Annotated in this window: 50 protein-coding genes and 1 riboswitch (2 of these 51 only partly in view); of the genes, 34 read left to right on the top strand and 16 right to left on the bottom strand. The window is 72.0% G+C overall.

The window, feature by feature from the left end; translation table 11 throughout:
- The 5 genes from ACIA77_RS11835 to ACIA77_RS11815 all read left to right on the top strand — a co-directional run.
- Positions 1-1413: the 3' portion of a CHAD domain-containing protein gene (locus tag ACIA77_RS11835; protein ID WP_395885811.1), read on the top strand. It extends 90 nt beyond the left edge of the window; only the last 1413 of its 1503 coding nucleotides appear in the window; its start codon lies off the left edge, out of view; its stop codon occupies positions 1411-1413.
- A gap of 71 nt (positions 1414-1484) precedes the next feature.
- Positions 1485-2594 (top strand): glycosyltransferase family 4 protein, encoded by a 1110-nt coding sequence (locus tag ACIA77_RS11830; protein WP_395885810.1) that lies wholly within the window; start codon positions 1485-1487, stop codon positions 2592-2594.
- Positions 2594-3622, top strand: a complete 1029-nt coding sequence (locus ACIA77_RS11825; RefSeq protein ID WP_395885809.1) for a lysylphosphatidylglycerol synthase transmembrane domain-containing protein — start codon at positions 2594-2596, stop codon at positions 3620-3622. The genes ACIA77_RS11830 and ACIA77_RS11825 overlap by 1 nt, the downstream gene beginning before the upstream one ends.
- 233 nt (positions 3623-3855) lie before the next feature.
- Positions 3856-4752, top strand: a complete 897-nt coding sequence (locus tag ACIA77_RS11820) for an NAD(P)-dependent oxidoreductase (protein WP_395885808.1) — start codon at positions 3856-3858, stop codon at positions 4750-4752.
- Complete coding sequence (locus ACIA77_RS11815; protein ID WP_395885807.1) at positions 4749-5573, top strand: hydroxypyruvate isomerase family protein; 825 nt, start codon at positions 4749-4751, stop codon at positions 5571-5573. Before ACIA77_RS11820 ends, ACIA77_RS11815 begins: the two co-directional genes overlap by 4 nt.
- Before the next feature lie 6 nt (positions 5574-5579).
- Here the strand turns inward: ACIA77_RS11815 and ACIA77_RS11810 are convergent, their stop codons facing one another.
- Complete coding sequence (locus tag ACIA77_RS11810; RefSeq protein WP_395885806.1) at positions 5580-6248, bottom strand: GntR family transcriptional regulator; 669 nt, start codon at positions 6246-6248, stop codon at positions 5580-5582.
- Between the two features lie 281 nt (positions 6249-6529).
- On the opposite strand from ACIA77_RS11810, the gene ACIA77_RS11805 reads away from it, so the two are divergent.
- Genes ACIA77_RS11805 through ACIA77_RS11780 form a run of 6 tightly spaced genes read left to right on the top strand, consistent with a single transcriptional unit; the run spans position 6530 to position 13411 of the window.
- Positions 6530-7480: a transporter substrate-binding domain-containing protein gene (locus tag ACIA77_RS11805; RefSeq protein ID WP_395885805.1), complete on the top strand. Its 951-nt coding sequence runs from the start codon at positions 6530-6532 to the stop codon at positions 7478-7480.
- A gap of 8 nt (positions 7481-7488) precedes the next feature.
- Positions 7489-8433, top strand: a complete 945-nt coding sequence (locus tag ACIA77_RS11800) for an amino acid ABC transporter permease (protein ID WP_395885804.1) — start codon at positions 7489-7491, stop codon at positions 8431-8433.
- A 46-nt stretch (positions 8434-8479) separates the two neighbouring features.
- Complete coding sequence (locus ACIA77_RS11795; protein ID WP_395886197.1) at positions 8480-9229, top strand: amino acid ABC transporter ATP-binding protein; 750 nt, start codon at positions 8480-8482, stop codon at positions 9227-9229.
- Between the two features lie 38 nt (positions 9230-9267).
- Positions 9268-10089, top strand: a complete 822-nt coding sequence (locus tag ACIA77_RS11790; RefSeq protein ID WP_395885803.1) for an enoyl-CoA hydratase/isomerase family protein — start codon at positions 9268-9270, stop codon at positions 10087-10089.
- Positions 10086-12224, top strand: a complete 2139-nt coding sequence (locus tag ACIA77_RS11785; RefSeq protein ID WP_395885802.1) for an acetate--CoA ligase family protein — start codon at positions 10086-10088, stop codon at positions 12222-12224. Before ACIA77_RS11790 ends, ACIA77_RS11785 begins: the two co-directional genes overlap by 4 nt.
- Positions 12221-13411 (top strand): amidohydrolase family protein, encoded by a 1191-nt coding sequence (locus tag ACIA77_RS11780; RefSeq protein ID WP_395885801.1) that lies wholly within the window; start codon positions 12221-12223, stop codon positions 13409-13411. The genes ACIA77_RS11785 and ACIA77_RS11780 overlap by 4 nt, the downstream gene beginning before the upstream one ends.
- Before the next feature lie 695 nt (positions 13412-14106).
- On the opposite strand, the gene ACIA77_RS11775 is transcribed toward ACIA77_RS11780, so the two are convergent.
- A complete protein-coding gene (locus ACIA77_RS11775; protein ID WP_395885800.1) occupies positions 14107-14505 on the bottom strand; it encodes a VOC family protein in 399 nt (132 codons plus the stop codon).
- Positions 14506-14542: 37 nt separating this feature from the next.
- The gene (locus ACIA77_RS11770; RefSeq protein WP_395885799.1) at positions 14543-15496 is read right to left on the bottom strand and encodes a helix-turn-helix transcriptional regulator; all 954 of its coding nucleotides are present in this window, start codon (positions 15494-15496) and stop codon (positions 14543-14545) included.
- A gap of 146 nt (positions 15497-15642) precedes the next feature.
- Here ACIA77_RS11770 and ACIA77_RS11765 point away from each other — a divergent pair, with 146 nt between their 5' ends.
- Complete coding sequence (locus ACIA77_RS11765; RefSeq protein WP_395886196.1) at positions 15643-16122, top strand: DinB family protein; 480 nt, start codon at positions 15643-15645, stop codon at positions 16120-16122.
- Between the two features lie 802 nt (positions 16123-16924).
- Here ACIA77_RS11765 and ACIA77_RS11760 read toward each other — a convergent pair.
- Positions 16925-18571, bottom strand: coding sequence for an FAD-dependent oxidoreductase (locus ACIA77_RS11760; protein WP_395885798.1), 1647 nt, complete (start codon positions 18569-18571; stop codon positions 16925-16927).
- A 122-nt stretch (positions 18572-18693) separates the two neighbouring features.
- On the opposite strand from ACIA77_RS11760, the gene ACIA77_RS11755 reads away from it, so the two are divergent.
- On the top strand, positions 18694-20382 hold the full coding sequence (locus ACIA77_RS11755; RefSeq protein ID WP_395885797.1) for a sigma-54-dependent Fis family transcriptional regulator: 1689 nt from the start codon (positions 18694-18696) through the stop codon (positions 20380-20382).
- A gap of 3 nt (positions 20383-20385) precedes the next feature.
- Here ACIA77_RS11755 and ACIA77_RS11750 read toward each other — a convergent pair whose 3' ends face one another.
- The gene (locus ACIA77_RS11750) at positions 20386-20883 is read right to left on the bottom strand and encodes a MarR family winged helix-turn-helix transcriptional regulator (protein WP_395885796.1); all 498 of its coding nucleotides are present in this window, start codon (positions 20881-20883) and stop codon (positions 20386-20388) included.
- A 146-nt stretch (positions 20884-21029) separates the two neighbouring features.
- On the opposite strand from ACIA77_RS11750, the gene ACIA77_RS11745 reads away from it, so the two are divergent.
- The 10 genes from ACIA77_RS11745 (at position 21030) to ACIA77_RS11700 (ending at position 33654) form a co-directional block, all read left to right on the top strand.
- Complete coding sequence (locus ACIA77_RS11745) at positions 21030-22553, top strand: carboxylesterase/lipase family protein (RefSeq protein WP_395885795.1); 1524 nt, start codon at positions 21030-21032, stop codon at positions 22551-22553.
- A 107-nt stretch (positions 22554-22660) separates the two neighbouring features.
- On the top strand, positions 22661-23197 hold the full coding sequence (locus ACIA77_RS11740) for a sigma factor (protein WP_395885794.1): 537 nt from the start codon (positions 22661-22663) through the stop codon (positions 23195-23197).
- Between the two features lie 18 nt (positions 23198-23215).
- Positions 23216-23800 (top strand): maleylpyruvate isomerase N-terminal domain-containing protein, encoded by a 585-nt coding sequence (locus ACIA77_RS11735; RefSeq protein WP_395885793.1) that lies wholly within the window; start codon positions 23216-23218, stop codon positions 23798-23800.
- A gap of 60 nt (positions 23801-23860) precedes the next feature.
- Positions 23861-23940: riboswitch (S-adenosyl-L-homocysteine riboswitch) on the top strand.
- A gap of 15 nt (positions 23941-23955) precedes the next feature.
- Positions 23956-27570, top strand: coding sequence for a methionine synthase (gene metH / locus ACIA77_RS11730; RefSeq protein WP_395885792.1), 3615 nt, complete (start codon positions 23956-23958; stop codon positions 27568-27570).
- A 188-nt stretch (positions 27571-27758) separates the two neighbouring features.
- The gene (locus tag ACIA77_RS11725) at positions 27759-29357 is read left to right on the top strand and encodes an FMN-binding glutamate synthase family protein (RefSeq protein WP_395885791.1); all 1599 of its coding nucleotides are present in this window, start codon (positions 27759-27761) and stop codon (positions 29355-29357) included.
- Positions 29358-29587: 230 nt separating this feature from the next.
- A complete protein-coding gene (locus ACIA77_RS11720; protein WP_395885790.1) occupies positions 29588-30772 on the top strand; it encodes a PP2C family protein-serine/threonine phosphatase in 1185 nt (394 codons plus the stop codon).
- Entirely contained in the window at positions 30769-32346 is a 1578-nt protein-coding gene (locus ACIA77_RS11715) for an ATP-binding protein (RefSeq protein ID WP_395885789.1), read from the top strand. The genes ACIA77_RS11720 and ACIA77_RS11715 overlap by 4 nt, the downstream gene beginning before the upstream one ends.
- On the top strand, positions 32343-32780 hold the full coding sequence (locus tag ACIA77_RS11710; protein WP_395885788.1) for a response regulator: 438 nt from the start codon (positions 32343-32345) through the stop codon (positions 32778-32780). Before ACIA77_RS11715 ends, ACIA77_RS11710 begins: the two co-directional genes overlap by 4 nt.
- 47 nt (positions 32781-32827) lie before the next feature.
- Complete coding sequence (locus tag ACIA77_RS11705; RefSeq protein ID WP_395885787.1) at positions 32828-33217, top strand: STAS domain-containing protein; 390 nt, start codon at positions 32828-32830, stop codon at positions 33215-33217.
- 32 nt (positions 33218-33249) lie between these two features.
- A complete protein-coding gene (locus ACIA77_RS11700; RefSeq protein WP_395886195.1) occupies positions 33250-33654 on the top strand; it encodes an ATP-binding protein in 405 nt (134 codons plus the stop codon).
- Here the strand turns inward: ACIA77_RS11700 and ACIA77_RS11695 are convergent.
- Positions 33614-35278 (bottom strand): AMP-binding protein, encoded by a 1665-nt coding sequence (locus ACIA77_RS11695; protein WP_395885786.1) that lies wholly within the window; start codon positions 35276-35278, stop codon positions 33614-33616. The two genes, ACIA77_RS11700 and ACIA77_RS11695, sit on opposite strands and share 41 nt — an antisense overlap.
- Before the next feature lie 111 nt (positions 35279-35389).
- On the opposite strand from ACIA77_RS11695, the gene ACIA77_RS11690 reads away from it, so the two are divergent.
- Together ACIA77_RS11690 and ACIA77_RS11685 are read left to right on the top strand one after the other, a co-directional pair.
- Positions 35390-36361, top strand: a complete 972-nt coding sequence (locus tag ACIA77_RS11690) for an AraC family transcriptional regulator (RefSeq protein ID WP_395885785.1) — start codon at positions 35390-35392, stop codon at positions 36359-36361.
- 110 nt (positions 36362-36471) lie between these two features.
- Positions 36472-37941 carry an aldehyde dehydrogenase family protein gene (locus ACIA77_RS11685; protein ID WP_395885784.1) on the top strand — a complete coding sequence of 490 codons (1470 nt, stop codon included), beginning with the start codon at positions 36472-36474 and terminating at the stop codon, positions 37939-37941.
- Between the two features lie 69 nt (positions 37942-38010).
- Here the strand turns inward: ACIA77_RS11685 and ACIA77_RS11680 are convergent, their stop codons facing one another.
- The 5 genes from ACIA77_RS11680 to ACIA77_RS11660 all read right to left on the bottom strand — a co-directional run bounded on the left by ACIA77_RS11680 (position 38011) and on the right by ACIA77_RS11660 (position 42936).
- On the bottom strand, positions 38011-40131 hold the full coding sequence (locus tag ACIA77_RS11680; protein ID WP_395885783.1) for a transglycosylase domain-containing protein: 2121 nt from the start codon (positions 40129-40131) through the stop codon (positions 38011-38013).
- A 69-nt stretch (positions 40132-40200) separates the two neighbouring features.
- Positions 40201-41022 (bottom strand): ABC transporter permease, encoded by an 822-nt coding sequence (locus ACIA77_RS11675; RefSeq protein ID WP_395885782.1) that lies wholly within the window; start codon positions 41020-41022, stop codon positions 40201-40203.
- A complete protein-coding gene (locus ACIA77_RS11670; protein WP_395885781.1) occupies positions 40982-41803 on the bottom strand; it encodes an ABC transporter ATP-binding protein in 822 nt (273 codons plus the stop codon). The genes ACIA77_RS11675 and ACIA77_RS11670 overlap by 41 nt, the downstream gene beginning before the upstream one ends.
- Positions 41800-42249, bottom strand: a complete 450-nt coding sequence (locus ACIA77_RS11665; RefSeq protein ID WP_395885780.1) for a MarR family winged helix-turn-helix transcriptional regulator — start codon at positions 42247-42249, stop codon at positions 41800-41802. Before ACIA77_RS11665 ends, ACIA77_RS11670 begins: the two co-directional genes overlap by 4 nt.
- Positions 42250-42324: 75 nt before the next feature.
- Positions 42325-42936, bottom strand: a complete 612-nt coding sequence (locus ACIA77_RS11660; protein ID WP_395885779.1) for a LysE/ArgO family amino acid transporter — start codon at positions 42934-42936, stop codon at positions 42325-42327.
- Between the two features lie 70 nt (positions 42937-43006).
- Here ACIA77_RS11660 and ACIA77_RS11655 point away from each other — a divergent pair, with 70 nt between their 5' ends.
- Positions 43007-43903, top strand: a complete 897-nt coding sequence (locus tag ACIA77_RS11655) for a LysR family transcriptional regulator ArgP (RefSeq protein WP_395885778.1) — start codon at positions 43007-43009, stop codon at positions 43901-43903.
- A gap of 94 nt (positions 43904-43997) precedes the next feature.
- On the opposite strand, the gene ACIA77_RS11650 is transcribed toward ACIA77_RS11655, so the two are convergent.
- On the bottom strand, positions 43998-44189 hold the full coding sequence (locus ACIA77_RS11650; RefSeq protein WP_395885777.1) for a DUF397 domain-containing protein: 192 nt from the start codon (positions 44187-44189) through the stop codon (positions 43998-44000).
- Positions 44189-45028, bottom strand: coding sequence for a helix-turn-helix domain-containing protein (locus ACIA77_RS11645; RefSeq protein ID WP_395885776.1), 840 nt, complete (start codon positions 45026-45028; stop codon positions 44189-44191). Before ACIA77_RS11645 ends, ACIA77_RS11650 begins: the two co-directional genes overlap by 1 nt.
- A 196-nt stretch (positions 45029-45224) precedes the next feature.
- On the opposite strand from ACIA77_RS11645, the gene ACIA77_RS11640 reads away from it, so the two are divergent.
- Both ACIA77_RS11640 and ACIA77_RS11635 read left to right on the top strand, forming a co-directional pair.
- Positions 45225-45758, top strand: coding sequence for a helix-turn-helix transcriptional regulator (locus tag ACIA77_RS11640; RefSeq protein ID WP_395885775.1), 534 nt, complete (start codon positions 45225-45227; stop codon positions 45756-45758).
- Between the two features lie 194 nt (positions 45759-45952).
- Entirely contained in the window at positions 45953-46564 is a 612-nt protein-coding gene (locus ACIA77_RS11635; protein WP_395885774.1) for a TMEM175 family protein, read from the top strand.
- 4 nt (positions 46565-46568) lie between these two features.
- On the opposite strand, the gene ACIA77_RS11630 is transcribed toward ACIA77_RS11635, so the two are convergent.
- From ACIA77_RS11630 to ACIA77_RS11620, 3 genes are all read right to left on the bottom strand, one after another.
- Positions 46569-48641, bottom strand: coding sequence for an AMP-binding protein (locus ACIA77_RS11630; RefSeq protein ID WP_395885773.1), 2073 nt, complete (start codon positions 48639-48641; stop codon positions 46569-46571).
- Positions 48642-48791: 150 nt separating this feature from the next.
- The gene (locus ACIA77_RS11625; protein ID WP_395885772.1) at positions 48792-49706 is read right to left on the bottom strand and encodes a hydroxymethylglutaryl-CoA lyase; all 915 of its coding nucleotides are present in this window, start codon (positions 49704-49706) and stop codon (positions 48792-48794) included.
- A 14-nt stretch (positions 49707-49720) separates the two neighbouring features.
- A complete protein-coding gene (locus ACIA77_RS11620; RefSeq protein WP_395885771.1) occupies positions 49721-50926 on the bottom strand; it encodes a CaiB/BaiF CoA transferase family protein in 1206 nt (401 codons plus the stop codon).
- A gap of 125 nt (positions 50927-51051) precedes the next feature.
- On the opposite strand from ACIA77_RS11620, the gene ACIA77_RS11615 reads away from it, so the two are divergent.
- From ACIA77_RS11615 to ACIA77_RS11590, 6 genes are all read left to right on the top strand, one after another.
- Positions 51052-51843 carry an IclR family transcriptional regulator gene (locus ACIA77_RS11615; protein WP_395885770.1) on the top strand — a complete coding sequence of 264 codons (792 nt, stop codon included), beginning with the start codon at positions 51052-51054 and terminating at the stop codon, positions 51841-51843.
- 1176 nt (positions 51844-53019) lie between these two features.
- Positions 53020-54405, top strand: a complete 1386-nt coding sequence (locus tag ACIA77_RS11610) for an MFS transporter (protein WP_395885769.1) — start codon at positions 53020-53022, stop codon at positions 54403-54405.
- A 21-nt stretch (positions 54406-54426) separates the two neighbouring features.
- Positions 54427-54912 (top strand): universal stress protein, encoded by a 486-nt coding sequence (locus tag ACIA77_RS11605; RefSeq protein ID WP_395885768.1) that lies wholly within the window; start codon positions 54427-54429, stop codon positions 54910-54912.
- 91 nt (positions 54913-55003) lie between these two features.
- Positions 55004-56128, top strand: a complete 1125-nt coding sequence (locus ACIA77_RS11600) for an acyl-CoA dehydrogenase family protein (protein WP_395885767.1) — start codon at positions 55004-55006, stop codon at positions 56126-56128.
- A 231-nt stretch (positions 56129-56359) separates the two neighbouring features.
- The gene (locus ACIA77_RS11595; protein ID WP_395885765.1) at positions 56360-57313 is read left to right on the top strand and encodes an LLM class F420-dependent oxidoreductase; all 954 of its coding nucleotides are present in this window, start codon (positions 56360-56362) and stop codon (positions 57311-57313) included.
- Positions 57313-57671, top strand: partial view of a winged helix-turn-helix transcriptional regulator gene (locus tag ACIA77_RS11590; protein WP_395885764.1) — the 5' portion only. Its footprint extends 100 nt past the window's final position; only the first 359 of its 459 coding nucleotides appear in the window; its start codon is at positions 57313-57315; its stop codon lies beyond the right edge, outside the window. Before ACIA77_RS11595 ends, ACIA77_RS11590 begins: the two co-directional genes overlap by 1 nt.

Below are 57671 nucleotides of genomic sequence, written 5' to 3'. Positions count from 1 at the left end.
GTGCGAGGACAGGACGCGCCGGTCGAGCAGCTGCTCGACGCGACGTACTACGACACCGAGGGGTTCGCGCTGGCCGCGGCGGGGATCACCCTGCGGCGGCGCGTGGGCGGCAAGGACGCGGGCTGGCACCTGAAGCTGCCGGTCGCGCAGGACACGCGTGAAGAGCTTCGCGTACCGCTCGACGCGGAGGACGCGAAGGTGCCCCGCGAACTGCGGCAGCTGCTGCGCGCATACACGCTGGAGGGCAAGCTGCTGCCGATGGCGCACCTGAAAACGGACCGGTTCGAGCACGAGCTGAGTGACGCGGCGGGCCACGTCGTGGCCACGGTGACCGACGATCACGTGACGGGGGAGGTCGGCGGCGAGACGGCCCGGCTGGACAGCTGGCGGGAGCTCGAGGTCGAGCTCGCGACCGACGCGCCGCCCGAACTGCTCGACGAACTGGAGTCCACGCTCGCGGACGCGGGCGCCCGGGCGTCGGCGTGGCCGTCGAAGCTGCGCCGGCTCATCGGGGACCGGGTGCCGGCCTCGCCGTCGCCCGGGAAGCGGCCGGACGCGGGTGAGGTCGTGGGCACCTACCTGCGTGACCAGCTCGCGGCCCTGCGGCGCGCCGACGTCGGGGTGCGCCGGGACGTCGACGATTCCGTGCACCAGCTGCGCGTGGCGTCCCGCAAGCTGCGCAGCGCCCTGCGGACCTTTTCGTCCATTGTGGACGACGAGCGCGTGGCGTCGGTCGCCGAAGAGCTGAAGTGGCTCGGCGGGGAGCTGGGTCCGGCGCGCGACAACGAGGTGACCGAGGCGCTGCTGCGGGACTGGTTCCTCGACGCGCCCGACGCACTGGTCGCCGGGCCGGTCGAGCAGTACCTCACGCGGCGGTTCTCGCGCGACGCCGTCGAACTCCGCGCCCGGGCGGTCACGGCACTGGAGAGCCGGCGCTACCTGGCTCTGGTACGGGAGCTGGACGCCGTCGTGGCCGAGGTGGCGAACGGGCGGGGGCCCGCGCGGGAGGTGCTGCGCGCGCCGGTGCGGCAGGCGGAGAGGAAGCTGCGGAAGGCGCAGCGCGCCGCCGACGGGAAGTCGGGCGCCGAGCTGGAACGCGCGTTGCACGACGTGCGCAAGAAGGCCAAGCGGGCCCGGTACGCGGCGGACGTGGTGCGGCCGGTCTACGGGACGAAGCTGCGCAAGTGGCGCACCGGGGTGAAGCGGGTGCAGCAGGCGCTGGGCGAACACCAGGACTGGGTGGTCGCGCGTCCGGTGGTCCTGCGGCTCGGCGTCGACGGGCGCGACGAAGGGGTCGGGTTCTCCTTCGGCGTGGTCTACGGCTCGGCCGACACGATCCTGCGGGCGAAGCGCGATGAGTTCACGACCCGGTGGGGCAAGCTGGCCAAGGGGAAGAGGCCGCGCTGGCTGTAGTTCCCGGAGCCGATTGAACCGACGGCCGCTCTCGTCCGTGTTGCTGGGTGAGAGCGGCTTGAGGAGGCACCGTGCGGAGTCAGCAGGCGGGGGACGTGGTGGCGTTCGTGCTGCCCGGCAACGTCGACGACGTCACCGAGCCCAGCGGTGGCAACACCTACGACCGCCGGATGTGCGAGAGCCTGCCGGGTGTCGGGCTGCCCGTGCTGCAGGTCGCCGTGCGCGGTTCGTGGCCCGAGCCGGGGCCGACGGGCCGCGCGCGCCTGGCGCGGGCGCTCGCGGCGCTGCCGGACCACACGACCGTGCTGGTCGACGGCCTGGTCGCGTGCGGTGTGCCCGACGTGGTGGTGCCGCACGCGCGGCGGCTGCGGCTCGGCGTGCTCGTGCACCTGCCGCTGGCCGATGAAACGGGGCTCGACCCGGTGCACGCCGCGGAGCTGGACGCGTGCGAGCGCGCGACGCTGCGGGCGGTGCGCCAGGTCGTGGCCACGAGCCCGACGGCGGCGCGCGCCCTCGTCCGGCGACACCGGCTCGCGCCGTCGACGGTGGAAGTGGTGGAGCCAGGCGTGGACCTGGCTCCGCTGGCGTCGGGGACCGACGGCGTGTCGCGGCTGCTGTGCGTGGCCGCGGTGACGCCGCGCAAGGGGCAGGACGTGCTCGTCGAAGCGCTGGCGAAGCTGCGTGACCTGCCGCTGACCGTGGACTTCGTGGGGTCGCTCACGCGCGCGCCGGAGTACGTCGACGAGCTGCGCTGGTCCGTCCGGCGGCTCGGCCTCGGTGACCGCGTGACCTTCAGCGGTCCGAAGGCCGGCGCCGAGCTCGACGCGGCCTACGACGGCGCGGACCTGGTGCTGCTGCCGTCCCACGCCGAGACCTACGGCATGGTCGTGACCGAAGCGCTGGCCCGCGGCATTCCCGTGGTGGCCAGCGACGTCGGCGGGGTGTCGGACGCGCTGGGCCGCTCGGCCGACGGCACCGCGCCCGGCCTGCTGGTCCCGTCCGGCGACGCCGGCGCGCTCGCCGCCGCACTACGCCGCTGGGCGACCGATGCCGGGCTGCGCCGAGACCTCCGCACCGCCGCGCTCGACCGCGGCAACGCCCTCGAAGAGTGGGACGGCGCCGCGCGCCGGCTCACGGAAGTCGTCGCCCGCTGGCGTTCCGTCCCGATCAAGGTGGCTTGATGCGTACGTTCTGGGTGTGGTTCCGGATCCTCGGCGGGTTCGCGATCATCGGGGTGCTCGTGTGGCGCCTCGGCAGCGGTGCCTTCCTCGACGGCCTGCGGGTGATCGGCCTCGCGCCGGTGCTCGCCGCGCTGGCGATCGGCGTGCTGACCACCGTCGTGAGCGCTTGGCGCTGGCGCGTGGTCGCCTCGCGCCTCGGCCTGCGCCTGCCGCTGCGCCGCGCGGTGGCCGACTACTACCGGGCCCAATTCCTCAACGGCGTCCTGCCCGCCGGCATCCTCGGCGACGTCCACCGCGCGGTCGAACACGGCCGCCAGTCCGGCGACGTCGCTCGCGGCGTGCGGGCGGTCGTGCTGGAACGCACCGCGGGGCAGGTCGTCGTCGTGGCCGCGGGGCTGGCCGTGCTGATCTTCCGGCCCGCGGTCCTGCCGGGCTTCGCGCACGCCGTGCTGACGGTGACCGGCGCCGCCGTGCTGGTGGTGGCCATCGCGGTCCTGACCACGGCCTCGGTGACTGGGGACCGCTGGCTGGTGAGCACGTCGAAGTGGCGGCGCGCCTTCGCGGTGTCCATGGCCGACGTGCGGGCGGGGCTGCTCGGCCTGCGCACCTGGCCGCAGGTTTCGACGCTGTCGCTGGTGGCCCTCGCGGGTCACCTCACGCTCTTCGTGGTCGCCGCCCGCGCGGCCGGCGCCACGGCGTCCCTGACGACGCTCCTGCCGCTGCTCGTGCTCGCCCTGCTGGCCATGGGCCTGCCGATCAACATCGGCGGCTTCGGTCCCCGCGAGGGCGTCGCCGCGCTGGCCTTCGCGGCCGCCGGGCTGGGCGCGCAGCAGGGCGTGACGGTCGCCGTGGTCTACGGCTTGCTCGGCCTGGTCTCCACGCTGCCCGGCGGTGCCGTGCTGCTCACCCAGTGGCTGCGGTCCTTCCGCCGCCGCCCGGTCACGGCCGCCGCGTCTTCCCTGCCGGTCGTCGACGTGGGGCTGCCGCCCGCGGCTTCGGTTCCGGTCGCCGCCGCAGCGGCTGCCTAGTTCCCGGTCGGCAGAAGCCCGGACGCGTCCGGGCTTCTGCCCTAAAGCTGCCCGACCGGCCCGCTCATCCCGCCCGCTCCGCCTGACGAAACTCTCCGCTCGACCCTCCCCCGGACACCCGTGTCCTTCGTCACAGGTAATCTTGCCTGACAAAATCCACCTGACAAAAGTACTTGACCGGCTACCTGTGGCCCGGGAAGCTGTCCCCGTCCAATCACGCCCTCGGGCGCCCAATGGAGGGAGACAGAGTGCGGATCGCGGTCGTCGGCTTGGGGGTCATGGGGCTCCCCATGTCGCTGAACCTCGTGAAAGCCGGTTTCGACGTCGTGGGGTACACGCGCACCGCCGAGAGAGGCCGGCCGCTGGCGGACGGGGGCGGTGCCCTCGCCGCGTCGCTGGCCGAAGCCGTCGCCGACGCGGACGTGGTCGTCACGGTGCTGCCGGACACGCCCGACGTCCAGGCCGTCTGCGCCGAGCTCTTCGAGCACGCGAAGGCCGGCACGGTGCTCGTCGACATGAGCACCATCCGGCCCGACGCCGCGCGGGAGCTGCACGAGCGCGCCGCCGAGGTGTCGATGCCGATGCTCGACGCGCCGGTCAGTGGCGGGGAAGCGGGAGCGAAGGAGGGCAAGCTGTCGATCATGGTCGGCGGCGCCGCCGAGACCCTCGAGCGCGTGCGGCCGGTCCTGGCGGCCATGGGCACCACGATCGTGCTCGTCGGCGGGCCCGGCAGCGGCCAGACGGTCAAGGCCGCCAACCAGTTGCTCGTCGCGGGCACGCTCCAGCTCGTCTCCGAAGCGCTGGTCTTCCTGGACACCCACGGGGTGGACCTCGAGCCCGCCGTCGACGTGCTCGGCGGCGGACTCGCGGGCAGCACGGTGCTCGCGCGCAAGGGCGAAGCGATGCTGGCGGGCAACTTCCAGCCCGGCTTCCGCGTGGACCTGCACCACAAGGACCTCGAGATCTACCGGTCGGCGGCCCGGCAGAACGGCGTGTTCTCCCCGGCCGGCGCGCTCGTGGCGGAGCTCATGGCGTCGCTGCGCGTGACCGGTTCGGGCGGGCTGGACCACTCGGCGCTGCTGACCCAGGTGGCCGCGCTGTCCGGCGTCGAGAAGTGGAGCGCCCGGTGACCGGCGAGGGAAAGCTCAGCCTGGTCGCCAACGTTTCCCTGCTCTTCGCGGAAGTCCCGTACCTGGAACGGTTCGCGCGGGCCGCGAAGGCCGGCTTCACGGCGGTCGAAACGTGGTGGCCGTGGGCCGAAGCCGTGCCCGAACCGAGCGAGGTCGACGCCTTCGTGCGCGCGCTCGACGAAGCGGGTGTGGCGCTGGCCGGGTTGAACCTCTTCGCCGGCGACATGCCCGGCGGCGAACGCGGGATCGTGTCGAACCCCGCGCGGCGCAAGGAGTTCGAGGCCAACCTCGACCTCGTCGCCGCGATCGCCGACCGCACCGGCTGCCCGGCGTTCAACGCGCTCTACGGCCAGCGCACGCCGGGCGGTGATCCGGCGCGGGAAGACGCCGTCGCGCGCGAACAGTTCGCCGCGGCGACCGGCAAGCTCGCGGGCACCGTGCTCGTCGAACCGCTGGGTCGCGGCCTCAACGGCGCGTACCCGCTCGAAACGGCGCGCGACGCCGTGCGGGTCGTCGAACAGGTCCGCGCCGACACCGGCGCGGCGAACATCGGCCTGCTCTTCGACACCTTCCACCTCGCCACGAGTGGGGAGGACCTCACGAAGGTCGTCGACGAGTACGCGGACTTCGTGGCCCACGTGCAGATCGCCGACGCGCCCGGCCGCGGCGAACCCGGCACGGGCCGGGTCGACGTGGCGGGGGTCGTGGAACGCCTGTGGCAGGCCGGTTATCGCGGCAAGGTGGCGTGCGAGTACAAGCCGACGGTCACGACGGAGGAGTCGCTCGCGTGGCTCTCGGGCGTGCCGCGGCTGGGCTGGTGACGCGGCTCAGACCGCCACGCCGGCCCGCTTCGCGGCGTCCGCGAGCAGCATGTCGCGGCAGCCGTGCAGGTCCGCCCGCATCGCCTCTTCGGCCACGGAGCTGTCGCCTTCGCGGATCGCGTCGATGATCGCGGCGTGGCGGGCGGTCAGCTCCACCAGGTCCGTGGAGGCGGTGCGGCGCACCTGCGCGATGCACAGCTGGGCCTCGCCCATCACGGTGCCGTGCATCCGCTGCAGGCGCGGGCTGCCCGCCGCCGCGACGAGCGCGCGGTGGAAGGCCACATCGGCCTCGGTGTGGTCGGAGTGCAGCGACTGCTCCGCGGCGACGCGCATCATGTTCAGTGCCTGCTGCGCGTCGCCGGGCACCGACTTCGACTCGGCGAGCGTGCGCACCGCCAGCGTCTCCACGGGCTCACGGCTGAAGTAGATGTCGCGGATGTCCTCAGTGGACAGCTGCGGCACGATCGAGCTCCGGCGCGGCCCCCGGCGCAGCAGTCCCTCGGCGCAGAGCCGGTCGAGACCGGCCTTGGCCGTCGGGCGCGCGACGTCGAAGCGGCTCGCCACCCACGCCTCCGTGAGCCGGAGTCCCGGAGCGACTTCGCCGCGGATGATCTGCGCGCGAAGCGCCTCGGCGAGCGACTCGGTCAAAGACGGTGATCCGAGTACCGACGACACCGCTGGCACCTCCTGTGGTTGATCCGTCGTGTGTCCGCCGCCCCCTGGACCGGTGCCGCAACCCCACGTCCCGGCCAGGGTGAGGCCGGGGAACGACAGCCCCTCCAGGGTAGCGGAGGCGCTGCTGCTCCGGTCGGACGAGGTACGACAAGTCCGGCCCTGCAGAAATACTTGTCAGACAAAATTGGTCAGTCAAGTACTTGACTCGACCGAATCCGGTGGGGCACTGTGAGCGCTGCTCGAAAGGCAGCTCAACAGCGCCGTTGGACTGAGGAGTCCCCATGAAGAAGCTGGTGCTCTCGCTGGCCGCAGGTGTCGCCGTGGCGACCGCACTGAGCGGCTGCTCGAACACAGACACCCCCGTCGGCTCGCCCGCCGGATCCGCCGGGCCGCAGCCGGCCGCGGCGTCGGTCGCCCCCGCCGCGGTGGACCCGGCCGTCAAGGCGCTGGTCCCCGCGGACATCGCCGCCGCGGGCACGATCAACGGCGGCGCGAACTTCCAGGCCGCCCCGATGGCCATGTACGAAACCGGCACGAAGACCCCGACCGGAGCGGTGGTGAAGCTCGTGGAGCACGCCGCCGGGATGATGGGGCTCAAGGTCGCGTGGCAGCAGGTGCTCTACCCCGACCAGCTGCCCGCGATGCAAGCCCACAAGATCGTGGTCAGCGGCTCGGCCAGCGCGGCCAACGCCGAGATCATCGCCAAGGCCAACGTCGTCGGCGCGTTCAAGAACCTGCAGGGCATCCTGGCCACGGCCGACAAGGCCTCGCAGTTCGAAACGCTCGACGCCGTGTGCGGCAAGAAGATCGGGCTCGGCAAGGCCGCCGCCGCGACCGTCGCGATCTTCAACGACATCGCCGCGCACTGCACCCAGGGCGGCAAGCCCGCCCCGCAGATGATCGGCCTGTCGGCGACGGCGGACATCGTGCTGGCCGTGCAATCCGGGCGCGTCGACGGCGGCATGATCCCCACCCCGACCGTGGTCTACACCGCGCAGCAGTCGCAGGGGAAGCTGGTGGCCACCAAGGCCAACGACGCCATCGCCGCGGAGATCGACGAAGGCGATGAAGGGTTCACCATCGCCAAGGACCAGCCGAAGCTGGCCGCCGCGTTCCAGGCCGCCGTCAACGCGATGATCAAGGACGGCAGCTACGCCAAGATCCTCACCGGCTTCGGCCTGCCGCAGAACCAGCTCGTGCCCGAAGCCACGCTCAACCACCCCACGAAGTGAGTGCCGGAATGACCACGGAAACCCACCCCGGGCCGCGGTTCACGCGGGCCGACCCGATCCCGCAGCACCACGCGGTGCGCTCGCCCGTGGGCCGGATCGTCTCGTGGCTCGCGCTGGCGATCGTGCTGCTGATCATCCTGAACACGCTGCTGCACAACGACAACATCCACCTCGACGTGATCGCCCGGTACCTGTTCGACTGGCGCATCCTCGAAGGCGTGCTCGGCGCGATCGCGCTCGCCGTGGTGTCGTTCGTGTTCGCCTCGGTGATCGGCGTGGTCGTCGGGTACGCGCGGGTCAGCCGCAACCCGGTGGCGCGCACGGCGAGCTGGCTCTACGTGTGGTTCTTCCGCAGCGTGCCGCTGATCGTGTTCATCCTGATCTTCGGCAACTTCGCGCTGTTCCTGCCGAAGCTCGGCATCGGCCTCCCGTTCACCGACGTCAGCTTCTGGTCGGTGTCCACGAACTCCGTGCTCGTGCCGATGGTCGCCGGTGGCGTGGCGCTCTCGCTGGAGCAGGGCGCCTACCTCGCGGAGATCGTGCGGGCCGGCACGCAGTCGGTGTCGGAGTCGCAGCGCGAAGCGGCGGCGGCGATGGGGCTGAGCCCGTGGCAGATCGAACGCAAGGTCGTGCTGCCGCAGGCGATCCCGGTGATGATCCCGCCCGCCGGGAGCACGTTCGTGCTGCTGCTGAAGTCGACTTCGCTCGTCTACGCCATCGCCGGTACCGAGGTGCTGGGCGTCGCCGAGCAGATCGCGTCGCAGAACCTCGCCACGATGGAGATGCTGTTCGTCGCGTCGATCTGGTACCTCGTGCTCACGAGCCTGGCCAGTCTCGGCCAGCGGTACCTCGAGCGGCGGACCAGCGCCTACCGCCGGCGCGTCCGCACCACGGACGCCGCCGTCACCGCGCAAGCCGCCACGGAAGGAGACGCCGGTGCTCGCAGCGCATGAGAAGAACACCGCGGGCGAGGCGCCCGCGAAGCCGGCCCGCCCGGACCTGCTGGAGGTCGTCGGGGTCGGCAAGAGCTACGGCGACGCGAAGATCCTCGACGGGGTCGACATCACGCTCGGCGAAGGTCAGGTCGCGTGCCTGATCGGGCCCTCCGGCTCCGGCAAGAGCACGCTCCTGCGGTGCGTCAACGGGTTGCTCACGCCCGACGACGGCCACGTGCTGCTCGACGGCGAGATCGTCGGTCGCGTGGTGCGCGGCGGCAAACTGCACGACATGCCCCGCAAGCGGCTGCTCGCCCAGCGGCGCCGCTTCGGCGTGGTGTTCCAGCACTTCGAGCTGTTCCCGCACCTCACCGCGCTGGGCAACCTCACGCTCGCGCCGCTGTTGCACGGCGAGCTCGAACGCGAGGAAGCCGAGGAGCGCGCGCTGGCGATCCTCGAGCGCGTCGGGCTGAAGCACCGTGCGCACGCCCACCCGGTGCAGCTCTCGGGCGGGCAGCAGCAGCGTGTGGCGATCGCCCGCGCGCTGATGCAGCGCCCCGACGTGATGCTGTTCGACGAACCCACCTCGGCGCTCGACCCCGAACTCGTCGGCGAGGTGCTGCGCGTGATGCGCGAGCTCGCCGCCGACGGCATGACGATGGTCGTGGTCACCCACGAGATGCGCTTCGCGCGTGAGGTGTCCGACCAGGTCGTGTTCCTGGCCGAGGGCAAGGTCGTCGAAGCCGCCCCGCCCGCCGAGTTCTTCGAGAACCCGCGCACCGAACGGGCGCGCGCCTTCCTCAGCCAGCTCTGACCCCCCGATTTCCCGATCCGCCCGACGACTGGAGACCGATGTCCGGCACGTACGACCCGTCCACCGCACCGCGCGACCTCGAGCACGTGCTCTACGAGAAGAAGGGCCACGTCGCGTACATCACGATCAACCGGCCCGAGGTGCGCAACGCGCTGCACACCTACGCCTACCGCGAACTGCGCCGCGTGTGGCTCGACATGCAGCGCGACCCGGACGTGCGCGTCGGCATCCTCACCGGCGCCGGCAAGGCGTTCTGCGCCGGGCGCGACATCAAGTTCCTCGCCGGCTACCAGGCGCGCGGCGAGCAGACGCCGCACGAGGACCCGTCGAACCCCGAGTACTTCTGGGGCGGCGGCGGGATGCCTTACGACGCCAACCTCGACAAGCCGCTGATCGCCGCGGTCAACGGGTTCGCCGTCGGCGTCGGCCTGACGCTGGTGATGCAGTGCCAGCTGCGCGTGATGGCCGACGACGCGTGGCTCGGCGACCAGCACACCAACGTCGGACGGCTCGGCTCGCCGCAGGCCAAGTTCCTGGCGCTGCCGCGCGCGACCGCCGCGTACCTGACACTGTGCAACGGCCGGCTGACCGCCGAGGACTGCTTCAGCCAGGGCATCGTGAACAAGGTCGCGCCGCAGGACGAGATCATGGCGAAGGCCGAGGAGCTCGCGGCGATGGTCGTCGCCGGTTCGCCGAGCGCCGTGCAGGCCGCGACGCGCGTGTACCGCATCGCTTCGCTCAACCCGGCGCTGGACGAGTACACGCGCCAGCTCGACCGCGACGTCGCCGCCACCGACGACTCGAAGGAAGGCAGCCGCGCGTTCGTCGAGCGCCGTTCACCCGTGTGGCAGGGCAAGTGACCCCGCTGCAGCGCCTGCTCGCGCCGCGCTCGGTCGCGGTCGTCGGCGCGAGCGACCGGCAGGGCAACCGCGGCGGCACGGCCGCGGCGCTCATGCGGAAGTTCGGCTTCGCCGGCGCGGTGTACCCCGTGCACCCCACGGCGGAGACCGTCGCCGGCTACCCGGCCGTGCGGTCCGTGGCCGAACTCCCGTCCGAAGTGGACGTCGCGATCATCGGCCTCGGCGCTGCGAACGTCGCCGGTGTCGTGCGCGAGCTGCACGACGCCGGCGTCCCGGGCGCGATCGCGTGGGCCGGCGGGTTCAGCGAGAACGGCCCGGAAGGCGAGCGCCTGCAGGCGGAACTGGCCGAGGTCGTGCGGTCGACCGGGGTGCGGCTGATCGGGCCGAACTGCCTCGGTGTGGTGAACACGGCGCTCGGCTTCACCGGCACGTTCGCCACCTGGCTGCGCGGCACCGACCGGCTGCTCACGAGCGGCCTCGCGATGGTCAGCCAGAGCGGCGGGCTCGCGGCCAACGCGCACGCGTGGTCGCAGGAGTCCGGCATCGGCTTCCGGTACATGATCAGCACCGGGAACGAGGTCGACCTCGGTGTGGTGGACCTGCTCGAGACCGTCGTCGAGGACCCGGGCACGGAGATCGTGCTGGCGTACCTGGAAGGTGTGCGCGACGGCGCGCGCTTCGCGGCGATGCTGCGCCGCGCGCGGGAGCTGGGCAAGCCGGTGCTCGTGCTGAAGGTCGGCCACTCGGCCGCGAGCGCGGCGGCCATCGCCGCGCACACCGGCGCGCTGGCGGGCGAGACGCGCGTGTGGGACGCCTTGCTGGAGGCGGAAGGCGCCGTGCAGGTGCACTCCGTGGAGCAGCTGCTCGAAACCGCCGGTTACCTGCACGGCCGGGCGGGCCTGCCGCCGCTGCGCGGGCGCCGGGTCGTGATCATGGGTCACGGCGGCGGGGCCGGGGTGCTCGCGTCGGACCAGTGCGCGCTGGCCGGGCTGGAAGTGCCGGCCCTGTCGGAGGAGACGCGGGCGGCGATCGCGCCGACGATGCCGGAGATCGCGTCGACGAAGAACCCGGTGGACCTCACGCCGGAGGCCTACGTCCAGGACAAGTGGCGCCGGCAGCTGTCGTCCACTTTGGACGCGCTGGGTCGATCGGGTGAGGGGGACGTGCTGCTGACGCAGTTCAGCGTGGGCGAGAGTGTGCACCCCCGTGACGTCGCCGGTCCGGTGATCGACCTGCACCGGCGCGGAGAGCCGGCAGTTGCCGTCTACTCGCGCGCGACCACGCCGGACGCGGCGAAGCTGTACGCCGACGCGGGGATCCACGTGTTCACCGACCAGCGCGTGGCGGTGGAGACGCTGGGGCTGCTGACGCGGCCGCTCCAGGTGGACGACGCTGTGTCGCGCGCGGTGCTGGCCGACGCGCCCGGCCTCGTGTCGCCGGTGCGCGACGCCGCGCTGCCCGCGGTGGCGAGCGGCGACGTGATCGCCGAGCACGACGTGCACCGGTTGCTGGCGGACGCCGGTTTCGACGTGCTGCGTGGCGAAACCGCGCACTCGGCCGAAGAAGCCGGGGCGCTGGCGGAGAAACTCGGCTTCCCGGTGGTGCTGAAGGCGTTGTCGCCGCAGATCACGCACCGCGCGGCGGCCGGGCTGGTGCGGCTGGGCGTCGCGGACCGCGCGACGGCGGAACAGGTGTTCCGGGAGTTCGCGGCGCGGGCGGAGGCGCTCGGCGCGGACTTGATCGGCGTGCTCGTGCAGCAGTCCGCGGCCGGTGGCACGGAACTGCTCGTGTCCGGCTTTCGCGACCCGGTGTTCGGCCCGGTGATCTCGTGCGGTGCCGGGGGAGTGGCGACCGAGCTGATCGACGACGTCAGCTTCGCGCTGGCTCCGCTCGACGAGGCCGCGGCGCTGGCGCTGCTGCGCCGCCTGCGGACCACGGGCAAGCCGAAGGGGCTGTCCCTTTCGGACGCCGGCGCGCAGGCGGTGGCGTTCCTGGTGCGGTTCGCGCGGTTCGTCGAACGGCTGCCGTGGACGGGGTTCGTGCTGGAGCTCAACCCGGTTTCGGTGACGGCGGAGCGCGCGGTCGCCCTCGACGGGCTGCTGGTCGTCAGCGACGCCGCGGAGGTGGCCCGGTGACGGACTTGCTGCTCGTCGGCGGCGAGGTCGTCGACGCGGGTGCCGGGCTGTCCGGGCGGCTCGACGTCGCGGTCACCGGCTCGGTCATCACGGCGATCGGGCCCGGCCTCGAGCGCGCCGGTGCGGGCCGGGTGGTGGACGTGACGGGCAGCCTCGTGACCGCCGGTCTCGTCGACCTGCACACGCACGTGTTCGCGCCCGGTTCGGCGCTGAGCATCGACCCGGACGTCGCCGGTGTCCTGTCGGGAGTGACGACCGTGGTCGACGCGGGCAGCTCCGGCCCGGAGAACTTCGCAGAGTTCGCCGCGCTGCTGCCCGGTGCCCGCACCGACGTCGTCCCGTTCGTCCACATCGGACGGCGAGGGCTCGCGGTCAAGCCCGATGTGACCACAGTGGACGATCTCGATCCCGACGGGGTCCGGCGCGTGCTGAGCTCGTCCGGCGGGCTGGTGCGCGGGATCAAGGTGCGCATGGTGTCGCCCGCGTTGCAGGGGCCCGGTCTGGAGATGCTGCGGACCGCGCGCACGGTGGCGCGTGAGGCGGGCGTGCCGCTGATGGTGCACGTCGGCGACATCGGCGGGCTGGCCGGCCCGGGTGTCGGTCCGGAGACGCTGGAGCTGCTGGACGCCGGTGACATCGTCACGCACGTCTTCACCGCCAACCCGGGCGGCGTGCTGGACGCCGACGGCAAGCTCCTGCCCGAAGCCCGCGCGGCCGCCGAGCGCGGCGTGCTGTTCGATTCCGCACACGGCTGCAAGAACCTGTCGTTCGACGTGGCCCGCCGCGTGCTCGACCAGGGCCTGCCGCTGCACGCCGTGAGCACCGACCTGACGCTGACCGGGCACGGTGAGATCGTCTTCAGCCTCACCGAGGTGCTGAGCCGTTACCTCGCCCTCGGGTTCACCGTGCCGGAGGTGCTCACGATGGCCACCGCGGGCCCCGCCGCGGCCGCCGGCATCGCGGACCGCGCCGGCCGCCTGGCCGTCGGCCGCCCCGCCGACCTGTCGGTCCTCTCCCTGGCCACCGGCGACTGGTCGGTGTCCGACTCGACGGGCGCTTCGCTGCGGCTGGACCGGGCGTTCGTGCCGGTGCTGACGGTGCGCGCGGGTGCAGTGGTGGAGCCGGGTGAGCCGCCGCATCCGTGGGGTTGGGAGCCGACTTCGGTGGAGGCTTCGGCGTGTTGTTGAGCCGGCGGGGTTTTCTCGCTGGTGCTGGTGGCGCGCGTGGCTGTTCGGGTCTGTCGGGGTCTTGGGCGCTTCCGCGGCTGAGCCTTCGTGCGGGTAGCTGCGGGTGTGGTGGTGGAGCGGGGTGCGCCGCCGCACTCGCGGGGCAGGTAGCCGGCTCCTGGCCAGGTGCCGGCGCGGGTTGATCCAGCCGGGTTTTCGCCGGTGCTGGTGGTGCGCGGGCCTGTTCGGGTCTTGGGCACTTCCGCGCGTAAGCCTTCATGCGGGTAGTTGCGGTGTGGTGGTGGAGCCGGGTGAGCGGCCGCATCCGTGGGGTTGGGAGCCGACTTCGGCGGAGGCTTCGGCGTGTTGTTGAGCCGGCGGGGCATTCTCGCTGGTGCTGGTGGGGTTCGGGTCTTGGGCGCTTCCGCGGCTGAGCCTTCAGGCGGGCGCTTGCGTGTGAGCGGGTGTGGTGGACCGGGCGGTCCGCACCCGCGGGGCAGGTAGCCGGCTCCTGGCCAGTGCCGGCGCGGGTTGATCCGGTCGGGTTTTCTCGTCGGGCGTTGGTGGTGCGCGGGCCGATCCGGCTCCTGGGCACTTCCGCGCCTGAGCCTTTGTGCGGGTGTAGTGGTCGAGCCGCACCCGCGGGGCAGGTAGCCGGTAGCTGCGCAGGGCTGGTCCGGCCAGGCTGTTGCCACTCGGACGGCGCGGAGGCCGGTTCAGCCGAGCCGGGCTTCGGCGCGGGTCGGCTGGAAGAGTTCGACCGGGTTGCCCGCCGGGTCGTCGACGAGGGCCTGGCGGCCGCCGATGCCTTCGATGATTTCGCTGCGGAAGGGCACGCCGTCGGCGCGCAGGCGGGCGACCACGGTGTCGAGGTCGTCGACCTGGAGGGCGAAGCGGTTCCAGCCGCCGGGTTCGGGGACGCGGCCGTCGGGCATCGCCTGGCCGCCGCCGGGGCCGCCGCCCGGGGCGCTGAGCGCGAGGCGCAGGTCGCCGCGGGCGAGCATCGCGAAGGCCGGGGCGGGGTGCATCACCTCGGTGAACCCGAGGTGGTCGCGGTAGAACGCGATCGCGGCGTCGACGTCGTCGACGATGTAGCGGACGCTGACTGTGGCCATGGCCGCCTCCCGGCCTGCCACCTTACGCCGCGAAGGGTCACGCACGGCCGAATCTCGCGCCCCATTCGCGCACCCGGTCGCGCAGCTGCGCGGGCTCGACGATGTGGAAGTCGGCGTCGACGGCGCCGAGCGCGAACGTGGGCCACTCCAGCGCGTCGGCGGTCATCAGCACGCGGCAGCGGCCCGGGCCGAGCTCTTCGACCGTGGTCCACTGCCCGATCCGCTGCTGCACGACGGCGGCCGGGGCCTCGACGACGGCCTCGACCCGGTACGGCCGCGGCACGGTGACCAGGCGGGCGCGGACGAACTCGGCGGCGTCGTCGGCGGGCAGCTCGCGCGGGCGGAAGCGGGCGCCCGTGCCCTCCGGGCCGGTGATCCGGTCGACGCGGAAGCTGCGCCAGTCGTGGCGCTCCAGGTCGTAGGCGACGAGGTACCAGCGGCGGCCCACCGGCACGAGCCGCAGCGGCTCGACGTGCCGCCGCGTGGCCGCGCCGCCGGCGGCGACGTACGCGAAGCGCAGCCGTTCGCTGTCCCGGCAGGCGAGCGCGACCGCCGTCAGCACGCCCGGATCGACGTCGGCGCCGGTGGTGCCGTTCCAGCTGAACGGCACGGTCATGGCGCGCAACGCGTCGACGCGCCGGCGCAGCCGGGCCGGCATCACCTGCACGACCTTCGCCAGAACCCGCAGCGACGACTCCGCGATGCCCTCGACCGAACTCTGCGCCGCGGCCTGCAGCCCGACCGCGAGCGCGACGGCCTCTTCGTCGTCCACGACCAGCGGCGGCAGCGCGGCGCCCGGCGCGAGCTGGTACCCGCCGTCGACGCCGCGCTGCGCGTCCACGGGGTAGCCGAGCTCGCGCAGGCGGTCGACGTCGCGGCGCAGCGTGCGGATCGACACGCCCAGCTTCTCGGCGAGTTCGGCACCGGGCCAGTAGCGGTGGGTCTGCAGCAGCGAGAGCAGACGCAGTGTTCGCGAACTCGTGTTGGCCATGGACCCAGATTCTTCCCTATAACGGCCAGAAAGTGGCCTGAATAGGGTTTACCTTGGGTTTTACCAGCCGAAGACGAAAGGACGAAGCCGTGAACGAGACCCTCACCGCCGACGTGACCACCGGCGAACGCGCGGACCTGCTGGCGATGCTCGCGAAGCACCGGCACTTCCTGCGCTTCACCACCCGCGACCTGACCGACGAGCAGGCCGGCCGGCGGACCACCGCGAGCGAACTGTGCCTCGGCGGCCTGATCAAGCACGTGGCCTCGGTGGAACGCGGCTGGGCCGGCTTCATCGTCGACGGCCCCTCCGCCATGGGCGACTTCGACTCCATGACCGAGGCCGACTTCGCCCAGCGCGCGGACGAATTCCGCATGCTCCCGGACGAGACGCTGGAGGGCATCCTCGCCGACTACGCCGCCGTCGCCCGCCGCACGGACGAGCTCGTCGCGACCCTGCCGGACCTCTCCGCCACCCAGCCGCTGCCCAAGGCCCCCTGGTTCGAACCCGGCGGCGCCTGGTCGGCCCGCCGGGTGTTCATGCACATCATCGCGGAGACCGCCCAGCACTCCGGCCACGCCGACATCATCCGCGAGTCCCTCGACGGCGCGAAGAGCATGGGCTGACGCGGGGTGGCGGACACCTCGGCGCGCGGCCGGGGTGTCCACAATGGCCGCCGGGGCCGGCCCGCCGAGGTCTGCGGGCGACGCGGTTTGGCCGTGGCGTGCCAGGGTCGAACGATCCGGAGGTGGCCTGGTTTCCGGGGTTCGCGGGTCTGCCGAGCGAGTCGCTCGACACTGCGCAGCTGCGCGGGCTGACACGCGGCGGCGGTGACCGGCCGACCTACGGAGCGCGGTGGCATTTCGGGCTTGGTACTGGGGCGCCCCGCTCGAACGACTCGGACCAGGCCGGGTTTCGAGGGTCTGCGGAACGCGCCGCTCGACTCTCCGGAGCGCGTGGGCTGACGTGCACCTACCGCGTCCGGTGGCCTTGAGGACTTGGTACTGGGGTAGCGGGCTCGGAGGACTCGGAGGTGACCGGGTTTTGCGGGTCTGCCGAATGCGCCTCTCGACACGGCGAAGGGCGTGCCCGGGGGGCGGCGGCGGTGGGAAGAGTCGGTCGGCTTACGGAATCTGGCGGCATGGGGGCTTGGCGGTGGGGTCGCGGGCTCGAAGATCTCGGAGGAGGCCGGGTTTCGGGGGTCTGCGGAACGCGCCGCTCGACTCTGCGGAGCGCGTGAGGTGACGTGCGGCGGCGGTGCGAAGGGTTGTCCTGCCTACCGAGTCCGGTGGCAGTGAGGCTTTGGCGCAGGGCCACCGGGCTCGAACGGCTCGGAAGTGGTTTCCCGGCACCGCCCGGAAGCCGCGAGCCGCCGGCTGATGTCCGGTGGCGGACACCTCGGCACGCGGCCGAAGTGTCCACAGTGGATCAACCCACCGCAGCAGCTGTCCGGTAAGCGAAGGCGATGATCGGGCCCAGGGTGGCGCCGCCGGCCCAGTAGGCGCGGCCGGAGGCCGAGGCGACGCAGTTGCCGACCCCGTGGAGGCCCGGGATGGGGGCGCCGAGGTCGTCGAGGACGTGGCCGTCGGGGTCGGTGCGGGGGCCGCCCTTGGTGTCGAGGACGCCGCCGGTGACGAGGGCCGCGTAGTAGGGGCCGGTGGAGCTCAGCGGCCACATCGTGGGGTTGGTGCGGCCCGGTTCGTCCTTGACCGGGCCGTTGAACACGAGCTGGATGGCTGTCTCGCCGCGGGCGAAGTCCTCGTCGCGGCCGTTGGCGGCGAAGCGGTTGAACCGCGAGATCGTCGAGGGCAGGTTGGCGGCGAAGTCGTCGGCGAGGGTGAAGCCGCCGGTTCGCGCGCGCAGGCCGGCGAGGCGCTCGCGGATCTTCGCGGTGAGTTCGCCGAGGGTCGCGGCCTTCAGGACGTGGCTGTCGTCGCTGCCGGGCGGCACGATGAGGCGGCCGTACTCGGTGCTGGCGGAGTGGTCCTGGCTGCGCTGGTCCCACAGCTGCACGAGCACGAGGTTCGGGTAGTCGCCCGTCGCGGGGTCCCAGTGGAAGAACGTGCGCGCCGACTCGTTGTAGGGCAGCTTCTCGTTGGCCACGCGCCGGCCGTGGCGGTTGACCAGGATCATCGAGTCGCCGGCCACGGAGAACATGCCGACCAGGTCGGCGCGCCCCGCACCCTCCAGCGGCACCGGGCACATCCACGCGTGGTTCATCGTGCCCAGCTGAGCGCCGGTCGACGACGCGATGCGCAGGAAGTCACCTTCGTTGGTCAGAACCGCACATCCCGGGTACGCGGGCACACCGAGATGGTTGCGCCGCAGCTCGTCGTCGTGGGAGAAACCGCCCGTCGCGAACACGACACCTTTCCGTGCGAGAACGCGCACGGTCTGTCCGGAAGCGGTCGTGGCCTCGACCCCGGCAACCCGCCCGCCCTCGACGATCAGCCGCTGGACCCGGTGGCCCGTTCGCACGTGAACACCGTCGCGCGCAGCAGCGGCGGACAGCTGCGCGACGGCGACCTCACCACCGTCGGACATCGACTCCCGCGCGCCGGCGGGCACCAGCACCCGGCCCTTCTTCGCCTTGTCCTCCGGCAGTTCCGACCAGTAGTCGGGCACGTCCGGGCAGTGGCGGTAGGTCAGCGCGCCACGCTCGGCCAGCAGCTCGGCCGCCGGGCTCGCGCTGTCGTAGAACGCCCGCGCCATCGCGGCTTCCCAGTCGGACAGCCCGGCCGTCGGGCTCTCCGGATCGAACCGGGTCGGCTGCGAAAGGCGCGCGACGTAGCGCAGGAAATCCTCGAACCGGTCCTCGATGCCGAGCGCGCGCATCGGCTCGTTGTTCGGCACCCAATACCAGAACGCGGCCTTGCGGATCGTCCCGCCGAGCTCCGGCGCCTTCTCCAGCAGCACCACGTCGTTGCCGCGCCACCGGCTGAACAGGGCGGTCGGCAGGCCGGCCCCGCCACCGCCGACCACGACCACGTCGGTCTCGACGTCGCCGGCCGAAAGCGGCACGGGCCGGGCGCTTTCGCGCGGTGCGACAGCGGCAACAGCACCTGAATCCGTCATGCGGCCACCTTGCGGTCCTCCGGCCGCGCGCGGTTGTCTCACAATGAGACAGCCCGCAGACCCGGATCGTGGTCCACGATGGACCCGGCACCGGTCCGGTGAACACAACGGAGTGACGGCGGATGGCCTACGAGATCGAGACGCGCGACGGCCTGGCCCGCCTGCGCCGGGCCCGGGAGCTCTTCCTGACCGAACGGCGGGTGCCCCACGACCTGCCGGAGTGGCTGTCCGCCGCGTGGCGCCGTTCGTGTTTCGGCGAGCTGGACGTCACGCGCGAATACGTGCCCGCCGCGCCCGTGTCGCAGGAAACCCCGCTGGCGCGGGCCGCGGCCCCGGTGCTGACGAAGCTCGCCGGTGACCTCGCCGGCCTCGGTGCCGCCGTGGTGCTCAGCGACCGCCACGCGCGCGTCGTCGGCTGCTGGGCCGACGGCGAGGACGTGGGCGCGCACCTCGACCGCATCGACACCCGCCCGGGCGCGGACCTGTCGGAGAGTTCCACCGGCACCAACGGGATCAGCCACGTCCTCGACACCGGCGGTCCCTTCGTGATCGGCGGTCCCGAGCACATCTTCGGGCTGTACCAGCACACGGTCTGCGCGGGCGCGCCGGTCACGGATCCGGTGACGCGCAAGCTGAGCGGCGCCGTGGCGGTCGTGTGCGAGCTCGGTTCGCCGTTGCGCGTGCTCCACGCCGTGGCGATGACGGCGACCGCCGCGATCGAACGCGAACTGCTGCACGCCGCGTCGGCGCACGAACACCGCCTCCTGGAGGCCTACTTGCGAGCGGGACCGGGACGGTTCCCGATCGCCGTGCTGGACGGCCGGACCCGGCTCGTGAGCGACGCCGCCGCGAGCCTGCTGCGCCCGCGTGACATCGAAACCCTCGAGTCGTACGCGATCGAGGCCGCGCGCGACGGCGGCCTCCGCACCCGTGAACTGATCCTCGACGACGGCGTCAAAGTCCGGCTGCGGCACGCGCTGCCCGGCGACGCCGCCGGCCTGCTGGTCGTCGCCGAGCCGCCGCGCGCCGGTGCGCCGCGGCGGCACGACCGGCTCTCGCTCTTCGCCGGCGCCGGGCTCGTGGGCGGTTCGCCGGCCTGGCGTTCGCTGGAGCGGTCCGTGGTCCGGGCCGGCCAAAGGCCGCTGCTGCTCCTCGGCGAACCCGGCGCGGGCAAGGCCGAAGTGGCCCGCGCGGTGCTCGGCGAGCCCCTCGTCCTGACGGCGGCGGACGACGACGCGTGGCTCACCGAGGTCGAGGCCGCCCTGGCAGCTCCCGCGGTGCTCCTGCGCCACGTCGAACGCCTGCACCGAGAACGCGCCGCCCGGCTCGCCGCGCTCCTGGCCACCGGCCACTCCGCCCGCGTGGTCGCGACGTTCACGACCGGCGCCGGCTGCGCGGAGGTGCTGCGCATCGGCTGGTCGCCGGTCGAGATCCTCGTGCCGAGCCTGCGCGAGCGGACGGCCGACATCCCGGCGCTCGCCCAGCGCTTCGCCGAGGGCGCGCACTTCACCCAGGACGCGCGCGCGACCCTGCAGCGCCACGACTGGCCCGGCAACCTCGTGGAGCTCAAGGCCGCCGTCACCGCGGCGCGCGAGGAGGCAGCGGGCCCGACGATCAGCGCGCGCCACTTGCCGGGCCGCCTGCGGTCCTCGCCCGCGCACCCCCGCCTGACGGAGCTGGAGAAGGCCGAGCGCCAGGCCATCGCCGACGCGTTGCGCACGGCCGCCGGAAACCGCGTGCGGGCCGCCGCCCTGCTCGGCATCGGCCGGGCGACGCTCTACCGCAAGCTGCGACGGTACGGCCTGGCGTAGCGGTCAGGCGGTGCGGTCGCCGAAGGATTCGAGCAGGGTGCGCAGCGCGTCGGCCAGCGCGGAGCGCTCCAGGGGATCGAGCGCGTCGAGGACGCGGCGCCCGGTGGCGAAGTGGTCGGGCAGCACGCGGTCGATCAGGGCGCGGCCGTCGTCCGTCAGCGACACGACGATGCCGCGCCCGTCGGTGACGCTGCGGCTGCGCGTGATGAGGCCGCGGTCTTCGAGGCGGTCGAGCCGCTGGGTGACCGCGCCGGACGTGACCATCGCCGAGCGCATGAGCTCCGTGGGGGTCAGGTGGTGGGGCGGGTCGTTGCGGCGCAGGGTGGCGAGCACGTCGTAGGAGGGTGCGTCGAGGCCGTGCCGGGCGAACGTGCGCGACAGTTCCGAGTCCACCAGCCGGGAGACGCGCTTGAGCCGGCCGAGCACGGCCATCGGCGACACGTCGAGGTCCGGGCGCTGCTCAGCCCACTGCGCGAGCACGGTGTCCACGTGATCGGCCATGGCGCCAGCCTACGGGTGTCTCACCGGTGAGGAACCAGGGTGAGTGGTTGCTCCGTTTGGCCGCCACAGGGCGCTGACCTGCGACGATGTGGTCGATCAAGATCCCGCGCCGTGAAAAAGTAACAGAGCCCGGTAGGGTCCGGCCCGTGGCGGAGGCGTTCGGGGCGGCTCGGCGGCACGCGCTCGTCGCGGTGCTGCTCGTGTGCGTGGTGGTCGCGCCGGCGTGCGCGGCCTCGGTCGCGGCCGTCGGACGGCTCGGTGAGGTCGTGGAGACGGCCACCGGCGCCGTTCGCGGGATCTCTCAGCCCGATCACCGCCTGTTCCAAGGAATCCCGTACGCCGCGCCGCCGGTGGGGGAGCGGCGGTGGCAGCCGCCGGCTCCGCCCGCGCCCTGGCCGGGGGAACGCGACGCGACCAAGCCCGGCCCGCGGTGCCCCCAGGGCACCGGCCAGGGCACCAGCGAAGACTGCCTCTTCCTCAACGTCTGGGCGCCGCCGGCCTCGGCCGGGAAGAAGCCCGTGCTGGTCTGGATCCACGGCGGCGCCTTCCTCGACGGCGGCGGCGACCGCTACGACGCCCGCCGGCTCGCCGCGCGCGGCGACGTGGTCGTGGTGACGATCAATTACCGCCTCGGCACGCTCGGCTTCCTCGCCGACCCGTCGCTCGGCGCGCAGCCCGGGAACTACGGGTTCCTCGACCAGCAGCAGGCCCTGCGCTGGGTCCACGACAACATCGCGGCCTTCGGCGGCGACCCGGGCGCGGTCACGATCGCCGGCGAATCGGCCGGGGGCATGTCGGTGTGCGACCACCTCGTCGCGCCGGGTTCGCGCGGGTTGTTCCGCGCGGCGGTGATCCAGAGCGCGCCGTGCCAGGCGCAGGCGACGCTCGCGGCCGCCGAGAAGTCCAGTGTGGACTATTCGGCCGCGCACGGCTGCGCCGACCGCGCGAAGGCCGCCGCCTGCCTGCGCGCGTTGCCCGTGGCGAAGCTGCTCTCCGCACCGGTGTACGCGTCGATTTCCGGGGTCGAGTTCCCCGGCCCGGTCACGGGCGGGACCACGCTGCCGGTCGGCCCGGTCGCGGGCGTGGCGAACGCCGCCCCCGTCCCGGTGCTCATCGGCACGACCCACGACGAGTTCACGTACTTCCTCGCCCAGCAGCTCGCCGCCGGCGGCAAACCCGTCTCCGCGAGCGGGTACGCCGCGGCGCTCGGGCGCCTGTTCAAGGACAGCCCGGCGGTCGCGGCGCAGTACCCGCCGTCGGCCTTCGACGGCGACGCCACCCGCGCGTACGCCGCCGCCGTCACCGATTCCGCGTTCTCGTGCGTCGGCGACCGCCTCGCGGCGGCCCTGCCGTCGGCCCGGCACTACGAATTCGCCGACGCGACCTCCCCGGCCGCCGCCGGGCTCACGGCGCCCTTCCCGCTCGGCGCCGCCCACACGTTCGAACTCCCGTACCTGTTCGACCTCGACGGCAAGCCGGCCTCGTTCACCCCGGCGCAGCAATCCCTGGCCGACCGCATGGTCGCCACGTGGTCCGCGTTCACCGCCGGGAAACCGCTGCCGGACTGGCCCTCCGGTACCGTGCAGTCCTTCGCCGCCGACGGCGTCCACCCGGCTCCGGGCTTCGCCGCGGACCACCACTGCCCGTTCTGGCAGCAGAACAGCAAGTGACTCACTGACGCAGTTGCTCTGCCCCACGCGGGTGTTTCGCCCGTGCGGGGCGAGTTCGGCACCGTCCGCCGCTCCTAATGTCGGCTCGGGAAGGGGAGGGGAGGCCGATGCCGGGTCGGGAACGGGGTGCCGCGCCCGCGCAGCTCCTGCGCGCTCAGCCCGACGACGTCCTCGAGAAGGCCGCCGCGGGTGAGGGGGAGGCGGTCAGGCGCGTGCTCCCGGCCATGAAGCCGTTCGTGGTGCGGTACTGCCGCGCGCGCCTGGGCCGGCAGGAGGACGAGTTCCGCAACGCGGACGACGTCGCGCAGGAGATCTGCCTGGCGGTGCTGACGGCGTTGCCCGGCTACCGCGCGTCCGGCCGGCCGTTCCTGGCTTTCGTCTACGACATCGCGCGGCGGATCATCGCGAGCGTCCCGGGCGGTGCGGAGCCGGGAGGCGGGCGGCACGCGGTCGGCGGCCGGATGACGGAGCTGATGCGGATCCTGCCCGAGCGCCAGCGCGAGATCCTCGTGCTGAGAGTCGTCGTCGGGCTTTCGGCCGAGGAGACGGCCGAAGCGCTGGGCGCCACCGCGGCCGCCGTGCTCGTGCAGCAGGACCGCGCCCTGATCCGCTTGCGGGAGGAACTGCACCCCGCCGACGGCTGAGTGCGGCAGCATGGCCCCATGACCGTCACCGCCCAGGACGTCGGCTTCGCACTCGCAGCCGTGGAAACCGCGCTCAGCCCCACCGTCGCCGCCGAGTGGACGCGGCCGGCGGGCGAGCTCGACTGGGACTGCCGCCAGACCGCCGAACACCTCGGTGACACGCTGTTGTCGTACGCGGCCCAGCTGGTGGCCCGCCCGGAGGACCACTACGTGCGGTTCCTGGCGAAGACCGAAGAGGACGCCTCGGCCGCCGAGCTGCTCGAGTTCGTGCGCACCGGGGCGCGGCTGCTGGCGGCGGCGGTCCACGTGAGCCCGCCCGAAACGCGGGCCTACCACCCGACCGGGTACGCCGACCCGGCCGGGTTCGCCGCGATGGGCTGCGCCGAACTGCTGCTGCACGGCGAAGACCTCGCGCTGGGCCAGGAAACCACGATCGAACCGCCGCGGGACGTGTGCGCGCGGGTCGTCGCGCGGCTGTTCCCCGGCTCGGAGCCGGCGTCCGATCCGTGGGACGCGCTGCGGTGGTGCACGGGCCGGATCGCGCTGCCCGGCAGGTCACGCCGCACGGAGTGGCGCTGGCAGGGTGCGCCACTGGAGGTCTGAGCGTCCCGCAGTGTGAACGCGGCTGACCCGTGCCGGTCACGTCCGGTAGTCTCGGTCACTGAGGTCGAGAGGCGCTGCAACGGACCACGACGGTCCGCCACGCTCGGCCCGACGTCGAACCGCAAGGGCGCCTCCGTGACGACTCCGGAGGTGGCATGACCCAGCAGCGTAGGACTCAAAACGTACGGGACCTGCTCGACCAGCGCATCGCCGTGCTCGACGGCGCGTGGGGCACGATGCTGCAGGGTGCCGGTCTGACTCCCGAGGACTACCGCGCGCCGTGGCTCGAAGGCCACCCCAAGGACGTCACCGGCGACCCGGACCTGCTGAACCTCACCAAGCCCGAAGTGGTCCTCGACGTGCACCGCCAGTACCTGGCCGCGGGCGCCGACATCACGACGACCAACACGTTCACCGCCACGAGCATCGGCCAGGCCGACTACGGCCTGCAGGGCCACGTGCGCGAGATGAACCTGCGCGCCGTCGCCCTGGCGCGCCAGGCCGCCGACGAGTTCGGCGGCCGCTTCGTGGCCGGTTCGATCGGCCCCCTGAACGTCACGCTGTCGCTTTCGCCGCGCGTGGAGGACCCGGCGTTCCGCGCCGTGACGTTCGACGAGGTCAAGGCCGCCTACGCCGAGCAGATCAAGGCGCTCGCCGACGGCGGGGTCGACCTGCTGCTCATCGAGACGATCTTCGACACGCTCAACGCGAAGGCCGCCGTCACCGCGGCCCGGGAGGTCGCGCCGCACCTGCCGCTGTGGATCTCCGTGACGATCGTGGACCTGTCCGGCCGCACGCTCTCCGGGCAGACCGTCGAGGCGTTCTGGAGTTCCATCGCGCACGCCGAGCCGCTGGTCGTGGGCGTGAACTGCTCGCTGGGCGCCGCCGAGATGCGCCCGCACGTGGAGGAGCTGGCGAAGATCGCCGGCACCTACACCGCGTGCCACCCCAACGCCGGGCTGCCCAACGCGTTCGGCGGCTACGACCAGACGCCCGCCGAGACCGGCCATATGCTCGGCGAGTTCGCGGGCGAGGGCATGGTCAACATCGTCGGCGGATGCTGCGGCACCACGCCCGCGCACATCGCGAAGATCGCCGAAGCCGTGCAGGGCCTGGCGCCGCGGCCCGTGCCCGAGCAGCCGCACCGCACGCGCTTCAGCGGGCTCGAGCCGTTCGCGATCGGCGAGGACACCGGGTTCGTGATGATCGGCGAGCGCACCAACGTCACCGGCTCGGCGAAGTTCCGCCGCCTCATCGAGGGGGACAAGTACCAGGAGGCGGTCGACGTCGCGCTCGAGCAGGTGCGCGGCGGCGCCAACCTGCTCGACGTGAACATGGACGCCGACCTGCTCGAATCCGAGGAGGCGATGACCAAGTTCCTCAACCTCATCGCCACCGAGCCCGAGGTCGCGCGCATCCCGGTGATGATCGACAGCTCGCGCTGGCCCGTGCTCGAAGCCGGCCTGCGGTGCGTGCAGGGCAAGGGCGTGGTCAACTCCATCAGCCTCAAGGAGGGCGAGGGCCCGTTCCTCGAACAGGCCCGCCGCATCCGCGACTACGGCGCCGGCGTGGTCGTGATGGCCTTCGACGAGAAGGGCCAGGCCGACACCACCGAACGCAAGGTGTCGATCTGCGCCCGCGCCTACGACCTGCTCACGCGCGAGGCCGGGTTCGCGGGCGAGGACATCATCTTCGACCCCAACGTGCTGGCCGTCGCCACCGGCATCAGCGAGCACAACGGGTACGCCAAGGCGTTCATCGAAGCGCTGCCGCTGATCAAGGAGCGCTGCCCGGGCGCGCACACCTCCGGCGGCATCTCGAACCTGTCGTTCTCCTTCCGCGGCAACAACGTGGTGCGCGAGGCGATGCACTCGGCGTTCCTGTTCCACGCCGTGCGCGCCGGGCTCGACATGGGCATCGTCAACGCGGGCCAGCTGGCCGTGTACGAGGACATCCCGAAGGACCTGCTGGAGCTGGTCGAGGACGTGCTCTTCGATCGCCGCGAAGACGCCACCGACCGGCTCGTCGAGTTCGCCGAGACGGTCAAGGGCAGCGGGACCAAGCGCACCGTGGACCTGTCGTGGCGCGAAGGCCCCGTCGCCGCGCGGCTCTCGCACGCGCTGGTGCACGGCATCGTCGACTTCATCGAGGCCGACACCGAAGAGGCGCGCCTGCAGTTCGACCGGCCGCTCGAGGTGATCGAGGGCCCGCTGATGGACGGCATGAAGATCGTCGGCGACCTGTTCGGGTCCGGCAAGATGTTCCTGCCGCAGGTGGTCAAGAGCGCGCGCGTGATGAAGCGGTCGGTGGCCTACCTCGAGCCGTTCATGGAGGCGGAGAAGGAGAAGATGCGCGCCGAGGGCCGCATCGACACCTCCCGCGGCCAGGGCAAGGTCGTGCTCGCCACGGTGAAGGGCGACGTGCACGACATCGGCAAGAACATCGTCGGCGTGGTGCTGGGCTGCAACAACTACGAGGTGATCGACCTCGGCGTGATGGTCCCCGCCGCGCAGATCCTCGACACGGCCGTGGCCGAGAGCGCCGACGTGGTCGGGTTGTCGGGGCTGATCACGCCGTCGCTCGACGAGATGGTCGCGGTGGCCACGGAGATGCAGCGGCGCGGGCTGAAGCTGCCGCTGCTCATCGGCGGTGCCACCACGTCGAAGCAGCACACCGCGGTGAAGATCGCGCCGGTGTACGACCACACGACCGTGCACGTGCTCGACGCGTCGCGCGTGGTGGGGGTCGTGTCCGACCTGCTCGACACGGACCGCTCCGACGCGCTCGACACCGCCAACCGCGCGGAGCAGCAGCGGTTGCGCGAGCAGCACGAGAACCGCCACGCCACGCCGTTGCTCACGCTGGAGCAGGCCCGGGCCAACCGCGAGCGGGTTTCGTTCGACGACCTGCCCGTGCCCGAGTTCACCGGGCTGCGGGTCGCCGAGCCGTCGATCGCCGAGCTGCGCGAGATGGTCGACTGGCAGTTCCTGTTCCTGGCGTGGGAGCTCAAGGGCAAGTACCCGGCGATCCTCGAGCAGCCCGTCGCGCGTGAGCTCTTCGACGACGCGAACACGCTGCTGGACCAGATCATCGCCGACGGCTCGTTCACCGCCCGCGGCGTGTACGGCTACTGGCCCGCGCACGCCGAGGGCGACGACATCCTGCTCGACGGCGAGTACGCCGGCCGCGGTTTCCCGATGCTGCGCCAGCAGACGCAGAAGCCCGAGGGCCGCGCGAACCGCTGCCTGGCCGACTACGTCGCCCCCGCCGGGGACCACCTCGGCGGCTTCGCCGTCGCGATCCACGGCGCCGAAGACCTGGCCGCCCGCTACGAAGCCGAGCACGACGACTACCGCGCCATCATGGCCAAGGCACTGGCCGACCGCCTGGCCGAAGCGTTCGCCGAGCACCTCCACCTGGAGGCCCGCCGGCGCTGGTTCGAGCCGGACGCGCGGCCGAAGCTGGAGGACCTGCACGCGGAGCGCTTCCGCGGCATCCGCCCGGCGCTGGGCTACCCCGCGAGCCCCGACCACAGCGAGAAGAAGGACCTGTTCGACCTGCTCGGCGCTCGTGAGCTCGGCATCGACCTCACGGAGTCGTACGCGATGACCCCGGCCGCCGCCGTCAGCGGCCTGATCTTCGCGCACCCGCAGTCGCGCTACTTCACCGTCGGCCGCCTCGGCCGCGACCAGGTCGAGGACTACGCCCGCCGGCGGGGTCTCGACCTCGACGAGGTGGAGCGCTGGCTGCGGCCGAACCTGGCCTACTGACGAGGGCTTCCCGCCGAGACTGACGGCGCCGGGGGGGGGGGGGGGGGGGGGGCCCCCCCCCCCCCCCCCCCCCCGGCGCCGTTGCGGCGCGGGAGAAATCCGGACACAGGGCCCGAACCGGGGCCGGCCGGCCGAGACCGCAGCCACACCGACCTGCGCCGCGGCACGGCGGCGGCTACCTTCTCCCCGTGCGTGGATTCAGTGCGGTCAGGTTCGGCGCGGTCGCGCTGCTCGTGGTGGTCGCGGCGGGAGCCGTGGTGGTCGGCGCGGCCGTGAGCCCGTGGTGGTGGTTCCTCGCGGCACCGCTGCTCGGGCTCGCGCTCACGGGGGTGTACGACGTCAGCCAGCGCCGCCACTCGGTGCTGCGGAACTACCCGGTGCTCGGCCACGCGCGCTTCCTGCTGGAGGCGATCCGCCCGGAGCTGCAGCAGTACTTCGTCGAGCGCAACTTCGACGGCCGCCCGTTCGACCGCGACGTGCGCAGCATCGTCTACCAGCGCGCGAAGGGCACGGACGCCGAGCAGCCGTTCGGGACCGAGCGCGACGTGTACGAGAGCGGCCACGAGTACCTGGTGCCGTCGATGGCGCCGGTGCCGCAGCCCGAGACGCCGCCGCGCGTGCGGATCGGCGGGCCGGACTGCGCGAAGCCCTACGACATGGCGCTGCTGAACGTGTCGGCGATGAGCTTCGGTTCCTTGTCCGCCAACGCGATCCTGGCGCTCAACCAGGGCGCGGCGCGCGGCGGGTTCGCCCACGACACCGGTGAGGGCGGCGTCTCGGAGCACCACCTGCGCGGCGGCGGTGACCTCATCTGGGAACTCGGCACCGCGTACTTCGGCTGCCGCACGAAGGACGGCGACTTCGACGCGGGCGAGTTCGCCGAGAAATCGGCGCACGAAGCCGTGAAGTGCGTGTCCCTCAAGCTTTCCCAGGGCGCCAAGCCCGGCATCGGCGGCGTGCTGCCGGGGTCGAAGGTCAACGCCGAGATCGCGCGCGTGCGCGAAGTCCCGATCGGACAGACGGTGATTTCCCCGCCGTACCACCGGGTTTTCACGACGCCGCGCGAGCTCGTGCAGTTCATCGCGCGCATGCGGGAGCTCGCGGGCGGCAAACCGGCCGGTTTCAAGCTGTGCGTCGGGTCGCGGCGACAGGTGCTGGCGCTGTGCAAGGCGATGGCCGACGAAGGCGTCACCCCCGACTTCATCGTCGTGGACGGGTCCGAGGGCGGGACCGGTGCCGCCCCGCTGGAATTCGCCGACCACCTCGGCACGCCGCTCACCGAAGGGCTGATCACCGTCCACAACGCACTCGTCGGCACGGGCCTGCGGGACCGGATCCGCCTGGGCGCCAGCGGAAAGGTCGCCACGGGCGCCGACCTCGTGAAGCGGCTCGCCCAGGGCGCGGACTACACCAACGCGGCGCGCGCGATGATGTTCGCCGTCGGCTGCATCCAGTCGCAGCGCTGCCACACCAACAAGTGCCCGGTCGGCGTCGCGACGCAGGACCCACGGCGCGGGCGCGCGCTCGACGTCGCCGACAAGTCCGAACGCGTGCACCGCTACCAGCGCTCGACGGTCGCGGGCGCGCTGCAGATCATGGCCGCGATGGGCGTGGCCGACCCGGCCGAGCTCCGGCCGCACATGCTCCGCCGCCGGATCGACCCGCACACCGTCCGCTCCTACGAGGAGCTCTACGACTGGCTCGAGCCCGGGCAACTGCTCGCCGAGGCACCGCTCGAGTGGGCGGCCGACTGGAAGGCCGCCGACCCCGACCGGTTCACCGTGTAGCGGGACACTCCGGCATGTCCGGCATAGGCCCCACGAGCGGGCCGGGCTAGGGTGAGCGGAGGTTGAAAAGGCAGCCTTCGAGCCCGGGAGCGGATCTCGCCCGCACCAGGGCTCTCCTTCGTGCCGCCCGGGCACCGCGTGGCGGGGCCGGCGCGTATCCCGAAAGGCTGGTTGCTCTGTCGAACGCACTGGAGCGGGACACCACCCCGGTGGTCCCGAGAAACGGTCCGGTGGCGCCCGGGGCGCGGCTGCGGGTGCTCCTCATCGAAGACGACGACGGCGACGCGCTGCTCGTCGAAGAGATGCTCGCCGACTCCGCGGTGCGGGCCACGCTCGCCCGGGCGCGCACCCTCACCGAAGCGCTCGACGGCCCGGTTTCGGCCGACTGCATCCTGCTCGACCTGCAGCTGCCCGACGCGATGGGCCTCACCGGTCTGACCCGGCTGCGCCAGCACGCGCCCGCCACGGCCGTGGTGGTGCTGACCGGCCAGAACGACGAGACCACCGGCGTCGCCGCCGTCGCGGCCGGCGCGCAGGACTACCTCGGCAAGAACCAGGTCGACGGGCCGCTGCTGGGCAAGGCCCTGCGCTACGCCTGGGAGCGCAAGCGCGCCGAGCAGGTGGAGCAGCAGCTGTTGCAGCAACAGCTGCTGGCCAGTGAGAACTCGCGCCTCGAACGCGGCCTGCTGCCGACCCCGCTGCTGGCCGACCCGTGCCTGCACCTCGCGTCGAAGTACCGCCCGGGCCGCAACGGATCGCTGCTGGGTGGCGACTTCTACGACGCCGTCGAGCTCACCGACGGCACGGTGCACCTGGTCATCGGCGACGTCTGCGGCCACGGCCCCGACGAAGCCGCGCTCGGGGTCGCCCTGCGCATCGCGTGGCGCGCGCTCGTGCTGGCCGGGATGCCGATGGCCGAGGTGCTCGCGACCGTGGAACGCGTGCTCGTCCACGAGCGGATCCGCCCGCTGTTCGCAACACTCTGCACGGTCGTCGTCGCGCCCGACCGCCGCTCGTTGCGGATGAGCCTCGCCGGCCACCCGCCACCCCTGCTGATCTCGCGCGACGGCACCGGCCGGCTGCTGCCGGGGGACAAGCTGGGCGTGCCGCTCGGCGTGGTCCCCGACGCGCGCTGGGACCCGCTGGAAGTCGCGCTCGAGCCCGGCTGGTCCCTCGTGCTCTACACCGACGGCATCTTCGAAGGCCGCGTCGGCCCCGGCCCGGAGCGCCTCGGCCACGAGGAGATGGGCCGGCTGCTGGTGGACATCCTGCGCGAGGCCGGCCGTGGTGCCGACCACGCCGCGGTGCTCGACCGGCTCATCACGCGGGTCGAGGACCTCAACTCCGGTCCCCTCGACGACGACGTCGCGCTCACGATGCTCACGCACCTGCCGCAGCCGGGGGCGGCCGGATGAGCCGGTACGCCGACGCGCAGCCGCACTGGCCGATCCGCCGGTGGGTGACCGTGTTCGGGATCATCGAGGTCCTGCTGCTCATCGCCGCGCTGATCGGCGGGGGCATCGCCGTCCGGAACCTGAACGACGCGCGGACGCGGCTGCTCGACGAGACCGGACCGCAGCTGCTGCAGGCCAACGCGCTGTCGCAGGCGCTGCTGAACCAGGAGACCGGCATCCGCGGCTTCCTGCTCACGGGCCAGCGCGACTTCCTGCAGCCCTACGTGGACGGCCGGGAGCAGCAGGACGCGGCCGTGGACGAGCTGCGCCGGCTCGGCGCCGTTCCGGGCACCCCGGCCGGCGACGACCTCGCTGCCGTGCTGCGGGCCGCCGGCACCTGGCAGGCCGCGGTCGCCGTGCCGACCGCGCCCGGGGCGTCGCGGCCCGGCACCGGTGCGGCCGACACCGGCAAGACGTTGTTCGACCGAGTGCGCGGCACGCTCGACACGCTGTCCGCGCACCTGACCGTCGCGCGCGACGACAGCCGGGGCGATCTCAACAGCGCGGCCACGCAGCTGAGCGTGCTGCTGGCCGTGATCGCCGGGCTCGTGGTGGTGTTGTTCGTGTTGCTGTTCTTGTGGCTGCGCCGCACGATCACGAACCCGATCACGCGCCTGGCCGCCGAGGTCCGCGCGGTGTCCACCACCGACGACATCCACCGGCCCGTGCACGGGAGCGGCCCGCGCGAGCTCGTGGAGCTCGGCGCCGACGTCGACGCGATGCGCCTGCGGATCGTCGAAGAGGTCAACGAGCTCGAGCGCGCCCACGCTCTGCTCGACGCCCGCACGCAGGCCCTCGAACGGTCCAATTCGGACCTCGAGCAGTTCGCCTACGTGGCGTCGCACGACCTGCAGGAGCCGCTGCGCAAGGTCGCGAGCTTCTGCCAGCTGCTCGAACGCCGCTACCCGGGCCAGCTCGACGAACGCGGCGAGCAGTACATCGCGTTCGCCGTCGACGGCGCCAAGCGCATGCAGGCGCTCATCAACGACCTGCTGTCGTTCTCCCGCGTCGGCCGCCGCGCCGGCGAGATGACGGTGGTGGACACCGGGAAACTGCTCGACGAAGCGCTCGGCAACCTCGAGCCCGTGATCGAGGAGACCGGCGCTCGCTTCGAGCGCGGCGAGCTGCCCGAGGTGCGCGGCGAGGCGTCGCTGCTCACCGCGGTGCTGCAGAACCTGGTGAACAACGCCCTGAAGTTCCACGGCGAGGAGCCGCCCGTGGTGCGAGTGAGCGCCGAACGCGAGGGCGACGAGTGGCTGTTCTCCGTGTCCGACAACGGGATCGGCATCGAGGAGCAGTACGCCGAGCGGATCTTCGTGATCTTCCAGCGCCTGCACAGCAAGGCGGCCTACGGTGGGACCGGGATCGGGCTGGCGATGTGCCGCAAGATCGTGGAGTACCACGGCGGCCGGATCTGGCTCGACACCGACGTGACCGAAGGCAGCCGCTTCCGCTTCACCCTGCCCGTGCCGGGCGCGGCCGACAGCCCCGAGCACACCGAGACCCTGACCGCGACCGGGAACGAGGACGCATGACCGACACCATGGCCCCCATCGACATCCTCCTGGTCGAGGACGACCCGGGCGACGTGCTCATGACGCAGGAAGCGTTCGAGCACCACAAGATCCGCAACGCCCTGTACGTGGTGGCCGACGGTGTCGAGGCGCTGCAGTTCCTGCGCCGCGAGGAGCAGTACTCCGACGCGCCGCGGCCGGGCCTGATCCTGCTCGACCTCAACCTGCCCCGCAAGGACGGCCGCGAGGTCCTCGCCGAGGTCAAGGCGACACCCGAACTGCGCAGCATCCCGGTCGTCGTGCTCACCACGTCGGAGGCGGAGGAGGACATCCTGCGCAGTTACGACTTGCACGCCAACGCGTACGTGACCAAACCGGTGGACTTCGACCGGTTCGTGGAGGTCGTGCGGCAGATCGACGACTTCTTCGTCACCGTCGTGAAGCTGCCGCGCTGAGCGCCGGCAGTGGCGGAGGCACCGGGGATCCTGCACGATGGGAACCCGTGACGTCTTCTCCGCCGGATGTGCCCAGCCCTCGCGACAGCGGCGACCTGCTGGTCTCCGTGCGCTGGCGCGGGCCCGCCGCGGTGGTGACCGTGGCGGGCGAGATCGACCTGGTCACGGCTCCGGAGCTCGACGAGGCCGTGTCCGGTGCGGTCGACGACAGCCCGGACGTGCTCGTGGTGGACCTGCGCGACGTCACCTTCCTCAGCTCTGCCGGGCTGCAGGTGCTGGCGGCCGCGCACCAGCGTCTGGGGGAGCAGAGCCTGCGCGTGGTCACCACGTCCAACGCGACGTCGCGCCCGCTCACCAGCACCGGTCTCGACACGTGGATCGGCCTGTTCCCCACCGTCGACGAGGCTCTCGGCGGGGCCGCGGGAACGGAGGCTTGACCGTGGCCGTGCCCGAGGACGCTGTGCGGGAGGTGACTCCCTTGAGCTGCCCTGGCGTCGTGGCCGAGCCGGGTGCGCTGCGGACGTTGCGCCACGCACTCACGGCGTGGGTTCGCGCGGCTGGTGTCGAGGACGACCTCGCGCAGGACATCGTGCTCGCGAGTTACGAGGCGCTCGCGAACGTCGCCGACCACGCGTACGGCGACGACCCCGGCCTCGTCGACCTCGAAGCGGTGCTGCGCCCGGACCGCGTGGAGGTCGTGATCACCGACCACGGGCTCTGGCGCCTGCCGGTCGACGACCCGAACCCCGTTTCGTTGCGGGGCCGCGGTTTGCTGCTGTTGCGGGCGAGCGCCGACCGCGCCGACATCACGAGTGGCGCGGACGGCACCGTGGTCACCCTCGGGTGGCAGCTGAGCCCGGTCGGCTCGCGCTGACGGGCTCGGGTTCGGCGGCCTCCCCGGCCGCGCGGCGGCGCAGGAGGAACCGCTGGACCTTGCCACTGGGGTTGCGGGGCAGCCCGGTCACGAACTCCACCCGCCGCGGGTACTTGTACGGCGCCGCAACGGATTTCGCGTAGTCCTGCAGCTCCTTGACCTTCGCCGGCCCGGCGTCCGCGCCTTCGCGAAGCACCACGTACGCGGCCACGATCGAGCCGCGTGCCTCGTCCGGTGCCGCGACCACCGCGCACTCCAGCACGTCGGGGTGGCCCATCAGCACTTCCTCGACCTCGGGGCCCGCGATGTTGTAGCCCGACGACACGATCATGTCGTCGCTGCGCGCCCGGTAGTGGAAGTAGCCGTCTTCGTCGCGCACGTACGTGTCGCCGGTGAGGTTCCAGCCGTCTTCGACGAACACGGCCTGGCGGTCGTCGGCGAGGTAGCGGCAGCCCGTCGGCCCCTGGACGGCGAGGCGCCCCGGGGTGCCGTCGGGCACCGGTCTGCCCTCGTCGTCGACGATCCGCGCGCGGTAGCCCGGCACGGCGCGGCCGGTGCAGCCCGGCCGCGTGTCCTCGTCGGCGGCGGAGATGAACACGTGCAGCATCTCGGTGCTGCCGATGCCGTCGATGAGCCAGTGGCCCGTGGCCTCGTGGAAGTCGGTGGCGATGCTCGCGGGCAGCGCCTCGCCGGCCGAGACCGCGCGGCGCAGGCCGGCCAGCAGCGGGCGCCGGTCGGACGCGAGGATCGCGCGGTACGCGGTGGGCGCGGTGAAGAGCACGGTGACGTGGTGCTCCGCCGCGAGGTCGGCGAGCTCCACCGGGGTCGCGCGTTCGATGAGCAGCGTGGCGGCACCGGCGTGCAGCGGGAACACGAGCAGCCCGCCGAGCCCGAAGGTGAACGCGAGCGGCGGGGTGCCGGTGAAGACGTCGCCCGGTTCGGGTTTCACGAGGTGGCGCGAGAACGTGTCCGCGATGGCGAGCAGGTCGCGGTGGAAGTGCATGGTGGCTTTCGGCCGGCCGGTGGTGCCCGAGGTGAACGCGAGGATCGCGACGTCGTCCGCGGCGGTCTCGACGTCGTCGAACGTCGCGGGCTGCGCGGCGGAGCGCGCGGCGAGGTCGTCGGGGCCGTCGCCCCCGTAGGCGATCAGTGGCAGGTCGAACGGCAGCAGGTCCTCGGTGTAGCGGTGGTCGGCCAGCGCCAGAGTGGGGGAGGAGGCGTCGACGATCTTCGTGAGCTCGTGCGTGCGCAGCATCGGCATGGTGGTCACGGCGACCGCGCCGGCCTTGAGCACGCCGAGCCAGCACGCGGCGAGCCACGGGGTGTTCGGGCCGCGCAGCAGCACGCGGTTGCCGGGCACGACACCCAGGCTGCTCAGCGTGCCGGCGATCCGGTTGGCGCGGGCGAGCAGTTCCCCGTAGGTCCAGCTGCTCTCCGGCGAGAGCACCGCCGGGCGGTCGGGTCCCCACTTCGCGACCGCTCCGTCGAGCAGCCGGGTGGCGGCGTTGAGCCGCTCGGGGTAGTGCAGTTCCGGTAGGTCGAAGTGCAACTCCGGCCACTGGTCGAAGGGAGGCAGGTTGTCCCGGCAGAACGAATCCACGTGGGCACTGGGCGTGAGCTGCACGGCTGACCTCATTTCCCGTGGCGTTTCCCGTGGCGGCCGTCAGGAGAACGCCACTGTAATACAATTTACGATCGTCAGGAAGGCGCTAGAGCGGCCGAAGGGGGCCGGGCCATGGGTGCGGTCGTGAAACCCGAGGTCGACACGCGCGATCCGGACGAGGCGCGGTCCCGGCTCAGCGACGTTTACTGCCCGCACCGGCTCGACCTCGTCGGCGGTTCACGCGGGTTCGTCTGCCGGCAGAGCTCACGCGGGTTCGCCAAGGTGCGCCTGTTCGACCTCGTCTACGGCGGGGCCGAGGTGCGCGTGGACCCGGTGCCGTTCGACGACTTCGTGCTCGTGACGCGCCCGCTCAGGGGCCGGTTCGCGGTGCGGTCGGCTGCCGACGGGCTGGTCGGGGCGGGCTCCGGCGCGCTGGTGATGGACGCGTACGGCTCCTACCAGCTGCGCTGGTACGAGGATGCCGAGGTGCTCAACACCGTGCTGGACCGCGACGGGCTCGAACGCGTGGCCGCCGAGCTGCGCGGCTGGGACGAGCCGCGCCCGGTGCGGTTCGGGCTCGGCGCGCCCGCGTCGGCGGCCGCGGCGCGCCGGTGGGACACCGCGACCCGGCTGCTGCTGGACGAATCGCGCGCGGCCGACGGGATGGCCGGCAGCCCGCTGCTGGCCGCGCAGCTCTTCCGGCTCGCGGCGACGGCGCTGCTGGAGGCCTACCCCAGCACGTTCGCCGCCGACGATCCCGAGCCCGCCGGGCAGGTGTCGCCGGCTGCGGTGCGGCGGGCCGAGGCGTTCGTCGAGCTGAACGCCGGAGACGACATCGGGCTGCTGGAGATCGCCGCGGCGGCGCGGCTGAGCGTGCGCGGGCTGCAGGCGGCGTTCGCGCGGGCAGGGCGGCCGTCGCCGGTGGCGTACCTGCGGGAGACGCGGCTGCGGCGCGCGCACGCGGAGCTGCGGGAGCGCTCGCCGGAGGAGACGACCGTGGCGGCCGTCGCGGCGCGCTGGGGCTTCGGCAACGCCGGGCGGTTCAGCGCCGAGCACCGGCGGCTGTTCGGGTGCAGCCCGGCCGAGACGTTGCGCGGGGGATAGGCCGGTTCGCGCACGCCGGGGGACGGGGAGCGCACGCTGCGTTGACTGTCCGTCACGGTCCCGAATACTCCGCTGGACAAGCAACCCACGTCCCGCGGAGGAGGATCACCGTGCCCGTCGAACCGGCGCTCGCTGCCCACTACGAACCCCTGATCAACGGTGAGTTCCGCTCGTTCTCGCCCGAATCGTTCCCGGCGGTGGACGCCGCGACCGGCGGACAGCTCGCCACGATCACCCGCGGCGGCAAGGCCGACGTCGACGCCGCGGTCGCCGCCGCCCGCGCGGCGTTCCCGAAGTGGTCGGCGACGCGGCCCGAGGAGCGCGCGCTGCTGCTGCACCGCCTCGCCGACTGGATCGAGGCCAACGCCGAGCGGCTTGCGACCATTGACACGAAAGACATCGGCCGCACGATCTTCGAAACCCCGCTGGACCACCGGATCGCCGTGGGCCAGTACCGCTTCTTCGCCGCGGCGGCCGTGACGCACGACGGCTGGAACCACCCCGTCACCGGCGGCTGGGCCATCGCGAAGCGCGAGCCGATCGGTGTGGTCGGGCAGATCATCCCGTGGAACGTGCCGGCCATCATGACGGCGTTCAAGCTCGCCCCGGCGCTCGTGGCGGGCAACACCGTGGTGCTCAAGCCGGACGAGAACGCGTCACTGTCCACATTGGAGCTGTGTGTGAAGCTGGCCGAGCTCTTCCCGCCGGGCGTGGTGAACGTCGTGCCGGGCTTCGGCGAGGAGGCGGGCGCGGCGCTGACGGCGCACCCGGACGTCGACAAGCTCGCGTTCACCGGCTCCGCGGAGGTCGGCCGCCTCGTCGCGCACGCCGGTGCCGACCGGCTCGTGCCGGTGTCGCTGGAACTGGGCGGCAAGAGCCCGAACATCGTGTTCCCGGACATCGACGACCTCGACCGCGTGATCGACAACGCGACGTTCGCCGCCACCTACTGCAACGGCCAGTCCTGCCTCGCCGGCACCCGCCTGTTCGTGCACGACGACCTCTACGACGACTTCCTGGGCAAGCTGCGCGCGAGCTTCGAGGGCGTGCGCGTCGGCTCCCCGCTGGACCCCACCACGCGCCTCGGGTGCCTCGTGTCGGAGAAGCAGGGGCAGCGCGTGCTGGACTACATCGACTCCGGCCGCGCCGACTCGTCGCTCGTCACCGGCGGCGGCCGCGCCTCGGTCGCCGGCAGCGAGCACGGCTGGTTCATCGAGCCCACCGTGTTCGAGACGGAGAACTCCAGCCGCATCGCGCAGGAGGAGATCTTCGGCCCCGTGCTGTCGGTGATCCGCTGGAAGGACTTCGACGCCATGATCGACCAGGCGAACGGCGTCGAGTACGGCCTCGCCGCCGGCGTCTACACCACGGGCCTGAAGAACGCGATGCGCACGGCCGACCGCCTGCAGGCCGGCTCGGTCTGGGTCAACCAGTACTTCAACCTCGTCGACGGCTCACCCTTCGGCGGTTACCAGGGCAGCGGCCTCGGGCGCGAGTACTGCAAGGAAACGCTGGACATGTACACGCAGCTGAAGTCGATCGTCCTGGCGGAGGAACTGCCGCCACCGCTGTTCGGCTGAGGTGCGCCCCACGGCGGGCGGCGGCCGGTGTGGCCGCCGCCCGCCTTCGGGCGCGTGGTCCAGTTCGCGTCAGTTCCGCGCGTCGAGGTACTGCGGGTCCGGCGGTGGGATCGGGGTGTCGGGGACCCCGGCCAGCAGCGTGCTCATCGCGTGGAAGTACGGCGGTGCCGCCACCGTGCCACCGAACGCACCGTGCCCGCAGTTGCCGAGGTGGACGGGCGTGCCGGGACAGATCTCGGCCGGGTGGGGGCCGTCGGCGAAGACCATGGAGGAGACGGCGTAGTTGTCGACTCCACCGACGAACGCGACGGATTCCGAGAGCTGCGTGGTACCCGTTTTGCCGATGTCCGGGCGGGTCCAGCCGGCGGCGTGGGCCGCGGCGGCCGACGTGCCGATGGTGGTGTCCTGGGACAGCCCGGCCTCCAGCGTGTCGGCCACGCCCGTCGGGATGACCTGCTCGCACGCCGCCTGTTTCACCGGCACCGGCTGGCCGTTGCGATCGGTGACGGACAGGATCGGGTTCGGCGGGCACCACGTGCCGCCGCTCATCAGCGTCGCCGACACGTTCGCCATCTCCAGCGGGCTCACCGGGCTGTTGCCGAGCGTGAACGACAGCAGGTTCTGGAAGTACTGCGACTGCGGCTCGTCGTATTGCGGGTTCTTCGACCGCGCGTCCGACGGGTCGGTGATGGGCGGGCTGCCGGCGTCGTTCGTGGCCATGGTGTTGCGCAGCCCCAGCTTCCGGGCCATGTCCAGCACGGCCGGCATACCGACCTGCGATTCGAGCCCCACGAACGCGACGTTCGGCGACGTCGCCAGCCCGTTGGCGACCGAGATGGGGTTCGGGTAGCTCGTGCCGTCGTTGCTCACCGGGTAGCAGTGGGTGTACCGGTTCGCGTTCGGCGGCGTGAAGCAGTTGCTGAACGGGTTGGGCAGCGGCGTGTTCAGCCCCGCCTTGCCGGCCACCATCGCGGCGGCCGTGGTGAAGATCTTGAACGACGAACCGGCGCCGAACTTGTTGCTCGCGTTCGCGACGATGTTCGACGACGTCTCACCCTGGGACGCGTCCGTGCCGTAGTTGCGGTTGGCGACCATCGCGAGCACCTGGTGCCCACCGGTGCCCGGCTGCACGACGGCGAAGGTGTTGGCCACGCCGTTCTGCGTGGTCGGGACGTTCGCGTCCACGGCGTCCTTCACGACCTGGCTCACGTGCGGGTCCATCGTGGTCTTCACGACGTAGCCGCCAGTGTTGATCTGGTCGGCGGTCAAGCCCGCCTGCTCGAGGTAGTCCACCGCGTACTGGCAGAAGAAACCGGCGTCGGGCGCCGAGCCCAGGCACGTGCTCGACGGCGCCTGCGGGGCCGTGCCGACGACACCGAGCGAGGTCGCCTTCGCCTCGGCTCCGTAGGACGCGGGGATCGACTTCGCCGACACCATGGCGTCGATGACCACGTTGCGCCGCTTGAGCGCGTTGTCCGGATGCGTGTACGGGTTGTAGACGCTCGGGTTGTTCACCATGCCCGCCAGCAAAGCGGCCTGCGGCACGGTCAATTTGTCCGCTGTGGTCCCGAAGTACGCTTGCGCCGCCGCGCCGATGCCGTACACGGTGCCGGTGTATTCGACCACGTTGAGGTAATCGGCGAGCACGTCGTCCTTCGACACGCTCTGGCTCACCTGCACGGCCATCTTGGCCTCGCGCAGTTTGCGCGCCAGCGAGTCCTCGCGATCCTTTTCCTGCGCCGATTTGTCCCCGCGGTCGACGACGTTGATGAGGTAGTTCTTCACGTACTGCTGCGTGATCGTCGACGCGCCCTGCAGGTCGCCGCCCGAACTGTCGTTGACCGCGGCGCGCAGCATGCCCTGCGGGTCCACGCCGCCTTCGGAGTAGAAGCGGCGGTCCTCGACGTCGACGATCGCGGCCTTCATCGCGGGGGAGATCTGTGCCGCGGTGACCGGAATGCGGTACTGCGAGTACAAAGTCGCGATCGCGCCGCCAGTGCGATCCGTCACCGTCGTCACGAGTGGCGGGTCCGCGTGCTCCAGATCCGCGGAGATCGCGTCGACGGAGTCACTGACCTGATTGGACAGAACCCCCGCGCCGATCGTGACGGGGGCCAGCACGCCCGCCACCAGGACGCCCGCGAGGACGCACAAACCGAGGAACGGGGCTACCCCCTTGCCTTTTGCCACGGTTCCCAACTTACGACCGGACTCGTGTAAAAGCTGTGGGGTGTGGCGATGGGTGTTTCATCGGGTGTTTCATCGGGCCAACCTTCCGAGCAGTGCGGACGCGACGCCGATGGCGATGGCCGTCGCACCCACTAGGACGCCGAAGTCCAGCGCGAGGTTGGCCGGGGTGCCGATCAGAAGTCCGCGCAGGGCGTCGACCTGGTAGCTCAACGGGTTGAGGTGGCTCAGCACCTTCAGCCAGCCGGGCATCAGGGCCACCGGGTAGAGGGCGTTGGACGCGAAGAACAGCGGCATCGTGATGGCCTGCCCGATGCCCATCAGCCGTTCGCGCGACAGCACGATGCCGGCGATCACGATCGAGAAGCAGCAGAAGAACGCGGACCCGAGGATCACGATCACGACCATGCCCAGCAGCCGCAGCGGGTTCGCGGTGAGCCCGACGCCGAGGATCGCCGAGAGCACGAGCACCATCAGCGCCTGCACGAGCGCGCGGATGCCCGCCGCGAACGCCTTGCCCGCCACGAGCGCGGCCCGTGGCGTCGGGGTCACCAGCAGCTTGGCGAGCACGCCCGCGTCGCGTTCCCAGATGATCTGGATGCCGTAGAAGATCGCGATGAACAGCGCCGACTGCGCGAGGATCCCGGGCGCGAGGTAGTCGAGGTACGGGATCGAGCCCGTGGGGATCGCGTGGATCCGGGTGAACGTCTCGCCGAAGATCAGCAGCCACAACGCGGGCTGGATCGCGCGCGTGATGAGCTCGGACTGGTCGCGGCGCAGCTTCTGCAGCTCCACCAGGCACATCGCGCCGATGCGCGCCAGCAGGATCCGCAGCTGCTCGAGCGGCCCCGGGTCAGCCGAGACGACGGGCGGTGCGGCGAGTGGCACGGACATTGCGCATCCCTCCTGTTTCAGTCTCCAGCGCGTCACCGGTCATCGCCCGGAACACGTCGTCCAATGTGGAGTCCGGGCCCAGCTCCGCCTCGAGCTCGTCCGGCGTGCCGAGCGCGCGGATGCGCCCGCTGTGCATGAGCGCCACGCGGTCGCAGTACTGCTCGGCCTCGTCCATGTAGTGCGTCGTCACGAGCACGGTCATGCCGGTGCGCGTGCGGATCTCGGTGATGCGCTCCCACACGGCCGAGCGGGCCACCGGGTCGAGGCCCACCGTCGGCTCGTCGAGCACCAGCAGCCGCGGCGAGCTCACCAGTGCCTGCGCCAGTTCCAGCCGGCGGATCATGCCGCCCGAGTAGCCACCCACGGGCCGATCGGCGTCGTCGACCAAGCCCACGAGCTCCAGCGCGCGGTGCACCTCGTCGGGACGGCGTGAGCGCGGCACGTCGAACAGCCGCGCGAACAGCGCCACGTTCTCGCGCCCGGTCAGCGCTCCGTCGGCGGACAGCTGCTGCGGCACGTAGCCGATCAGCCGCCGCACGGCCATCCGCCGCTTCGCGACGTCCACCCCGAACACGGTGATCGTGCCCGAGTCCATCGGCAGGAGCGTGGTGATCATGCGGATCGTGGTCGTCTTGCCCGCGCCGTTCGGGCCGAGCAGCCCGAAGATCTCGCCGGGGCCGATCTCCAGGTCGACGCCGTCGACGGCCTTCTTGTCGCCGAACGAGTGCGCCAGCTCCGTGATCCGCACCGCCGGTGCCGGTTCGGTTTCGAGGTCGGTCACGCCTCCTCCTTCAGGACGTCCATCAGCTTTTCCAGCGCGGGCAGCGCCGCGGCGATCGACTCGGTGTCCGCTTCGGACAGGTTCTCCAGCGCGGCCGACACGAGGCCCGTGCGCGCCTTGCGCCAGCTCGCCATCCGCTCGTGCGCCGCGTCGGTGACTTCCAGCCGCGCGGCGCGCCGGTCGGCCGGATCGACCTCGCGGCGCAGCATCCCGGCCTCGACGAGCACGTTCACCAGCGTGCTCACGGAGTTGCCCGCCAGGTTGAGCTCGCGCGCCGCCGCCGCGACGCCGATTCCCGGCTGCCGCTCGACGACCCGCAGCAGCTCGGTCTGCGCCCCGGGCAGGTGCGGGCCCGACACCTCCGCCCGCACCCGTCGCCGGACGACGCGCCGCACGCCGAGGACGGCGGACATCAGCCGCTCGGCGAGATCGGGAGGAATACCCATGCCGTCAAGGTAGCTCTGACTCAGAGCTATTAGCAACGCGGAATGCCCCGTTGGTCGTGAATACGCCGCTTGTCCCTAGCTGTGCAGCTGCGTGACGAGCAGGGAGACGCCGAGCGTGGTCATCGTCGCCGCGATGAGCGCGTCGAGCACACGCCACGCGGCGGGCCGTGCGAACAGGCCCGCGAGCTGCCGGGCGCCGAGGCCCAGGGCGGTGAACCACACCGCGCTCGCGAGCGCCGCGCCCGCACCGAAGACCCAGCGCGCGTCGCCGCGGCCGGCGGCGACGGAGCCCAGCAGCAGCACCGTGTCGAGGTAGACGTGGGGGTTGAGCCAGGTCAGCGCGAGGCCCGTGAGCACTGTGCGGCGGGGCGAAACCGGTTCCACGGACCCGATGGTCAGCGCACCGGGCCGGAAGGCGCGGCGGGCGGCGAGGAAGCCGTACGTCACCAGGAACAGGCCGCCGACGACGCCGACGGCGGTGAGGGCGGCGGGCCAGCGGCGCAGGACCGCGCCGACGCCGCTGACGCCCGCGGCGATGAGGGCGACGTCGGACAGCGCGCAGAGCGCGATGAGCGGCACGACGGGTCCGCGGCGCAGGCCTTGCTGGAGGACGAACGTGTTCTGCGCGCCGATGGCGACGATGAGCGAGAGGCCGGTGCCGAAACCGGCCGCGAGTGCGGGAACCACGGCTTCGACGGTAAAGGCGGCCGACGACACCAGGCCAGCTCAAGATTCTTACGTAACATTAGCGTTCGTGATGTCGGATCTCCCCCTCGACCAGGTGCGGACGCTGCTCGCGGTCGTCGACGAGCAGTCGTTCGACCGCGCGGCCGCGGTGCTGCACGTGACGCCCTCGGCGGTGAGCCAGCGGGTGAAGGCGCTGGAGCAGCGCATGGGCCGCGTGCTGATCCTGCGGACGAAACCCGTGCGGCTCACCGAATCGGGCCAGGTGCTGGTGCGGTTCGCCCGCCAGCTCACGCGGCTGGAGGCCGACACGCGCGCCGAACTCGGGCTCGCGGACAGCGGCCCGACGACGCTGCCGATCGCCGTGAACGCCGACTCGCTGGCCACCTGGTTCCTGCCCGCGCTCGCCGCCGTGCCGCCCGAGCCGGCGATCTGCTTCGACCTGCGCAGCGACGACCAGGACCACACCGCCACGCTCCTGCGCGAGGGTCTGGTGATGGCCGCCGTCACCTCGGCGCCGCACCCCGTGCAGGGCTGCACGGCGACGCGCCTGGGACGCATGCGCTACCGCGCGGTCGCGGCGCCGGCGTTCGTCTCGCGCTGGCTCGCGGACCGGCCGCTGCGCCAAGCCCTGCCCGCCGCGCCCGTGATCCTGTTCGACCGCAAGGACGACCTCCAGGACCGGTTCGTCCGCAGCCTCACCCGCCGCCCGGCCACCGGCGGGGTGCGCCACTACGTCCCGTCCTCGGAGTCGTTCGGCGACGCCGTCGCCGCCGGTCTCGGCTGGGGCATGGTCCCGGAACTCCAGCTCTCCGCCCGCCCGCGCCACGCCGCCCCGCTCGTGGACCTCGCCCCCGACCGGCCCGCCGACGTCCCCCTCTACTGGCAGCAGTGGAAACTCGACTCACCCGCCCTCGCGACGGTCGCCGAAGCCGTCGCGAAAGCCGCGGGAGAGGTGCTGCGCAGCTGACCGTCCTGAGTGGACGGACTCGCCCCGGACACGAGGAAGCCCCCGGCGTTCACGATTCGCCGGGGGCTTCCTGTGGTGAACTACTGCTGGTGAGTTACTGCGCTTTGATCGTTTCGAGCAAACCCTGCCACCCGGCGCCGCCCAGTTCGAGGTACCCCGCGCGGGGGTCCTTCGAGTCCCGGATGCCCCAGGCTTCACCACGGCCCGCCATCGCGACCTCGACGCAGTTGCCCGAGGCATTGCTGAAGGTGGCTTTGTGCCACCGGCCAGCGAACTTGTCGCTCATCACGTGCTCCGATGATCGTTCCTTGCTTGCCGCACAACCTTAGTGCTGCGGTCGAAGTCGAGGGCGATCGCCTGGAGCCGGCTCCAGGCAGCTTCGTACACAGCCACATCGGCGCGATCTTCGAGGTAGATTCCGCCGGTGAGAGTGTCCTGGGTGGCGTACACAGCGCCGTCCGGTAGCTCGAACAGAGAGAACGCAGTCCCCATGGCGGGATGTCCGGTGATGTTCGTCGGCAAGATCTGCAGCGTGGTTCGCGGCTTGTTCGCGACCGCCGCCAGATGGTCGAGCTGGTCTGCCATCACTTCCGGTCCGCCCACAGGTCGGATCAGCGCTGCTTCGTCGACGATGTACCAGGTGGGAGTGGTGATCCGCGTCTGCCGGTCGAGGCGAAGCTGCACCCGTGCATCGATTTCGTCGTCTTCGACCTCCGGTCGAATGTGGCGAATCACCGCGTGGGCGTATTCGGGTGTTTGGAGTCGTCCCGGGATCAAGTCGAATTCGTACTGCCGGCTTCCTACTGCATCACTCTCAAGCTCGAGGAAGTGACTGAAAGATCCGAGTCCTTCACCGAGATGCGAGTCCCACCACAGGCGTTGCTTCGCGCTCCTCGCGAGCACCACGAGTGCGTTCGCGGTGGCCTCGTCCGCGCCCAAGGCGGTTGCCAGGGCGTAGGTGTCGTCGCCGTTGATCGAGCTCTTGAACGCCTCCACCCGCGACAGCTTCGCCTCGCTGAAGCCGGCAGCCTGCGCGGCCTGGGTGAGGTTGAGGCCGGCTTCTTCGCGCAGCCGGCGAAGGGCTCCGACCAGTCGACGCCGCCGAAGACCGGGCTTGTCGGGCATGCGGATTGATCCTTTCGGGGAATGCATCAGCTCACAAGTTGCATAAATTGCAGATCTTGTGATGTTGTCTCAGTGTAGGCGATGCGACACGGATCGTGGGGAGGAAGAGCGGCATGGCGGTGCGATTCAGGTGGCCGGACATCCCGGCAAGCAGTGCGGAAGCGCGGCAGGACGCCGGGCGTTTCCGGGCCGCGCGGTGACCGCGGGACCGCCGGTGCTCGACCAGTTCCACGCCGCCACGGAGCGGCTGGCCGAGATCCGCGTGGCGCAGGGCTGGGGACTCCGGGAAATGGGCCGGGCGCTCGGGGTGGGGGCGCCGACCATCCACGCGTACACGTCGCGGGCGTTGACCACGAGCACGTTGCCGCTTCTCGATGCGTACGCGCGGCAGCTGGGGAGCCGGGTGCGGGTGCTGCTCGTCGAGGACGACCCGGGTGAGCAGCGGCAGCCGTGGCGTGACCGCATGCCGCACGGTGAGGTGTGCGCGGACGCGCACGGCATGGCGGAAGCGTGGCGGCTGCAGCGGAACCTGCACCGGCTGCGCCGCGAAGCCGGGCACAGCCGTGACGAGTTCGCGGCCGCGCTCGGGCTGCGGCCGATCACGCTGTGGCGGCTGGAGACCAACCCGGCGGCCGCGGATGCCGCGTTTACGAACGTGATGGTGCTGGCCCGGTTCTTCGGCTACACGCTCCAGCTGCGGCTGGAACGGGAGCAAGCCCTCGCCCCCTGAGCTCCCGGTCGCCGCGCCGCGGACCCCGACGGCGGCGCGGCGGCCGGGTTCGACGATCGCCCGCCGGCGGTCGAGCCGGAACCCCCAGGCGTTCACGATCCTGGGGGTTTCGCGCTGCACCGGTGACCGGTCCGTCCTGAGTGGACTGTCGGGACCGCTTCCGCGCCGTCCGGGCGGGATGGTTGGATCAAGGCGTGGAACGGAAGAAATCACCCGAACGCCTCGTGTTCTTCACCGACGCCGTGGTCGCGATCGCGTTGACGTTGCTCGTCCTGCCGCTCGCGGACATCGTGCCGGAGCTGGTCGCGAGCGGCAAGGAACCGGTCGACGCGATCACGGAGAACTTCGGCCCGATCTTCAGCTTCGTGCTGAGCTTCGTGGTGATCGCGCGGATGTGGTGGGGCCACCACCGGATCTTCGAGGAGATCCGGGCCTACAGCGCGCCGCTCGTGTACGTGAACTTCGTGTGGATCTTCACCATCGCCGTGCTGCCGTTCCCCACCGAGATCACCGGCTCGTTCTCCGCGAACCGGTTCGCGGCGATGTTCTACACCGGCACGATCTTCGTCAGCAGCGCCGCCCAGTCGGCGATGGTGCTCATCGTCCGCCGGGACCGGACCGTGGCCATGAGCGCGGACTCCGTGACCGACCGGTGGCTCGCGAACACCCTGCTCTCCACCGGGGCGCTGCTCATCGCCTTCGTGGCGGCCGCCATCGAACCCACGCTCGGCTACTACGCCATGCTGCTGCTCATCGCCGCGCCGTGGGTCGCCGCGTGGCTCACCCGCGGCAGGGCCGAACGCTGACCGCTCACGTCTGCGGCAGCGGCCACAGGTCGTCGTTGAGCATCCGCTTGAGGATCTTGCCCGTGGCGTTGCGCGGCAGCTCCGGCACGAAGTAGACGTCTCGCGGCACGGCGAAGCGGGCGAGCCGCTGGTGGATGTAGTGCCGCACGTCCTCCGCGTGCATCCGCGCGCCGCGGCGCAGCACGACGTAGGCCGCCAGCCGCTGGCCGAACTCCTCGTCCGGCACGCCGACGACCGCCGCCTCGGACACCCCCGGCAGCGCGACGAGCGCTTCCTCGACCGGGCGCGGGAACACGTTCTCGCCGCCGGACACGATCATCTCGTCGGCGCGGCCGGTGACGAACAGCCGGCCCGCCGCGTCCTGGAAGCCGACGTCTCCGGTGGCCATCAGGTCTTTCGACCGCGGCACGCTGGACCCGTTGGTGTAGCCGTCGAAGAGCATGTCGTTGCCGACGAAGATCTGGCCCTCGTCGCCGGGCGGCACGAGCTTGCGCTCGTCGTCGAGGATCGCGATGCGCGTGCCCGGCGGGCAGCGGCCCGCGGTGGTCGGCGCGGCGCGCAGGTCGACCGGGTCGGCGATGCTCGCCCACGAAACCTCGGTGGAGCCGTAGAAGTTGTAGAGGACGTCGCCGAAGGTGTCCATGAAGGACGTGACGAACGCGCCCGACATCGCCGAGCCGCTGCTGGCCACGATCCGCAGCGAAGACAGGTCGTAGCGCGCCCGCACGCGCTCAGGCAGGTCGTGGATGCGCTGCAGCATGATCGGCACGGCGAACAGCGCGTCGCAGCGGTGCTCGGCGATCATGCGCAGCGTCGCCTCGGCGTCGAACCGGCGGATCAGCGACAGCTCCGCCCGCACGGACATCCCGATCTGCAGCGCCGCGAGGCCCCAGCTGTGGAACAGCGGCGCGGCGACGGCGATCTTGTCCCGTGCCCGCAACGGGATCCGCGCGAGCATGGTCGCCGCGGTGCTCAGGCCCTTCGGCGTCGGGCGGCGCGCGCCCTTCGGGGCGCCGGTGGTGCCGGACGTGAGGACCACGATCTGGCCGGGCCGCTTCACCGGCTTCGGCCGCGAGACCGGGGCGTCGCGGATCAGCTCGTCGACGGTCCGGTAGCCCTGCTCGGCGTCGTCCCACGTGCTCACGCGCGGGAAATCGCCCTGCACGTTGGCGATCGTCTGGGCGAATTCGTCGTCGGCCAGCACGGCCGCGGGCTGGTGCTCGGTGAGCACGTCCTCGACCGCGGCGGGGGAGAGGCCGGTGTTGAGCAGCACGACGTCGACACCGAGCTTGCTGCAGCCGACGAACGCCTCGACCATCGCCGCGTGGTTGCGGCACATCAGCGCCACGCGCTGGCCGGGCTCGACGCCCAGCTTCGCGAGCGCGTGGGCGAGCTGGTTGCTGCGCTGGTCGACGTCGCGGAACGTGCGGCTGTTGCGCTCGTCGTGCACCGCCACGTCGTCGGCCCCGCGCGCGGTGGCCGCGAGGTAACCGCCGGCGATCGTGGCGCCCCACTGCGACAGCGAGTTGAGCTGCTTCACGACCCGGTCGGGCCGGCCGGACTTGAGCACGCCCGCGCGCACGAGCGTGTTGGCCGTGCGCAGCGCGGTCGCGCGGTCGTACTCGGGCGGCTCGGCGGCTTCGCCGGACAGCTGCAGGTCGATCCGCTGCGTCAGCTCCTTGAGCATGCCCTTGACGGACGAGCGCGACAGCAAGTCGGCGCGTTCGGCCGGGAACGACGGGAGCATCATCCGCAGCACGAGTTCCGTGGCCCCGCGGTGCAGCGGGCGCAGCTCGAACGACACCCAGTTGCGTTCGTCGGGCAGCCCGCACCAGACCACGTGCTCGCCCGGCCGGTACACCACCGCGTGGATGCTGCCCTCGACGAGCGTGTCGCGATCCGGCGCGAGCCGGATCAGGCAGCGCGGACCGCGGCCGCGTTCCGCGGCGTCGGTCACCTCGCACCAGCTGATCGCCGGCACGAACCTCGGGTACAGCTCGGGCGAGCCGATGATCTGCCACACCGCGTCGGGCGGGTGTCCGATCGTGGAACTCGCCTCGACAACATCGTCTCGCATCGCGATCCGCCTCACCTCCGCGCGTGTTTGCGCTCCCCGGTACGTACCGGACACGCGTTCAGGTGCGGGGCACGCTACCAGCAAACGGCGTAACACCGGAACTGGAGAATGACCAGGAATACGGCCGGTTTGCAAATTACCGGCAAAGCCTCAGGCCAGGGTCGCGGGGACGGCCGGAACCGAGGCGAGCGCCGAACCGAGCGGGTGCCCGACCGCGACCCGGACCTCGTCGCGCAGCGCGGCGAGCTTCGCGACGTCGAGCCCCGTGGCGATGCCCTCGCGGTGCAGCAGGTGCACGAGGTCGTCGGTCGCGATGTTGCCCGAGGCGCCGGGCGCGAACGGGCAGCCGCCGATCCCGCCGAGCGACGAGTCGAAGCGGCGGATGCCGAGCCGCAGGCCTTCCCAGGCGTTGGCGGCCGCGAAACCGTAGGTGTCGTGCAAGTGCAAGCCCAGCGGCATCTCCGGCAGCTCGTCGCGCACGGCTTCGATCCCGCGGCGAAGCAGGCTCGGGTTGGCCGCGCCGATCGTGTCGGCGAGGTGCAGCACGCTCGTGCCGAGCTTCGCCAGCCGCGCGGCGGTGGCGGCGGTGCGCGCGGGGTCGGTGTCGCCGTCGAACGGGCACACGAACGCGGTCGCGATGGTCGCCTCGATCGTCACGCCGGCGGCGATGAGGATTTCCGCGCAGCTTTCCAGCCGCGCCAGCGCGCCTTCGGTGGGGACGCCGGCGTTGGCGGTGCTGTGGCCGTCGCTGGCCGAGACCACGAGCCGGACGGACTGGGCGCCGGCGTCGACCGCCTGCTGCGCGCCGCGTTCGGTGAACACGAGCGTGTGCAGCGCGGCGGGACTGCTGCCCGGGTCGAGGGTGCGCAGGAGCTCGTCGGTGTCGGCCATCTGCGGCACGCGCCGCTTCGACACGAACGAGCCGACCTCCAGGGCTTGGAAGCCGGCGTCGATCAGGCCGCGGGCGAGGCGGAGCTTGTCGGGCGTGGGCACGGTGCGGGCCTCGTCCTGCAGGCCGTCGCGCAGGACGACTTCGGTGATCAGGACTTCGTCGGTGCTGGGCATGGCTTCTCCTGTCGTCAGATCACGTGGTCGGCGCGCAGGCGCGCGCGGGTGTCGTCGTCGAGGCCGAGCTCGGCCAGCACGGCGTCGGTGTGCTCGCCGAGCTCGGGGCCGAGCGTCCGGACGCTGCCGGGGTGCTCGCCGAGCGCCGGGACGACGCCGGGGAAGGTGACCTCGACGTCCTCGTCGCCGATGCGCACGGCCCGGCGCTGGTGCATGCCGCGGGCTTCGAAGTGCGGGTCCTTGGTGATGTCCTCGGCCGTGAGGATCGGGCCGCAGGGCACGTCGGCGTTGCGCAGCGCGGCTTCGGCGGCTTCCTGCGAGAGCCCGGCCGCCCAGTCACCGATGACCTGGTCGAGGCGGGCGGTGTTGGCGACGCGGCCGGCGTTGTCGGCCAGCGCCGGGTCTTCGGCGAGGTCGGGACGGCCGATGGCGTGGGCCAGGCGGCGGAAGATGGCGTCGCCGTTGCCGCTGACGACGATGTACTTGCCGTCGCCGCAGCGGTAAGTGTTGGACGGAGCGATGCCCGGCAGCGCGGAGCCGGCGGGTTCGCGGGTCGCGCCGAACGCGTCGTAGTCCGGCACGAGCGATTCCATCAGGGAGTAGACGGCTTCGTACAGCGCGACGTCGACGACCTCGCCGCCGCCGTGCTCGCGTTCGCGGCGCAGCAGGCCCATGAGCGCGCCGATCACGGCGTAGAGCCCGGCGACGGAATCGGCGAGGCTCACGCCGACGCGCGTCGGCGGGCGGTCGGGGTAGCCGGTGAGGGCGCGCAGGCCGCCGACGGCTTCGGCGACGCCGCCGAAGCCCGGGCGGTCGCGGTATGGGCCCGTCTGGCCGTAGCCGGAGACGCGCACCAGCACGAGGCCGGGGTTGAGCTGCTTGAGCTCGTCAGGGCCGAGGCCCCAGCGCTCGAGCGTGCCCGGGCGGAAGTTCTCGAGCACGACGTCGGCCTTCGCGATGAGCTTGCGCGCGACGTCCTGGCCCGGGGCCGACCGCAGGTCGAGCGTGATCGAGCGCTTGTTGCGGCCGAGCGTGCGGAAGAGCAGGGAGGTATCGCCCGCGTGCAGGCGCCAGCGCCGCAGCTCGTCGCCGCTTCCGGGGCGTTCGACCTTGACGACGTCGGCGCCGAAGTCGGCCAGCAGTCTGCCCGCGGTCGGCGCGGCGATGAAGTTGCCCAGTTCGACCACCCGCACCCCGGTCAGGGGGCCTCGATCACTCATGTGTCCTCGCTCCAACCACATCGTGAGTTGTGTACTCAGAATACGGGTGCGAGTGTTGCCGTCAAGACGATCGAGACTGACTACACTCAGCTGAACAGTCGGGTGGGTCACAGAACGGGGCTTCGATGGCGGAAGAGCGGGGCGGCACCGCGCCGGTGCTGGTGCTGCGGAAGTTCAAGCAGATCCTCGAGTCGTTCACGATCGAGGCGCCGGAGCTGACCCTGCAGCAGATCACCCGCGCCACCGGGTTGCCCGCGAGCACCTGCCAGCGGCTCGTGCACAACCTCGTGCGCGAGGGTTTCCTCGACCGCTACGACGACACGTACCGCGTGGGCCTCGGGCTCGTGCGGTGGGCCGCGCCGGGGACCTTCGGGCTCGACCTGGTGCGCCTCGTGCGGCCCGTGCTCACCAAACTCCGTGACGACACAGGGGAAACCGCCTGCCTGTACGTCCGCGACGGTGCCTTCCGGACCGTGGTGTCCCTGGCCGAATCCCGGCACCCGGTGATCCGGCTGTTCGTGGTCGGCATGGTCATGCCCCTGCACGCCGGCTCCGCGGGCAAGGTCTTCCTGGCCTGGGACCGCCTCGCCCTGCGCGACGCCATCGGCCACGGCCTGTCCCGCTTCACCCAGCACACGATCGTCGACATCGACCAGCTGAACCAGCAGCTCGCCCAAGTCCGCTCCGACGGCTACGCCGCGTCCTTCGAGGAACGCGACCTGGGCGCAGCTTCGCTCAGCGCGCCGGTGTTCGGGCTCAACGGCGAGCTGAGCGCCGTGATCGGCATCGGCGCCCCCACGCAGCGAATGTCCCCGGCCGACGTGCCGAAGCTCGCGCCCCTGGTGGTCGAGGCGGGCATCGCGGCCTCCGAACGCTTCGGCTACCGCGCCGGCATGGCCCGCGACGTCTCCGGCTGACGGTTCGGTTCGTTTCCGCCTTTGCGCTGGTCGGCCGCCTGTTGGCGGGCGGGTTTGATTCTCGCGGGCGCCGCTTGGGGTGCGGTTCGCGAGTGTTGTGCTGGGTCTGGGTCGCGGGCGGAGCTGGGTTGGTGGCGCATCGCCGCGCCACAGCGTCCGAGCGTTTCGGGTACCGGGGCGTTATGGCCCGCGGCGTCGTCGGCTGGCGGCTGCACTCTGGTTTTGTCCAGGTCGGCGGCCTGCTGATGGGCGGTTTTGATTCTCTCGGGCGTCGCTTGTGGGGCGGTTCGCGAGTGGTGTGCTGGGTCTGGGGCGCGGCCAGAGGTGACTTGGTTGCGCGTCGCTGCGCATTGCGCCACGGCGTCCGAGCGTTTCGGGTACCGGGGCGTTATGGCCCGCGGCGTCGTCGGCTGGCGGCTGCACTCTGCTTTTGTCCAGGTCGGCGGCCTGCTGGCGGGCGGTTTTGATTCTCGCGAGCGCCTCTTGTGGTGCGGTTCGCGAGGGTTGTGCTGGGCCTGAGCCGCGGGCGGAGGTGGCTTGGTGGCGCATTGCCGCGCCACGGCGTCCGAGCGTTTCGGCTACCGCGCCGGCCCGGCCCGCGACGTCTCTGGCTGGCCGCCGCCTCTGCTTTTGTCCTGGTCAGCGGGCCAGTCGCGGGCGGTTGCGGCACTGGCGAGCGTCGCGGGGTGCGGTTCGCGAGCGTTGCCCTGGGTCCGAGTTGCGGCCACAGCCAACCCGGTTGCGTTGCCGGCTCGAGGTGCACCCTGCGCCGCCGAGGCAGCGCGTCGGTTCGGCGGCGTTCGGGGTGAGGTGACGGCGAGCCGGGCCGCCGGGTTGTCCCCGACGCGGTCGCCTATTCTGTTTGCGCTGGTCAGCCGCCATCGGCCATCGGGCGACCGCTGGTCCTTTTTGTCCAAATTAGCCGACAGTGCGTAATTCGCCGCATGTGGCACGTGCCGAAGATTTCTTGCCGTGCCTGCGCGGACCTCGCCGGGGCGGTCTTCGTGCTGGTGAGCGGCTTGTCACCCACCCGTGTGGCCCGCATCGCGCGAGGCGGCGGAGTGTCGTGACCCTTGACGTCGCGTGGTTGTCGCCACATGATGAGGCCACGAATCACATAGTGGATCCTGTGTTCGCTCGATCTGTGCGGCCATGGACAGTCAAAGGAGACGACGGATGGCGAACCCCCTCGACACGGCGGAGCCGGGGACGGCCGCGGTAGCCGCGCGGCTCGACCGGTTGCCGGTCACCCGCACCCACCGGCGCGCGACGGTCGCTGTGGGACTCGGGTTGTTCTTCGAGTTCTACGAGGTCTTCCTCACCGGCACGATCAGCTCGGTGCTGGTGAGCGAGTTCAAACTCAGCAAGGCCGCGCTCCCGCCGCTGCTGGCCTCGACGTTCCTCGGCATGTTCTTCGGCGCCCTGCTGCTCGGCCGGCTCGCCGACCGCTTCGGCCGCCGGGGCGCGTTCCTGCTGAACCTGGGCCTGTACTCGTTCTTCTCGTTGCTCGGCGCGTTCAGCGGCAACGCGATCATGCTGCTGATCACCCGGTTCTTCGCCGGCGTGGGCCTCGGCGCGGAGCCGCCGCTCGCGGACACCTACCTCACCGACCTGCTGCCCGCCCGCAAGCGCGGCAAGCTGATCGCGTGGGCGTACACGCTCGCGTTCTGCGGTGTCCCGGTCGTCGGGTTCCTCGCGAAGGGCCTCACCGAGCAGCCGATCCTGGGGATCGCGGGCTGGCGCTGGCTGTTCGTCATCGGCGCGCTCGGCGCCGGCGTCGTGTTCCTGCTGCGTCGCGGCCTGCCGGAATCGCCGCGCTGGCTGCACTCCGTGGGCCGCACGCAGGAGGCGAACACGGTCATCAGCGCGCTCGAGGCCGAGGCCGGCGAGGCGCCCGCCGTGCCGCTGAAGCAGGAGCACGCGCCGACCGCCAAGCCCGTGCGCAAGGCCGCACCGGTCAAGGACCTGTTCGGCCCGTCCTACCGCCGCCGCACGGTCATGATGACGATCTTCCACGTCCTGCAGACCATCGGGTACTACGGCTTCGGCACCATGGTCCCGCTCGTGCTCGCCGCGAAGGGCTACCCGGTTTCGCAGTCGCTGCTGTTCACGGCCCTCACGTTCCTGGGTTACCCGGTCGGCTCGGCGCTGTCGCTGCCGCTCGTGGAACGCGTGGAGCGCAAGTTCCTCGTGATCGGCTCGGTCTTGCTGATGGCGGTCTTCGGCCTCGCGTTCGGGCTGTCGAACTCCATCGCGCTGGCCATCGCGTTCGGCTTCATCTACACGGCGATCAGCAACGTGTTCTCCAACGCCTACCACATCTACCAGGCGGAGATCTTCCCGACGGGCCTGCGCTCCACGGCCTCCAGTGGCACGTACTCGATCTCGCGACTGGCCAGCGGGCTGATGCCGTTCGTGCTCGTGCCGCTGCTCGCCGCCTCGGGCGCGGCCGTGCTGTTCGTGGTGATCGCCGCGGCGCTCGTGCTCGTGGCGCTCAACATCGCGATCCTCGGCCCGCGCACCACGGGTCGCTCGGTCGAGAGCGTGGCCGGGGAGCACTGACCCGGCTGCCATGATGGCCGGGTGGAACAACTGGTCGAGGAGTACGGCCCGCGGTGGGAACCCGGACCGTACGAGCGGGGAACCGACGGACCGCGCGTGATCCTGGTCGGCACGGACACTTCGCCGACGGGGTTGCGCGCGGCCGCGTATGCGGCGGGTCTGGCCCGCCGCCAGCGCGCGCGGCTCGTGGTCGTGTACGTCGCGGCGCCGTCGCTGTGGGCCGGGCTCGCGGCGGCGGCCGTCGTCGACGTGCAGCAGCAGACCTTCGACGAAGAGATCGAGCAGCTGCGCTCCCAGCTGCGCGACCGCGCCGACGAGCTCGGCGTGCCGGTGACGTTCCTGGTCCGGCGCGGCGAGACGTACCCGGAGCTGCGCCAGACCGCCGAGGAGGTCAGCGCCGACCTGGTCGTGGTGGGCGCGTCCGAGCAGGGTGGGCACCGGCTCGTCGGCTCGGTGGGCAACCGCCTGGTGCGGGCTGCGGTCTGGCCTGTGGTCGTGGTGCCCTGACCTGGTTGTTTCCGGTCGTTCGTTGACACTCGCCGGAAAGTTGGTAAAAATTCTGAACCGGTAAGTTTCCTGAACCGGTCGGAGGACAACGGTGGGCACTCGCGACGACCTGCTCGACAAGGCGGCACCACTGGCGGCGGTGGCCGCCGACCACGCCGTGGAGACGGAACGGCGCCGGGCGCTGGCGCCCGAGGTCGTCGAGGCCGCCAAGGCGTCGGGCCTGTTCCGCGCCGGCCTGCCCGCGAGCCTCGGTGGCGCCGAGCCCACGGCGGCGGCCGTGCTGCGCGCGGCCGAGCGGGTGGCGGAGGCCGACGCGTCGGCGGGCTGGTGCGTCTCGATCGCGGCCACGAGCAGCCTGCTCGGCGCGTACTTGCCGGAGAAGGGTGGCCAGGAAGTCTTCGGCGACCCCGCTTCGGTGGCCGCCGGCGTGTGGGCGCCGCGCGGCAAGGCCACCGCGGTCGACGGCGGAGTGCGGGTGTCGGGCCGGTGGTCGTTCTGCAGCGGGGTGACGCACGCGGACTGGATCTTCCTCGGCTGCGTGCTCGATGCGAAGCTCGTCGTCGCGGCGATTCCCACCGCGGAGCTGGAAATCCACGACACCTGGCACACCTCGGGCCTGCGCGGCACCGGCAGCCACGACACGAGCGCTGCCGACGTGTTCGTGCCCGACCACCGGCTGCTGTCCGTTGTGGACGGTCCGTCGGCGGGTGCCGGGCAGCTGCACCGCTTCCCGCTCTTCGGGTTCTTCGCCGCGTCGATCTCCGCCGCCGCGCTGGGCAACGCGCGGGGCGCGCTCACCGAGCTCGCGGAGCTGGCCGGGGCCAAGCACCCCAGCGGGTCCCGCCGGTCGCTGGCCGAGCGCACCGCCACGCAGAGCGGGGTCGCCGAGGCCGAGGCTTCGCTGCGCGCGGCACGCGAGTTCTACTACCGCGCGATCGAAGACGCGTGGGACGCCGCCGCGTCGTCCGCCGCGGTGTCGGAAGACGCCCGCCTCGCGCTGCGGCTCGCGTGCACCCACGCCGTGCGCGTGTCGGCCGACGTCGCGCGCACCATGTACGACCTCGGCGGCGGCTCGGCCATCTACGAGACTTCCCCGCTGCAGCGCCGATTCCGCGACGCGCACACCGCCACCGCGCACTTCCAGGTCAACCCCGCCACCTACGAGCTCACCGGCCGCCTCCTGCTCGGCCTGCCGACCGAGACGGCGCAGCTGTGAGCGCGCTGGGTGTGGTCCGCCGTTCTGGCTGGATCGGCCGGCGGGTGAGGCGGTCGACCTCGCGGTGGAGGCGGAGTTCGCCGGGCGCGGTGGGTTGCGGGCTGGTGCGGTGGTGAGTAGGTGGGGTGTTGTGGCGCCGTTGTGGCTCGATCGGTCGGCGTGTGCAGTTGCCGGCCTGGCGGCGGAGGGCGACTGCGGTGGGGTGGGTCTGCTGGCTGAGGCGGTGCAGCTGTGAGTGCGCTGGGTGTGGTCACGCCGTTCTGGCTGGATCGGCCGGCGGGTGAGGCGGTCGACCTCGCGGTGGAGGCGGAGCGAACCGGGTTCGGTGAGCTGTGGATCGGCGAGATGGCGACGTTCGACGCCTTCTCGCTCGCCACGGCCGTCGGGTTGCGGACGGAGCGGATCGGGGTGCGGCTGGGGCCGTTGCCGATCGGGGTGCGTACGCCCGTCGCGCTCGGGCTGGGGGTGGCGTCGGTCGCGACGCTGGCGCGGCCGCCCGTGGGGCTCGCGCTGGGGGCCTCGAGCCCGGCGATCGTGAGCGGCTGGCACGACCGGCCGTGGGACCACGCGGCCGCGCGCATGCGCGAGACGGTGGCGGCCGTGCGGACCGTCCTAGATGGACAGCGGTTGTCGGTTCAGGGGAAACACGTGCGCAGCAAGGGTTTCCGGCTTCGAGAGGCGGTTCCGCTGCCGATCACGGTCGCCGCGTTCGGGCCGGCGATGACGCGCGTGGCCGCGGAGGTGGCCGACGAGGTCGTGCTGAACCTCGTGCCGCCGGCGCACGTTTCCCAGGTGCGCAAGGAGATCGACGGCCACGCCGCCGCCGCGGGCCGCACCCCGCCGCGCCTCGCCGTGTGGGTCCCGGTCGCGCTCGACCCCGGCGCGGCGACGCTGCGGCAGCTCGCGGCGCAGGTCACGGTGTACCTGAGCCCGCCCGGTTACGGCGAGATGTTCGCCGAGCTCGGGTACGGCGACCTCGTTTTCGCGGCCCGTTCGGGTACTCCGCGCGCGTCGCTGGCGGTGCCGCCTTCGCTGGTGGGCGACGTCGGCGCGATCGGCTCGGCGGCGCAGATCCGCGCCCGCATCGCGGAGTACTTCGCGGCGGGCGCCGACCACGTCGGCCTCATCCCGGCTACGGCGGAGGATCCCGCCGGCCGCACCCTGTTGCGTGAGCTGGCGCCGTGATGGACGAGCTGCGCCACCGCTTCACGGCGGAGTCCGTCGCACGGGCGCTGGACGTGCTGGGGGAGCGCTGGACCCTGCTGATCCTGCGCGAGTCGTTCTTCGGCGTCCGGCGGTACGCGCAGTTCGCGCGCAACCTCGGCATCCCGCGCCCGACGTTGTCCGCGCGGCTCAAGCAACTGGTGGAGCTCGGCGTGCTCGACCGCGTGGTCTACGCGACCGAACCGGACCGCCACGAGTACCGCCTCACCGCCGCCGGCAAGGACATCTTCCCCGCGCTGGTGATCCTGATGCGGTGGGGCGACGACCACCTGGCCACGCCGTCGGGGCCGCCGTTGGTGCTGCGCCACCAGCCGTGCGG

Origin of the sequence: Amycolatopsis sp. NPDC051903, assembly GCF_044452505.1 — a bacterium.
GTDB lineage: Bacteria > Actinomycetota > Actinomycetes > Mycobacteriales > Pseudonocardiaceae > Amycolatopsis.
Note: the sequence above shows the minus strand (reverse complement) of the source record. Positions and strands in the feature narration are given on the sequence as shown.

What these genes read in the sequence shown, in the direction of transcription:
- ACIA77_RS11825 (WP_395885809.1), top strand. Translation starts at nt 2,594, where the DNA reads ATGCGTACGTTCTGGGTGTGGTTCCGGATCCTCGGCGGGTTCGCGATC.
- ACIA77_RS11820 (WP_395885808.1), top strand. Translation starts at nt 3,856, where the DNA reads ATGGAGGGAGACAGAGTGCGGATCGCGGTCGTCGGCTTGGGGGTCATG.
- ACIA77_RS11805 (WP_395885805.1), top strand. Translation starts at nt 6,530, where the DNA reads ATGAAGAAGCTGGTGCTCTCGCTGGCCGCAGGTGTCGCCGTGGCGACC.
- ACIA77_RS11800 (WP_395885804.1), top strand. Translation starts at nt 7,489, where the DNA reads ATGACCACGGAAACCCACCCCGGGCCGCGGTTCACGCGGGCCGACCCG.
- ACIA77_RS11790 (WP_395885803.1), top strand. Translation starts at nt 9,268, where the DNA reads ATGTCCGGCACGTACGACCCGTCCACCGCACCGCGCGACCTCGAGCAC.
- ACIA77_RS11775 (WP_395885800.1), bottom strand. Translation starts at nt 14,505, where the DNA reads ATGGCCACAGTCAGCGTCCGCTACATCGTCGACGACGTCGACGCCGCG.
- ACIA77_RS11770 (WP_395885799.1), bottom strand. Translation starts at nt 15,496, where the DNA reads ATGGCCAACACGAGTTCGCGAACACTGCGTCTGCTCTCGCTGCTGCAG.
- ACIA77_RS11765 (WP_395886196.1), top strand. Translation starts at nt 15,643, where the DNA reads ATGCTCGCGAAGCACCGGCACTTCCTGCGCTTCACCACCCGCGACCTG.
- ACIA77_RS11760 (WP_395885798.1), bottom strand. Translation starts at nt 18,571, where the DNA reads ATGACGGATTCAGGTGCTGTTGCCGCTGTCGCACCGCGCGAAAGCGCC.
- ACIA77_RS11755 (WP_395885797.1), top strand. Translation starts at nt 18,694, where the DNA reads ATGGCCTACGAGATCGAGACGCGCGACGGCCTGGCCCGCCTGCGCCGG.
- ACIA77_RS11750 (WP_395885796.1), bottom strand. Translation starts at nt 20,883, where the DNA reads ATGGCCGATCACGTGGACACCGTGCTCGCGCAGTGGGCTGAGCAGCGC.
- ACIA77_RS11740 (WP_395885794.1), top strand. Translation starts at nt 22,661, where the DNA reads ATGCCGGGTCGGGAACGGGGTGCCGCGCCCGCGCAGCTCCTGCGCGCT.
- ACIA77_RS11735 (WP_395885793.1), top strand. Translation starts at nt 23,216, where the DNA reads ATGACCGTCACCGCCCAGGACGTCGGCTTCGCACTCGCAGCCGTGGAA.
- metH (WP_395885792.1), top strand. Translation starts at nt 23,956, where the DNA reads ATGACCCAGCAGCGTAGGACTCAAAACGTACGGGACCTGCTCGACCAG.
- ACIA77_RS11715 (WP_395885789.1), top strand. Translation starts at nt 30,769, where the DNA reads ATGAGCCGGTACGCCGACGCGCAGCCGCACTGGCCGATCCGCCGGTGG.
- ACIA77_RS11710 (WP_395885788.1), top strand. Translation starts at nt 32,343, where the DNA reads ATGACCGACACCATGGCCCCCATCGACATCCTCCTGGTCGAGGACGAC.
- ACIA77_RS11690 (WP_395885785.1), top strand. Translation starts at nt 35,390, where the DNA reads ATGGGTGCGGTCGTGAAACCCGAGGTCGACACGCGCGATCCGGACGAG.
- ACIA77_RS11675 (WP_395885782.1), bottom strand. Translation starts at nt 41,022, where the DNA reads ATGTCCGTGCCACTCGCCGCACCGCCCGTCGTCTCGGCTGACCCGGGG.
- ACIA77_RS11665 (WP_395885780.1), bottom strand. Translation starts at nt 42,249, where the DNA reads ATGGGTATTCCTCCCGATCTCGCCGAGCGGCTGATGTCCGCCGTCCTC.
- ACIA77_RS11655 (WP_395885778.1), top strand. Translation starts at nt 43,007, where the DNA reads ATGTCGGATCTCCCCCTCGACCAGGTGCGGACGCTGCTCGCGGTCGTC.
- ACIA77_RS11650 (WP_395885777.1), bottom strand. Translation starts at nt 44,189, where the DNA reads ATGAGCGACAAGTTCGCTGGCCGGTGGCACAAAGCCACCTTCAGCAAT.
- ACIA77_RS11645 (WP_395885776.1), bottom strand. Translation starts at nt 45,028, where the DNA reads ATGCCCGACAAGCCCGGTCTTCGGCGGCGTCGACTGGTCGGAGCCCTT.
- ACIA77_RS11630 (WP_395885773.1), bottom strand. Translation starts at nt 48,641, where the DNA reads ATGCGAGACGATGTTGTCGAGGCGAGTTCCACGATCGGACACCCGCCC.
- ACIA77_RS11625 (WP_395885772.1), bottom strand. Translation starts at nt 49,706, where the DNA reads ATGCCCAGCACCGACGAAGTCCTGATCACCGAAGTCGTCCTGCGCGAC.
- ACIA77_RS11620 (WP_395885771.1), bottom strand. Translation starts at nt 50,926, where the DNA reads ATGAGTGATCGAGGCCCCCTGACCGGGGTGCGGGTGGTCGAACTGGGC.
- ACIA77_RS11615 (WP_395885770.1), top strand. Translation starts at nt 51,052, where the DNA reads ATGGCGGAAGAGCGGGGCGGCACCGCGCCGGTGCTGGTGCTGCGGAAG.
- ACIA77_RS11610 (WP_395885769.1), top strand. Translation starts at nt 53,020, where the DNA reads ATGGCGAACCCCCTCGACACGGCGGAGCCGGGGACGGCCGCGGTAGCC.